This is a genomic window from Angustibacter speluncae, assembly GCF_054777815.1.
Map to the genome: position 1 here is coordinate 1 of NZ_BAAHAF010000025.1, position 42,649 is coordinate 42,649.

A 42,649-nucleotide genomic window follows, 5' to 3' on the forward strand; every position below is an offset into this window, starting at 1 on the left:
GGCGACCAGCACGGCGGCCGCGGCCGCCGTGGCGGTGAGCACGACCCCCGTCGGGCGCTCGGTGAGCAGGGCCAGCAGCACGCCCGCGGGCAGCATCGCCGCGAGCGCCGCCGACGACAGCAGCCCGGCGCCGGCCACCGAGACCGCCGCCTGCACGCCGTCGGCGCCGGCCCGCCGGAACGACCCCACCGTCACCGCGAACGAGGCGGCCGTGCCGGCGGGCAGCGCGCGGCCCAGCCCGTTGCCGACCAGCACGCAGCGCACGACCAGCGCGCGGGGGATCGCGGCGCCGGCGCGCAGCAACCCGGTGCGCACCACCTCGGCGTAGGCGACCAGGCTGGCGGCCTCGAGCACCAGGAGCAGCGCGGGCAGCCACCAGGTGGTGCGGGTGAGCCGCTCGGCGGTGCGCTCGAGCCCGGCCACCTGCGGCAGCAGCAGGTGCACGCCCAGGGCCAGGACCCCGAGCTGGACCGCCAGGCGCAGCGCCCGCCGCCGGTCGAGTCGGGCGCCCCCGTCCGGCGCCGCGCCGGCCCGCTCGGGGACGGCGGTCACAGGCCGTAGGTCTCCAGCAGCCGCAGCCACACCTCGCTGGTCGTCGGGTAGCTCGGCACCGCGTGCCACAGCCGGTCGACCGGGACCTCGCCCACGACGGCGACCGTCGCCGAGTGCAGGAGCTCGGCCACGTCGGGTCCGACGAACGTCGCCCCGACGACGACCCGGCGCTCCTCGTCGACGAGCAGCTGCGCCCACCCGCGGTAGTGGTCGTCGGTGACCGAGGCGCCCGCGACCTGCGCGACGTCGTACTCGACGACACGCAGTCGGGGGTGGTCGCGCTCGGCGCGCTCGCGGGTCGGCCCCACCCACGCCACCTGCGGGTCGGTGAACACGACCTGGGGGACGGCCGCGTGGTCGGCGGTGGCGGCCTCGGCCGACCAGTCGGCGGGCGCCTCGTGCGCACCGAGGTCGCCGCGGTGCCGGGCCAGGATCGCGCTGCCGACGGCGCGGGCCGCGTACTTGCCCTGGTGGGTCAGCGGCGCGCGGCCGGTGACGTCGCCCGCGGCGTAGAGCCAGTCGCTGCCGCGGGCCAGGCCGGAGTCGTCGACCTCGACCGCGCGGCCCGCGGTCACGCCGAACGCCTCGAGGCCGAGGTCGGCGGTGCGGGGCCGGCGCCCGGTGGCGACGAGCAGCCGGTCGGCGCGCACCTCCGCGTCGTCGGCCAGCGTCACCACGACGGCGCCGTCGCCGCCGTCCGCCTCGACGCGCGTCACCTCGGCGCCCAGCCGCAGGTCGACGCCGTCCTCGCGCAGGGCCTCGGCGACCAGCTCGCCGGCGCGCCGCTCGGCGCCGGCGAACACCCGGTCGAGCGCCAGCACGGTCACGCGGCTGCCGAGCCGCGCGTACGCCTGCGCCAGCTCGACCCCGACGACCCCGGCGCCGAGGACGACGAGCGAGGCGGGCACGGCGCCGGCCGACGTCGCCTCGCGGCTGTGCCACGCGTCGACCCCGTCCAGGCCCGGGACGGGAGGCGTCACCGGCTCCGACCCGGTGCACACGACCACGGCCGTGCGGGCCCGCAGCACGCGGTCGCCATCGTCGGCCACGACGGTCACCTCGCGCTCGCCGCTGACCCGGGCGACCCCCCGGACCAGGTCGATACCGGCGCCGTCGACCCACTCGACCTGGCTGGAGTCGTCCCAGCCGTGGGTGAAGGAGGTGCGCCGGTCGAGCACGGCCTGCACGTCGACCTCGCCCGTCACCGCCGCCGACGCGCCCTGGAGCCGCTTCGCGGCCGCGACCGCCTGGGTGGGGTGCAGCAGGGCCTTGCTGGGCATGCAGGCCCAGTAGGAGCACTCCCCGCCCACCAGCTCGGACTCGACCAGCGCGCAGCTGAGCCCGCCCGCGGCCACCCGTCCGGCGACGTTCTCGCCCACGGCTCCGGCGCCCAGCACGATCACGTCGAAGGTCTGCTCGTCCACCTGCTCGTCTGCGCTCACGGGGGGAGTCTGCCGTCCGGAACAACCGGGGGACACCGGTGGTTCACCTCATTGAGAGTTCAACAACCGATCTCCCGATGAGAGAGTGGTCCCCATGCAGTTCGGCGTGTTCTCCGTCAGCGACCTCACCACCGACCCGACGACCGGCCGCACCCCGACCGAGCGCGACCGGATCAAGGCGGTCGTCACGATCGCGAAGAAGGTCGAGGAGGTCGGGCTCGACGTGTTCGCGCTGGGCGAGCACCACAACCCGCCGTTCTTCTCGTCCTCGCCCACCACCACGCTGGCCTCGATCGCCGCGCAGACCGAGCGGATCGTGCTGTCGACCGCGACGACGCTCATCACCACGAACGACCCGGTGAAGATCGCCGAGGACTACGCGATGCTGCAGCACCTCGCCGACGGCCGCGTCGACCTGATGATGGGCCGCGGCAACACCGGCCCGGTGTACCCGTGGTTCGGCCAGGACATCCGGCAGGGCATCAACCTCGCGGTCGAGAACTACGCGCTGCTGCGCCGGCTCTGGGACGAGGAGGTCGTCGACTGGAAGGGCCGGTTCCGGACGCCGCTGCAGGGCTTCACCTCGACCCCGCGACCGCTCGACGGCGTGGCGCCGTTCGTCTGGCACGGCTCGATCCGCAGCCCCGAGATCGCCGAGCAGGCCGCCTTCTACGGCGACGGGTTCTTCCACAACCACATCTTCTGGCCGCCGTCGCACACGCAGCAGATGGTCGAGCTCTACCGGAGGCGCTTCGAGCACTACGGCCACGGCTCCGCCGACCAGGCGGTCGTCGGGCTCGGCGGGCAGGTGTTCATGCGGGCGAACAGCCAGGACGCCGTGCGCGAGTTCCGTCCGTACTTCGACAACGCACCCGTCTACGGCCACGGCCCGTCGCTGGAGGAGTTCACCCGGCAGACGCCGCTCACCGTCGGCAGCCCGCAGCAGGTGATCGAGCGGACGCTCGGCTTCCGCGAGTACGTCGGCGACTACCAGCGCCAGCTCTTCCTGATCGACCACGCCGGGCTGCCGCTGAAGACGGTGCTCGAGCAGCTCGACATCCTCGGTGAGCAGGTCGTGCCGGTGCTGCGTCGCGAGATGGACGCGCTGCGTCCGGCGCACGTGCCCGACGCGCCGACCCACGCCTCGCGCGTTGCGGCGAAGCAGGCGGGCGCCGCGGTGGCGGAGGTGCCGGCGTGACCACCCGCACCCTCGCCGTCGTGACCGCGGGTCTGTCCGTTCCGTCGTCGACCCGGCTGCTCGCCGACCGCCTGAGTGCGGCGACGGTGGACGCGCTGCGCGAGAACGGGATCGACGCGGTCGTCGAGGTCGTCGAGCTGCGCGAGCACGCCCGCGACCTGGCCGACCACCTGCTCACGGGGTTCCCGTCCGAGCGACTCGGCGAGGCGATCGCCACCGTCGAGGGCGCCGACGGCGTGATCGCCGTGTCGCCGGTGTTCTCGGCCTCGTACAGCGGCCTGTTCAAGACCTTCGTCGACGTGCTCGACAGGGACGCGCTCCACGGCGCCCCGGTGCTCGTGGGCGCGACGGCGGGCACCGAGCGCCACTCGCTGGTGCTCGACCACGCGATGCGGCCGCTGTTCTCGTACCTGCGCGCTGTGGTCGTCCCGACCGCGGTGTTCGCGGCCTCCAGCGACTGGGCCGGTGGCGACGAGGCCGAGGCCGCCCTCGGGGCGCGGGTCCGGCGCGCCGGGGCCGAGCTCGCCGCGCTGGTGGCCGGGAACGACCCCCGCGGACGCCGCGGCCCGTTCGCCGACGCCCCGTCGTTCGAGGACCTGCTGCGGGGAAGCTGATCCCGCTGCCACCGAGCGCCGCGTCCCACCTCGGGGACGCGGCGCTCGGTCGCGTCTCAGGCCGCGGCCGGGGCCAGCAGCTGCGCGACGAACTCGCGCGGCGTGGTGGTGGGACGACCGAGCAGCCGGGACAGGTCGCCGGAGTCGGTGCGCAGCTCACCCGCGGCCAGGCCGCGGTCGGAATCGGCGAGCACCTCGGCGTAGGGGCGGTCGAGACCGACCTGCACGAGCAGGTCGGCGTAGGCGTCCTGCGACAGGTCCTGGTAGGTGACCGGACGCCCGGACGCGTCGGCCACGGCGGCAGCGAGCTCCGCGAGCGTGAAGGCGGTGTCGCCGCCGAGCTCGTACGTGCGCGACGTGGTGTCGTCCGAGACCAGCACGGCCGCAGCGGCTCCCGCGTAGTCGGCGCGGGTGGCCGCGCTGACCCGCCCGTCGCCGGCGGCGCCGGCCAGCACCCCGCGCTCCACCGCGCCGGGGATCGACCCGGCCCAGTTCTCGAGGTACCAGGAGTTGCGCAGGAGGACGGCCGGCAGCCCGGACGCCGCGATCGCCTGCTCGGTCGCCAGGTGCTCCTGGGCGAGCAGCAGGCTGCTCGAGTCCGCGTGGACGATGCTGGTGTAGGCGAGCAGCTCGACGCCGGCGTCCTCTGCCGCGTCGATGACCGCCCGGTGCTGCGGCACCCGCTGCCCGGGCGTCGGGGACGACACCAGCAGGACGCGGGCCACGCCCTCGAGCGCCGCGCGCACCGACTCCGTGTCGTCGTAGTCGAGGCGCCGGACGACGACGCCGCGGGCGGCGAGGTCGTCGAGCGCGGTGGTGTCGCGGGCGGTCGCGACGACGTCGCCGGGCGCGACGCCGCGGGCGAGCAGGTCGTCGACGACGAGGCGGCCGAGGTGACCGGACGCGCCGGTCACGAGCAGGGTGGTCATGGGTTCCTCCGACGGTGGGTGGTGCTGTCGTCGGACTGAACCGGGCCGCGGCGCAGGTACTTCCCGTTGGAGAGTACCCACTTTCGAGTAAGGTACTGGCGTGAAGGTGAGTCAGGAGCTGCGGACGGTCTTCCCGGACGGGGTCTTCCCCGCGGCGTGCCCCAGCCGCACGGTGCTCGACCACGTGACGAGCAAGTGGGGCGTGCTGGTGCTGCTGGCGCTGTCCGAGGGCGAGCCGCTGCGCTGGAGCGAGCTGCGCCGTCGCGCCGAGGGCGTCAGCGAGAAGATGCTCGCCCAGACGCTGCGCACCCTGGAGGCCGACGGCCTGCTGCTGCGCGACGCCCGGCCGGTCGTCCCGCCGCACGTGGAGTACTCGCTCACGCCGCTGGGTGCCGAGCTCGCCGAGCGGCTGGTCCCGCTGATGCACTGGATCGCCACGAACGCCGACGAGATCGTCGGCGCGTCGGCGTCGCGCTGAGGGACGGCGTGCGCAGGGTCGCGGTGCTCGGCCCGGGAGGAGCAGGGAAGACCACGTTCTCCCGGCGGCTGGGCGCGGTGACCGGGTTACCCGTCGTGCACCTGGACGAGCAGCACTGGCGGCCGGGCTGGACGCCGACGCCGCGCGAGGACTGGCGCGCCTGGCAGGAGGAGCACCTCGTGGCTGACGGGTGCTGGATCGCGGACGGGAACTACAGCAGCACCATGGACGTGCGTCTGTCGCGGGCGGACACGGTGGTGCTGCTGTTCGCCCCGCGCGGGCGTCGGGTCCGTCGCGTCCTGCGACGCACGCTCGGCTCGCTGGGTCGCCCGGTGCAGGCGCCGGGATGTCCCGAACGACTCGACCCGGCCTTCGTGCGGTGGGTCTGGCGCTACGACCTCGACACCCGGCCGCGGGTGGAGGACGCAGTGCGGCGGCTGGCGGCCGCGGCGGACGTGCACCGTCTGACCTCCGATGCCGAGGTCGGGGTCTTCCTGCGGCGAGCCGCGCGGTCCTGACCCGTCAGGGCACGACGCGGGCAACCTCGCGCCGGCCACGCTCGAGCGCGCGTTCGCGGACGAGCAGGAACAGCGGGATCGCGAACGATGCCGCCACGACTGCGCACAGCACGAGGTAGACCCACGGACGACGGATGCCCAGCCGCCTCGACTCGGTGAGCACGAGGACGACGCAAGCGGTCGCGAGCACCACCAGGTCGAGCGACAGCGACAGCCCCGCCGGGCTCGAGGTCGCGTCGCGGACGAAGTCGAGAGCGCTGCCGTCGTGCTGCAGGTTGAAGGGCATGGTCAACGCGACGCCGGCGACGGCGAGAGCGCCGTAGAGGCACTGGCGCGCGACCGACCCGGGGTCGGGCAGGAGCGGGGTGGAGGTCACGGCCCACGGTCGCACGAGCGGGTCAGGGCGGGTCGGGTGCGGGCACGCGCCAGCGGCGTCCGGTGGCGCGGGCCTCGTTCACGTCGTCGTGGAAGGTGTTGCGCAGCAGCGTGTCCAGTGGGTGGCCGTGGTGGGCGGGTGGTCGGAAAGCGGGTCTTCCGGCGTGCACGTGCATCGTCCAGCCGCGGTGGTCGTCGGGTTGAGTGTGGATCTGGGTGTGGTGGCGGGAGCAGAGCAGCGCCAGGTTGTCGATCGTGGTGGGGCCGCCCCTGGACCACCAGATGACGTGGTGGGCCTCGCAGAGCGCCGGTGGTGCGGTGCAGCCGGGCCAGACGCAGCCACGGTCGCGCGCAGCCAGGGCGGCGCGCTGACTGCCGGTGGCGAGCCGTCCGAGCGAGGTCATCGCGATGACGCGTCCACCCTGGGTCTCGACCCGATCCAGGATCGCGTCGCACACCAGCCGGGCCAGCGTGCCCTGCGAGACCGACCGTCCGGTGGCGGTGGTGGCGGTCTGTTCGCTGGTGTCGACATGCACCACGACCCGCGGCACGCCCACGCGGAGGCCCTTCTGCTGGTCCGGCAGCCCGAACCACGCTGCAGCAGCCTGCGCCATCACGACGATCCCGTCGGCGCGGCGCTGGCCCCGGGTGCGGACGTCGACCACGCCGCTGTCACGGAGGTCGTGCCGATCCGCCTCGGCGATCGCGTCCAGCGTCGCGGTGAACGTCAGCCCACCGGCGGCGTCGAGCTGGCCGGACAGCAGTACCATCCCGGTCGAGTCCGTCGTGACCGCGACGTGGCGGCGTTCGTGGGCGTGCTCGTCGAACCGGTCGCTGCCGTCGGGCAGCAGCGCGTCGAGCAGGTGATGCGCCAGCTTGTCCGCGGTCTGCGGGTCCCACCCGGTGGCGCGCTCGGTGAGCTCGGCGTCGACCTCGGCGCGCCTCTCCCGCAGCACCTTCCGAGGGATGCGGTCGAGGCAGCGGCGGGCCACGTCGACGTGCTCGCGCGTCACCTGCCCTGCCGCCCACGCCTGGCCGAGGGCGCGCAGGTCACCGGTTGCGGGGCACGTGATGCCCGCGTTCTCCAGGTCGGCCTTCGCACGTCCACCGGAGACCCGGCACCGGTCGGTCAGCACCGCCTTCGTCACCGCACCTCGCCGGCCGCGGGCGTCGGGCGCCTCCCGCGACACCGACTCGCGCAGCAGCCTCGACTTCTGCGCGGCCAGCCGCGCCTCCTGCGCCGTCACCTCGACGATCGCCCCGTGCAGCTCGGCGTCGGTCAGCTGCCACACGGGCGCGGCAGCGAGGTCGTCGAGGCCGGTGGTGACGGCCGCGAGCGCGCCCGTCGCACCACCCGGATCCGCCCCACCCACGGCTCCCACCGACATGCCTCAACCCTAGAGGCGACCACTGACAGTCCCTCTGCCACAACCGATGTCGTTGCTCGATCTGCAGCGTCGAGCGAGGCGAACCCGCACTTCACGAGGCTCGCACGCCACGTTGGGTAGGTGATCGCCAACTGAACGTGGTGAACGAACGACCGAGGGGCGAGCGAGTCAGGCGGTACGGGCGCGACGACCCAGGCGCCGCCGGAAGGCCTTGCCGACGCCCCGGGCGACGTTGCGCGCCGCCCACGCAGGCGCCTCCTTGGGCGAGACGTCGTTGGGCAGCGACAGCGTCACGACCTGCTTCCACGCCGAGTAGACCTGCTGCGGCAGCGTCCCGGTGACGTAGGTGAGCTCGTAGCGCTCGAAGATCTCCTGGATGCGCGGCGCGATCCGGCCGTACCGGTTGCTCGGCATGTCCGGGAACAGGTGGTGCTCGACCTGGTGCGACAGGTTGCCGGTCATCAGGTGCATCGCCCTGCTGCCGCGGATGTTGGCGGAGCCGAGCATCTGCCGCAGGTACCACTCGCCGCGGGTCTCGCCCTCGATCGAGGCCTTCGCGAAGGTCTCGACGCCCTCGGGGAAGTGGCCGCACATGATCACCGAGTGGGTCCACACGTTGCGGACGAGGTTCGCGACGACGTTGGCACCGAGGGTGTGGAAGAACGACGGACCGGACAGGACCGGGTGCACCACGTAGTCCTTGGTCATCTGCCGGCCGATCTTGTGCAGCACCTTCCTCGCGTTGGCGCGCATCGTCGGGTCGTCCATCGTCCTGCGGGCCATGTGCTTGCCGAGCTCGAGGTCGTAGGCGGCGATGCCGTACTCGAAGACGCACATGTTCATGAAGTTCCACAGCGGCTGCAGCAGGTACGCCGGGTACCAGCGCTGGTCCTCGTCGACGCGCATGATGCCGTAGCCGAGGTCGTTGTCGCGGCCGATCACGTTGGTGAAGGTGTGGTGCAGCTCGTTGTGGCTGTGCTTCCACAGCTCGGCGGGGGAGGCGTTGTCCCACTCCCACGCCTGCGAGTGGATCTTGGGATCGCGCATCCAGTCCCACTGGCCGTGCATGACGTTGTGGCCGATCTCCATGTTCTCGAGGATCTTCGCCACGGACAGGCCGACCGTACCGACGACCCAGGCCGGCGGGAACAGCGAGAACAGCAGCACCGCGCGCGAGCCGAGCTCGAGCCCGCGCTGCCAGCGGATGACGGCGCGGATGTAGTCGGCGTCGTCCTGGCAGCGCGAGTCCATGACCTCCTGGCGCAGCGCGTCGAGCTCACGGCCGAGCTGCTCGACCTGCGCGGCGGACAGGTGCGCGGTGGGGTCGGGCTTGCCCGATCGCTTCGGGACGTGCCGGCGCTCGGTGGTCGTGGTGGCCAGGCGGGAGTTCAGGGTGGGGGCGCTCACGGTCGGTCTCCTCAGAGGTCGATGTCGCAGGGGCCGGCCGCGGCCGACACGCAGGTCTGGATGCGGATGCCGTCCTCGGGCACCGCGGTGGTGAGGTCGCCGGTGCGCAGGTCGCGCACCGCGCCCTGGCGCAGCGGGACGACGCAGCCGAAGCAGATGCCCATCCGGCAGCCGGACGGCATCAGCACGCCCGCCTCCTCGCCGGCGTCGAGCAGGGTGGTGGCGCCGTCGGCCTCGACCGTGGTGCCGCTGCGGGCGAAGGTGACGGTGCCGCCCTCGGCCTCGTTCACCACGACCGGGCGGAACCGCTCGGTGTGCAGCCGCTCGGTGAGACCGGCTGCGGCCCAGTACTCCTCGACGGCGTCCAGCAGGCCGGTCGGCCCGCACGCCCAGGTCTCGCGCTCGCGCCAGTCGGGGACGATCCCGTCGAGCTCGGCCGGGACGAGCACGCCCTCGGTGTCGGTGTGCCGCTCGACCAGCCGCAGCCGCCCGTCCGCGGCGAGCGCGCGCAGCTCGGCCCCGTGGGCGACGTCGGCGGGCGTGGGGGCAGAGTGCACGAGCACGACGTCGTCGAGCTCGTCCAGATGGCTGCGCAGCATGCCGAGCACGGGCGTCAGGCCCGACCCGGCGGTGACGAACAGCGCCGGACCGCGGTGCCGGCCGAGGACGAAGTCGCCGGTGGCCTGGTCGAGGTGCACCAGCGTGCCGGGCCGCAGGTCGCGGACGAGGTGGTTGCTCACCCGTCCGTCCGGGATCGCCTTGACCGTGATGCCGAGCAGCCCGTCGGGGGCGGACGGGACGGACGTCAGCGAGTACGCCCGCCAGTGGCGGACGCCGTCGACGTCGACGCCCACCCGCACGTACTGCCCGGCGACGTGACCGCGCCACGAGCGCCCGGGCCGGATGACGACGGTCGCGCTGTCGCGGGTCTCGGCCCGCACGGCGACGACGCGGCCGCGCAGGTCGGCGCTGGCGCGCAGGGGCGCGACCAGGTCGAGGTAGTCGGCGGGCACCAGCGGGGAGGCCACGGCCTCGGCCACGCGGGCGAGGAGCCCGGCGGCGGGGGCGAGGGCGCGTCCGGTGCGGGACGACCGGGAGAGGAGCAACGTCACTACGCAACCGTAACCTACGATCAAGTAAGTTACGACTCCGTAGCCCAGGCGTGGCGCGGCTCACAGCGCGTGACCCGGCACGAGCCGTGCAGCCGGACGCGTGTCCCGGACCGGGGCGACCGGTTCGTCCACCTATGCTCGAGGACGTGACGGCGAGCGACGCGCACCCGGTCCACGACGGGCTGACCCTGCGCGAGACCCGGGACGGCGACGTGCCGGCCGTCGTGGCGCTGCACCTGGCGCACCTGCCCCACGGGCTGTTCCCCCGCCTGGGTCGCGGCTTCATGGCGCGCTGGCACCGCACGTTCCTCGGCGCCCGGCACGGCGTGTCCCTGGTCGTCGTCGACGGCGACGAGCGGGTCGTCGGCTTCCTGGCCGGCGCGACCGCCCAGCGCACGCACGTGCGCACCGTGCTGGCCGAGCAGAAGCTGTCGCTGGCGCTGGCCGGGATCCGCGCCCTGGCCGTGCGTCCGGGCGTGGCCCTGCACTTCGTGCGCACCCGCGCCCGCTCGTACCTGCGTCGCCTGCTCGGCGTCCAGCGCGTCGCGGCCGCGCCCGCCCCGGCTGCCACCGCACCGGCCACCGCACCGGCCACCGCACCGGCCACCGCCGACGCCGACGTGGCCGTCGTGACCGCGCTCGTCGTCGACCCCGCCGCGCGCGGCCGCGGCGTCGGCGCCCGGCTGGTCGGGCGCTTCGTCGACCTGTCCGCCGCCGGCCCGGCAGACCGGGCCGAGCTCATCACCCTCGACGGCGGGGACGGCGCGCGCGAGTTCTACGAGGGCCTCGGCTGGACGCTGGCGGGGACCCGGGCGAACCGGGACGGCCAGGCGTGCCTCAGGATGGAGCTGACGCTCCCGGTCACGGCGACGGTGGGGGAGGCAGTCCGGCCGTCCGGCCGGCACGCGTGAGGGGTGAGGTCCGGGTGGTGACGCGACGGGTGGTGCTCGGCGCCGCCGTGGCCGCCGCCCTCGCCGGCTGCGCGGGCGACCCGTCCGCACCCCCCACCAGCACCCCGCCGGGCACCGGCGGCACCGACCCGACCACCCCGGACGCGGGGCCCACCACGACCGCGCCCACGCCGACGGCGTCCTCGACCCTTCCCCCCGTCGCCGCCTGGACCCCGGGTGCCGAGGAGCCGTTCCCCCAGCTCAAGCAGGCCGCGACCACGTTCCTCGAGCGCGCCGGCACCTGGGACGCCTCCGGCCAGGGCACGCCCGAGGCCGTCGCGGCCCGCCTCGTCAGCGCGGGCGTGCGGGCCGACGTCGCGGCCACGGCGGCCGTGCTGGCCGCGCCGGACGCCGAGGGCTCGACGCTGCGCATCGGCTACCCCCAGAGCGGCGGCCAGACGCCCACCGACGCGAGCGTGATGACCTCGTTCACCCAGACCCTCCAGCGGGCCGGGACGGTCGAGGAGCGCGAGCTCACCCTCGACGTGCGGGTGCAGGGCGGCGGGGCCGCCTGGGGGGCGATCGGCATCGTGCCGCTCACGCCGCTCGCGGGGCCCGGGACGCTCGGGCCGAACGCCACCGCCGTGCTCGAGAACCCGCGCATCCGGCTGCCCGGGGCGGCCGAGGCCGACCTGCGCACCGGCGCCCTCGACGAGACGATGCTCGGCATCCTGAACGGGCTCGGGCAGCGGTACGAGCTCGACGTCGCGGTCTTCTACGACGGGCACCCGCCGCACGTGTTCGCCACCGACCGGGTGTCGAACCACCACGTCGGGCGGGCCGTCGACATCTGGGCGGTCGACGGGCGCAGCGTGGCCTCGCTCCGCGGCGACACCGCGTTCCTCGACCCCGTCCTCGTGCTGGCGGCCCAGCTCGGCGCGACCGAGATCGGCAGCCCGTACGACCGCAACGGCCCGAAGGGCGGCTACTTCACCGACGACGCCCACCAGGACCACCTGCACGTGGGCGTCAGCGCCGGACGAGCGGCGGTCGTGCCGTGACCGCGACGACCCCGGACCCGGTGCCCGCCGCCGAGCCGTTGCCAGCCGCTGAGCCGGTGCCCGCACCCCAGCGCCGCTGGCGGCTGGCGACCGCCGTCCTCGGCGCCCTGCTCGTCCTCGCGCTGGTGGCGCTCGCCGTCGTCGCGCTGCCGGGCCCCCGCCCGGGCGAGCGCTCGCCCGAGGTCGGCTTCTCGCGCGACATGATCGTGCACCACGAGCAGGCGACGACGATGGCGTTCCAGGTCATGGACGCCAGCGACGACCCCGACATCCACACCCTCGGCGTCGACCTGATCAAGAGCCAGGCCGAGCAGCAGGGCATGTTCCTGGCGTGGCTCCAGACCAACGACGTCCCCAGCACGTCCGCCGTCCCGCTGATGTCGTGGATGCACGAGACGGGCGGTGACCACCACTCGCAGATGGAGCCGCCTCCGACGACCGGCACGCTCGCCGAGCAGAACGCGGCGGCGATGGCGTCGATGGGCATGGCGAGCGAGGACGAGCTGCTCGAGCTCGGCACCCTCGAGGGCCGTGACGCCGAGGTGCTGTTCCTGCAGCTGATGATCCGCCACCACGAGGGCGGCGTGCTGATGGCCGAGGACTTCGTGGCGGTGTCCGAGGACCCCGCGCTGCGGCCGATCGCCGACGCCGTGATCACGAGCCAGAACCGCGAGCTGCGCATCATGACCACCCTGCTGCGCGAGCGCGGCGTCGAGCCCTGAGCCACCGGCCGGTCGTCGCGCCCGCACGGGGCGCGCGTGCCAGGCTCGCCGCATGACACGCCGACGCGGCCGCACCGCCACCGACGGGGACGACGGGGCGACCACGACCACCGCGCCCGCCGCCCCGCTCCCGCCCGACACCCGCGCCGGCACCCGCGCCGACGGCTCGTCCGGCGACCGGGGGCGCAGTGAGCTGTGGCGGGACGCCTGGGGGCGCACCGCCACCCGCAGCGCGCAGACGCTCCTCGTCCTGGCCATGGTCGTGGTCGTCGTCTGGGCGGGCGTGCAGCTGCGGCTGCTGGTGGTGCCGCTGCTGCTGGCGATCCTGATCGCCGCGGCGGCCAGCCCGCTGGTGCGCCTGCTGACCCGGTGGGTACCTCGCATGCTCGCGGTCTGGATCACCCTGCTCGCCTTCTTCCTCGTCCTCGGCGGGATCGTCTTCGGCGTCGGCACCGCGGTCCGCGCGCAGTGGCCGGAGCTGGTCGAGGGCGCCACCGGCGGCCTCGAGGAGCTGCAGCGCTTCCTCGCCGAGGGGCCGCTCGGCATCGACCAGGAGCAGATCGACTCCGCGGTCGCGCAGCTGGGCGACGTGGCGTCCGGGGCGCAGGTGCAGGCCGGGGCGATCACCGGCGCCACGCTCGTGGTCGAGGTGCTCGCCGGCCTGTTCCTCGGCATCGTGCTGCTGTTCTTCCTGCTCAAGGACGGCGCGCGGATCTGGGCGTTCGCCCGGTCCTTCCTGCCCGCCCGCCACGGCGAGCGGTACGACCGGGTCGCGGACCGGGCGGTCGAGGTGCTCGGCGGCTACGTGCGCGGCACGGCGATCATCGCGTTCGTCGACGCGGCCGTGATCGGCATCGCGCTGGTCGTGCTCGGGGTGCCGCTCGCGCTGCCGCTGGCCGTCGTGGTGTTCGTCGGCGCGTTCGTGCCGCTGGTGGGGGCGACCGTCGCCGGTGCGCTCGCGGCCCTCATCGCCCTGGTGAGCGACGGCCCCGTCACCGCGCTCATCGTCGTCGGCGTGGTGATCGCGGTGAACCAGCTGGAGGGCGACCTGCTCGCGCCGGTCGTGCTGGGCCGCAGCCTCAGCCTGCACCCGCTCGCGGTGCTGCTCGCCCTCACCGCCGGCACCATCGTCGCCGGCATCGTCGGCGCCATCCTGTCGGTGCCGTTCGCCGCCGTGGCGTGGGCCGCGGTCGAGACGTGGCGCTCGCCCGGCGGTGCCGAGCAGCCTGCGTCCGGACGCAAGCAGCGCACGGGACGCACGGCCGCGCGCACCGGCTGAGCGCCGCATGCGCGCCGGGCACCGGGGTAGGGCGCGCCCATGACGTCGCTCTGGCACGACCAGGGGCCGGTGCCGGCCGACGACCCGCTCGGCCCTTCGCACGACGTGGTGGTCGTCGGCGCCGGGCTGACCGGCCTCACCACGGCGCTGCTGCTCGCCCGCGGGGGCTGCTCGGTCGCGGTCGTGGAGGCGCGCGGCGTCGGCGCGGTCACCACCGGCGGGTCGACCGCCAAGGTGACCGTGCTGCAGGCACCCGGCTGTCGACGGTGCTGCGCCACCACTCCCGCACCGTCGCCGCGGCGTACGTCGACGCGAACACCGAGGGTCTGGCCTGGCTCCGGCGGTTCTGCGAGACGCACGGGGTCGACCACCAGGACCGGCCTGCGGCCACCTACGCGGCCGACCGCGGCAGCGGCCTGCGGCAGACGGCGCACGAGCACGAGGTGGCGCTGTCCCTCGGGCTGCCGGTGCGGTGGGAGGACGACCTCGACGTCCCGTTCCCGACCGCCGGCGCGACGGTGCTCGACGGCCAGCTGCAGGTGCACCCCGTCGAGCTGCTCGCCGCGCTCGCGTCCGAGCTGCGTCGGCACGGCGGGACGGTCTCCGCCGGTCGCCGCGTGACCGGGGTGTCGACGGGCGGCAGCTGCCGGGTCCGGCTCGACGATGGCACCGAGCTCGCGGCCGGCACCGTGGTGCTGGCCACCGGCGTGCCGGTGCTCGACCGCGGGCTGTACTTCGCCAAGCTCGAGGGACAGCGGTCCTACGTCGTGGCGTTCGACGTCCCGGCACCGCCGCGCGCGATGCTGCTCGGGGTCGGCGACCCGTACCGCTCGCTGCGCGACCTGCCCGGTGCGGACGGCGACCGGCTGCTCGTCGGCGGCGAGGGACACGTCGTCGGCCGGACCGGCTCGGCCGCAGCAGGTCCCGCCCGGCTGGTGGAGTGGACCCGGCGCTGGTTCCCCGAGGCCGTGCCCGTGCGCACGTGGTCGGCGCAGGACTACTCGGCGGAGGACGGCGTGCCGACGGTGGGCGCGCTGCCGCGCAGCGGTGGTCGCGTGCTGGTCGCCACCGGCTACGGCAAGTGGGGCATGGCGAACGGGGTCGCCGCGGCGCTCGAGCTCGCCGCCGGCGTCCTGGGTGGCGACCGGCCGTCCTGGGCGGAACCGCGTGCGCACCGCCTCACGCTGCCGCACACCGCCGCCCAGGTCGGGCTGCTCAACGCCAAGGTCGGGCTGCAGGTCGCGCAGGGCGCCGCCAGGGTGGCGCGCCGGGTGCTGCCCGCCGACGTCGACGAGGGGCAGGGCGTGGTGGGCCGGCTCGGTGCCGTGCCGGCAGCGCGCTCGACGGTCGACGGCCGCAGCTGCACCGTGTCGGCGCTGTGCACCCACCTCGGCGGCGTGCTGCGCTGGAACGACCAGGAGCGCTCCTGGGACTGCCCGCTGCACGCCTCCCGGTTCGCGCCGGACGGCGCGGTGCTCGAGGGGCCGGCGACCTCGCCGCTGCGCCGGCTCGACGAGGCGGCGGCGGACGGCTGACGCCAGGCGGTCGGACCGGACCGGCGGTCAGCCCATCAGCCGGCCGACGAAGAACAGCGCGATGACCACCACCACCAGCACCACGGCGCCGATGACGAGCGCCGGTGCCGCGAACGTCCGCCGGCCGGGACCCGGTGAGGCACCGCCGGTCTCACCCGTCCCGGAGTCGGGCGGCGTCTCGCCCGGCGGCACGCCGCCACCAGGCTCCAGGCCGGTGGAGTCGGACGGGTCCGGGTCCGGCGGGGTGGAGGTCATGACTCCACCCTGCGCCCGCTGCGGCCGACGTGCACGTCAGGACCGCCCGACCACCGCGACGGTGCCGGCGGCGATCTCGAGCTCCTCGCGCGCCGCCAGCACGAGGGTGCGGGCACGGGCCCACGGCGCGCTGACGTCGACGTCCGGCACGACGCCGTCGTCGATCGACCGGTCCATGCCCACGCCGAGGTGGGGGAGGCGCTCGACGAGCCCGTGCAGGAAGTGCGAGGAGCGCTGGGCGACACCGCCGGTGAGCACCAGCACGTCGAGCCCGCGCAGCGAGGTCGTCATCGCGGCGACGGCCGCGGCGACGCTGCGCAGCTGCACGTCGAGCGCGAGCGCGGCCTGCTCGTCGGGCAGGCGCCCCTCGAGCTCGCGGTGGTCACCGGTCCCCGCGAGGCCGGTGAGACCGCCTGCGCGGTCCAGCCCCTCGTGCACCTCGCGGCTCGACAACCCGCCGTGCTCGAGCAGCCACAGCAGCAGGCCGGGGTCGACGCTGCCCGAGCGGGTCGCCATCACGACCCCCTCCATCGGCGTGAACCCCATGGTGGTGTCGACGGAGCGGCCGTCGAGCACGGCGCAGACCGACGCGCCGGACCCGACGTGCGCCACCACCACGCGGCGGGCGTCCGGCACCATCTCCAGCGCCCGTCGCGACGCGTACGCGAACGACAGGCCGTGCGCGCCGAACCGTCTGAGCCCGAACCGCTCCCGCCACTCGCGCGGCACGGCGTAGGTCGCCGCCGCGGCAGGCAGGTCGCGGTGGAAGGCGGTGTCGAAGCACGCGACCGCGGGGACGCCCGGCAGCGCCCGACCGGCGGCCTCGACCCCGCGCAGCGCAGCCGGCTGGTGCAGCGGCGCCAGCGGCACGAGGTGCTCCAGCGCGGTGACCAGGGCGTGCGTGACGGGTTCGGGCTCGACGTGCTCGGCGCCCCCGTGCACGAACCGGTGGCCGACGGCGTCGACCCCGCCGACCTGGTCGGCCAGCGAGGCGATCTCGTCGGTGCCGGCGTCCAGGGAGCCGTCGCCGGCGGCCAGCACCTCGCCGTCCGCGACGACGTGCAGCTTCAGGCTGCTCGAGCCCGCGTTGACCGTCAGGACCCGCATCGTCGCCCCCGTCCCACCCCGGTCACCCGGTCCACCGCCAGCCGGTGACCTCGCGCAGGTAGATGAGGGGCTTCACCAGGTCGGTCCACGACGCGCGCAGCTCGAAGACGGTGTCCTCCGGTGAGAGTCGCTGCTGCGCGTAGCGGCCCTACCCGGGCCCGGCCGGGTCATGCGCGGGTCGTGCGGGGGTCGTGCGGGGGTCGTGCGGGGTGCGCGCGGCTCAGCCGGACGTGCCCTCGGGGCCCTCGACCGGCGTGGTCTCGTCCGGCAGCGACCGGGTGGCGACGAGGTGCTCGGCGACGTCGCGCAGCTTGGTGTTGCCCGAGCGGCTGTACCGCACCAGCACCTCGAACGCGCGCTCGGCGTCGATGCCGTGCCGCTCCATCAGCACGCCCTTGGCCTGGCCGATCACGTCACGGCTGACCAGGGCGAGCTCGAGCTGGCGCACCTGCGCCGAGGCCGACGCGGCGGCCGACAGGTGCGCGACGACCAGGGCCACCGCCTCGGCCGACCGCTCGGTCAGCGCGCCGGCGGTCGCACCCAGCACCCCGACCCGTCCGACCGCGCGCCCCTTGACGCACACGGGCGCGTAGACGGTCGCGTGCACCCCCAGCTCGCGGGCGCGCGCCGCGAACCGGGGCCAGCGCGTGTCGGCCTGCGCGAGGTCGTCGACGGCGAGCGGCGCCTCGCCGGCGAGGACGTCGACGGCGGGACCCTGCGCGAGCTCGGTCTGCACCTGGTCGACGGTCGTCGCGAGGGGGTCGCCGTACCGGGTCCAGCCGTCGTCGTGCCGGAGCGCCACCGAGGTGTGGGCCGCACCCGGGACCGCCTGCAGCAGCAGGGCGACCGAGGTGGCGACGAGGCCGTCGAGGGACCCCACCGCGTCGGTCGGCCCGCCCGGGCGGCCGCCGTCCGCCTGCCGAGCGTCGATGACGCCGTCGACCACGAAGCCCTCCACCAGAGTCGTTCCCGGGTCGAGGACCTCGGGGCGGGTACCGGACCCGCGACAACGACCGCCGGGCTTCTCGAGCGGACGCGCGGACGGCACCGGACGAACAGGTCCGGTACCGACGACCGAGAACCTACCGGACGACGCCGACACGCACCCACCTGACCTGACGGTGGGTGCGGCGTGTCGCCGCGTCAGCGACCGCGCGGGGCGGGGGCGGGCAGCGCCCCGGTGCGGGTGACCTCGTCGGCGATGTCGCGCAGCTTGCGGTTCAGGGTGCGGCTGGCCTGCACCAGCTGCGCGAAGGCGGCGTCGGACGTCAGCCGCCCGTGCGCCATCAGGATGCCGACGGCGGAACCGATCTGGCGCGAGCTCTCGAGCGCCTGCTGCAGGTGCGCGACCTCCTCGGCGTTGAGGTGCGCCTCGACGGCGAGGCCGACGAACGGCGCGAACAGCGCGGCGACGGCGAGGTCGTCGGAGCCGAACGCGCCGGGCCGGTCGGCGTAGAAGTTCAGCGCGGCCCGCCGCTCGCCGTCCTCGAGCTGGACGCGGACGGCCAGGATGCTGCGCACGCCGATCTCGTCGGCGCACCGCGGGCCGAACACGGGGTAGCGCGAGTCGGTGGCCACGTCGTCGACCACCACCACGTCGTCCTCGGCGGCGGCGTCGATGCACGGCCCCTCGCGCAGCGAGTGCTGCAGCGCGTCGACCTCCGTGCCCACGTCGCCCACGGCCACCACGCTGGTCGGGCGGCGGCCCGCGCGCAGGAGGGTGATGCCGCTCCAGCCCGCCGACGGCACCGCCCGCGCCGCGAAGCCGAGCACGCGCCGGGCGTCGAGCCGGTCGGTGGTCGCGCTGTCGACGAGCACCTGCACCAGTCGGCGGGCCGCCTCGACGACCTCGCCCTCCTGGTTCGCACGCCCGTCCTGGAAGGTCGCGCCGTCCTCCGACGCGGTGCCGTCCAGGTACGCGGCACCGTCCTGCTGCGACCACGTCGCGGACCCACCGCCGTCGGTCGTCGTCCACCGACGGAGACCCTCCAGGGGAGCCCGACCGTCCCGGGTGCTCTCCTCGACCACGCCGTTCCTCCTCGTGCTGCGGCGCGCGGGCGACCGTCAGCCCGCGACCGAGAGACCGCTCACGAGGAATCTACTTCGCGGCAGGCCCAGCACGCGTCTCGGACTCACCCGCAGGTCCTGCGGGGGCACGTCGTACCGCAGGTCCTGGGCGAGGGCCCGCACCGAGCCCCGGAGCAGGGCGGTGGTCGCCCACTCGCCGGGGCAGCGGTGGCCGGTGGCGTGGTCGCCCCCGCCCTGCGGGACGAGCTCGTGCGGGTCGACCGGTCGGTCGCGGAACCGGTCGGGGTCGAACCGGAAGGGGTCGGGCCACGCACGCGGGTCGTGGTCGGTGCCGAACACGTCGAGCAGCACGCGGCGCCCGGCGGCGAGCCGCACGCCGTCGACCACGGCGTCGCGCACCGGCCGGGCCGCGAGCGCCGGCACGAAGGGCGCGCGACGACGCACCTCGAGCACGAACCGCTCCAGGTCGTCGTCGCCGTCGCGGGCGTCGTCGCGCACCCGGGTGCGCCACACGGGGTGCTCGTGCAGGGCCATGGCGGCGAACACCACCAGCCGGTCGACGGCGACCGCCGGGCGCAGCACGTTCAGCAGCTCCACGCCGGCGGTGCGCTCGGGCAGCAGCAGGCCTGCGTGGTCGCGGTGCGTGGACACCGCCGCGAGGGCGCTGCCGTCCCGTGGGACGACCGCGCCCGACCGGACGGCGCCCACGAGCGCCGCGGCCCACCGGTCGCCGCGGCGGCGGGCGAGCCGGCCCCGCACGTGCCGCGGACCGATCCCGGTCGCTCCCTCGACCATGTCGCGCAGGGTGCCTGCGAGATCGGGCGGCGCCCGCTCGTCGGGCACGCCCGCCCACGCGCAGACGTTGCGGCAGAGCACGTCGGACGCGACCTCGAACAGGGCGCCGTCGACGGGGCCGCCCTCGGCCAGGTGCCGGCGCCACTCCCGCCGCACCGCGTCCTCCAGGGCGGCCACCCGGGACGGGGACAGCACGTCGAGGAACATCGCCTTGCGGTGCCGGTGCGCCTCGCCGTCGAGTCCGTGCACGGCGCCCTCGCCGAACAGCACGCCCGAGATGCGGCGCGGCACGGCACCGGTCCGCACCATCAGGTCGGTGTCGTAGAAGGCGCGCGCCCCTTCGCGCCCGCGGAGCAGGACGTGGCGCAGGCCCCCGACGCGCACCGGGACGGCGTCGCCTGCCCCGGTCGGTGCGGGAGCGGCTGGTGCGGCTGGCGTCCGGCAGCCGCGCGGCGGTGGCCGACGGGTCCGGGGACGTAGCCGAGGAGGTGGCGTCCGCGGTGCGCGAGCAGGTCGGGCGCCGTCGGGCCGAGGTCGTCGACGGGTGGTCCGGTGCGGTGGGCCGCGGCCGGGAGGCCACCCAGGGCCTGGACGACACCGCGGCCGTGCTGGCGCGGGGCCAGGTCGAGGAGCTGCTGCTCGACGAGCAGGCGCTGGGCGACCGGTCGCTGTGGGCGTGCGGCGACCCGCGCCACCTCGCGGCCCACCACGAGGACCTGCCGCCGGGAGCGGCGGACCGTGGCGCCCGGGTCGACGCCGCCACGGCGATGGTGTGGGCGGCCGTCGGCACCGGAGCCGGGGTGACGCTGCTCGACCGCGACGACGGCGGCCCGGCGCCGGCCGACGGGTGCGGTGCGGTGCTGCGGTGGGTCGACGACGCGACGCCGACCGAGGGCGTCCCGGCCTCACCTGGCCACGGGCAGTAGGGCCGCGCCGTCAGGGCGGCGTCAGGGCGTCGCGCGCCGGGCGGCCGCCGGTGCGTCGTCGGCCACGTGCAGGACGTCGGCGCTCTGCACCGCGGGCTGGGGATCGGCCAGCTCGAGCCCCGCGTCGTCGGTGACGTCGACGGCCACGAGGCCCACCAGGGCGGTGCCCTCGTGGTGCACGGGGAACGCGTGCAGCCGCCAGCGCTCGGCCTGCAGCACGGCGTCGGCGCCGGGCACCTGCGCGGGCGGCACGACCACCGTGAAGCGCGCCTCCAGGCCACCGCCCCGGGTTGCCGCAGGCGCCGGACCGCAGGATGCTGGCGGCAGACCTCCCTCGGGTCTGCGCTCCAGCACCGTGGCGCGACGTCCACCGCGTCTGGAGCCCCACGTGCGCACCGCCCTGCTCAGCACGTCCCCCTCGTCCCTGCGCCACCTCGACCTCGTCGCAGCGCCACCCGGCCTGGGTGACGCCCTCGCCGCGCAGGCGGCCGGCCACCAGGTCACCACCGACGTGCTCGACGGCGACGTGCTGCCCGACTCGTGGTCGACCGGCATCGGTCGGCTGGCCGCGACCGTCGTGGAGCGGCACGGCGACGCCGACCTCGTGCACGCCCTCGACGTCGTCGCGGCCGCCGCGGCGATCGCGGCCCGGCGCGAGACCGGCACGCCGGTCGTCGTCCTCGCGCAGCCGGCATCGGCGCGGCCCGGCCCGGCTGCCGTGCTGTGGCCGCTGGTCCTGCGGGCCGCCGACGCGGTGCTCACCCCGACCGCGGCCGACGCGGAGGTGGTGGCTCACCACGGCACGCCCAAGGACCGCGTGGTGCAGTGCCTCGACGGCGCGCTCGTCGCCGACCGGGTGTGTGCCGGTTCCGCGCCGATGCACGACGAGATCGACTGCGACGACTACGTCCTCACCATGTCGGGCGTTCCGGCCGACTCGCGCGTGCTCCTGGACCTCGTCCGGTCGACGCGGCGCGCCGGGCTGCGGCTCGTCGTCGCCAGCCCGGACGAGCGGGACCGCGACCGCCGGACCCGGCTGGTCGAGGCGGTCGCCCGGGCCGGCGACGCCGGGAGGGTCGAGTGCGTCGGTCGGCTCGAGGCCGCCGAGCTCGTCGGGGCCGTCGACAGGAGCGCGGCCGTGGTGGCGACCCGCAGCGACCCCTCGTCCGCGCTCTCCGCGCTGGTCGCGATGCACCGGGCGCGCGCGGTCGTCGCCCTGGACGGCGCCGCCGCCCGCACCGCCGTGCTGGACGGCCTCACCGGCCGGCTCGGCGACCCGCACGCCGCGGGCCGGCTGGGCCGCGCCGTCGAGGAGGTCGGCGCCGGGCGGTTCCGCCGGCTCTCGTGGGGCGTCGCGGGCCGCGACCGGGTGGAGTCCTGCTACGCGGCCGACGTGGTCGGCGCGCAGGTGGAGCGGGCCTGGGAGGTCGCGGTCGCCTGAGCGGCGGTCCTGTCGTCGAGCTGGGACCGCAGCCGGGTCAGGCACTGCGAGATGATGCGGCTCACCTGCATCTGCGTCACGCCGATCCGCTCGCCGATGGCCTGCTGGGTCCACCCGCCGTAGTAGCGCAGGGCGAGCACGAGCATCTCCCGCTCGGGGAGCGCCTCCAGCAGCGGCGTGACGGTCTCCGACCGCAGCAGCTCCTCGAGCTCGAGGTCGGTGGAGTCGTCGCGCTGGCGGGGGTCGGTGTCGGTCGACGGTGCGTCGACGCCGACCGGGGCGTCGAGCGAGTGGGTGTCGTACCCCTCTGCAGCCGAACGCATCTCGGCGAGCTCGTCGACGCCGACGCCGAGGTCGGTCGCGAGCTCGCGTGCCGTCGGGGCGCGCCCGAGGTCCTGCTCCAGGCGCGACGACGCGACCCGCGCCCGGGCGCGCAGCTCCTGCAGGCGCCGCGGTGGGCGCACGTCCCAGCCGTGGTCGCGGAAGTGCCGACGCAGCTCGCCGGTGATCGTGGGGACCGCGTAGGCGCTGAACGCCGGGCCGCGCCCGGGCACGTAGCCCACGACCGCCTTCACCAGGCCCAGGTAGGCCACCTGCACGAGGTCGTCGACGGGCTCGCCGCGGTTGCGGTACCGGAGCGCGAGGGATCGCGCCAGGGGCATGTGCTCGCGCACGAGGTCGTGGTCCATCGCTGCTCCCGGATGCAGTGCGTGCTGCGGAGGCGGCGACGTCTTGACCGTCCACGTCCACTCCACCACCGTTCGCCGGGCGGGACAACCGGAGCCCGCGGGTGGGAGCGCGCATGCGACCCGGGCACCCGGGTAGCACCCCGGAGAACCCCCACCCCTCAGGAGGACACCACCGTGAGCGACGACAACCGCACCGCCGCCCAGGACGAGCAGCAGGACGACCGGCGCAACCCGCAGCAGCGTGCGGTGCCGGGCGCCCCCGGTGTCGAGCCGCCGGCGTCCGACGAGCCGACCGAGCCGCGGGAGCCGTTGCCCGCCAAGCCGGACCAGCGCGGGGCGGCGCTGGTGTCCCCGACGGGCACCCCGACCGGGGCACCCGTCGACTCCCGCGCCCAGTCCGGTCCGCGGCTGACGACCGCGCACGGCATCCCCCTGCGCGACACCGACCACTCGCTCAAGGCGGGCGCACGCGGCCCGGTGCTGCTGCAGGACCACCACCTGCGCGAGAAGATCTCGCACTTCGACCACGAGCGGATCCCCGAGCGCGTCGTGCACGCCCGCGGCGCGGCGGCCCACGGGGTGTTCACCTCGTACGGCACGGCCGCCGGACTCACCCGCGCGAGCTTCCTGCAGCCGGACGTCGAGACCCCGGTGTTCGTGCGGTTCTCGACCGTGCTCGGCTCGCGGGGCTCGGCCGACACCGTCCGCGACACGCGGGGTTTCGCGGTCCGCTGGTACACCGACGAGGGCAACTTCGACCTGATCGGCAACAACATCCCGGTGTTCTTCATCCAGGACGCGATCAAGTTCCCGGACGTCATCCACGCCGGCAAGCCGCACCCCGACCGCGAGATCCCCCAGGCGCAGAGCGCCCACGACACCTTCTGGGACTTCGTGTCCCTCCACACCGAGGCGCAGCACCACGCCATCTGGAACATGAGCGACCGCGGCATCCCGCGCTCGTACCGCACGATGGAGGGGTTCGGCGTCCACACCTTCCGGCTCGTCGCCGCCGACGGCAGCACGACGCTGGTGAAGTTCCACTGGAAGCCCCGCGCCGGCGTCCACTCGCTGACGTGGGAGGAGGCCCAGCTGCTCGCGGGCAAGGACCCGGACTTCCACCGCCGCGACCTCGCCGACGCGATCGAGAGCGGTGCCTTCCCCGAGTACGAGCTCGGGGTGCAGACCTTCCCCGACACCCCGGAGCAGACGTTCGAGGGCATCGACCTGCTCGACAGCACCAAGATCGTCCCCGAGGAGCTCGCGCCGGTGCAGCCCGTCGGGGTCATGCGGCTGGACGCCAACCCCCGCAACTACTTCGCCGAGACCGAGCAGGTCGCGTTCAGCATCGGCAACCTCGTGCCGGGTGTCGACGTCACCGACGACCCCCTGCTGCAGGGCCGCCTGTTCTCGTACCTCGATACCCAGATCACGCGCCTCGGTGGGCCGAACTGGAACCAGATCCCGATCAACCGGGCGCACGCGCCGGTGAACGACATGCTGCGCGACGGGTTCCACCAGGACGCCGACCACGTGGGCGTGGCGCCGTACCGGCCGAACTCCCTCGACGGGGGTTGTCCGTTCCTCGCCGGCGAGGCGGGGTTCGTCGAGGTGCCGCAGCCGCTCCCGGAGGGCGCGGTCAAGGAGCGTCGCAACCACGCGACCTACGACGACCACTACAGCCAGACCCGGATGTTCTACCGGAGCCTCACCCCGGTCGAGCAGGAGCACGTGGTGCAGGCCTACACGTTCGAGCTCGGCAAGGTGTACGAGCAGGTGATCAAGGAGCGCCAGCTGCAGTGCCTCGCGGAGATCGACGCCGACCTGTGCGCTGCCGTCGCCGACGGCCTCGGCCTGCCGGCTCCCGCCGCGACGCTCGAGGTGCCCGACGTCGACCCCAGCCCGGCGCTGCGCCAGGTCGGGGAGGAGTGGCCGGTGACCGGGCGCGTCGTCGGTGTCGTGGTGCGTCCCGACACCCCGGTCCGCGACGTGACCGCCGTGCAGGAGGCCCTGCTGGCGGAGGGTGTCCGCACCCTGGTGATCGCGCCGCGCGGGGGTCTGCTGGACGGCCAGGTGCCCGTGCAGCGCAGCTTCCTCACCGCCACCTCGGTCGAGCTCGACGCCGTCCTGCTCGCCGGCTCGCCCGCGACCGGGGGCGACGTGGTGCCGGACCGCGACGCCAAGGCCGGGGCGGCGACCGCGCTGGGCGTCGACCCGCGGGTGGCGCTGCTCCTCGGCGAGGCGTTCCGCCACGCCAAGGCCGTCGGCGCCTGGGGCGACGCGACCGCCGCCTTCGCCGCGGCCGGGGTGCCGGACGGGGCGGCCGGTGTGGTCGTCGCGGACGACCCCGTCGCGGTGGCCACCGCGGTGACGACGCTGCTGCGCCGGCACCGGGCGTGGGAGCGGTTCGAGGCACCGGTCCCCGACGCGAGGGCGTGAGGTTCGTTGCCGCTCGACGCGTCGCTGACCTTCGTCGGCACGGCCACGTGCCTGCTGCGGCTCGGACCGTTCGCGCTGCTGACCGATCCCAACTTCCTGCACCGGGGCCAGTACGCCTACCTCGGCAAGGGGCTGGTGTCGCGGCGGCTGACCGAGCCGGCGATGGAGGTGGGGGAGCTGCCGCCGCTCGACGCGGTGGTGCTCTCCCACCTGCACGGCGACCACTTCGACCGGGTCGCCCGGCGCGGCCTCGACCGCGCGGTGCCGGTCGTGAGCACCCCGCACGCGGAGCGGCGGTTGCGGCGCAGCGGTTTCGAGGTCGACGGCCTGCGGACCTGGGAGGAGCACGTGGTCGAGCGGGGCGACCACCGCCTCACGATCACCTCGGTGCCCGGCGTGCACGCGCACGGGCTGCTCGGCCGTCTCCTGCCGCCCGTGATGGGCTCGGTGCTCACGCTCGAGGACGGCGTGCACCCGCGGTTCCGGCTGTACCTGACGGGCGACACGCTGCTCGGGGCGCACCTCGACGAGGTCGCGGAGCGGTTCCCCCACCTCGACGCGGCGGTGGTGCACCTCGGCGGGACGCGGGTGCTCGGCGCGCTGGTGACCCTGGACGGCGCCGGCGGGGTCGAGCTGCTGCAGCGGGTGCGTCCGGCTGCCGCGGTGCCCGTGCACTACGACGACTACACCGTGTTCCGTTCTCCGCTGGCCGACTTCACCCGCCGCTGGGCCGAAGCAGGTGACGCCGCGACGACCGACGTGCGCGTCGTGACGCGCGGCGACACCGTGCCGCTCGGCGCCGGCCACACGGCCCAGCACCCCTGACCCGTCCCGAGAGGTGACCCGTGACGACACCCGACACCCAGCCGACCGACGAGCACGCGCCGAACCCGGACCACCCGGTCAAGCCCGACAGCCCGAAGGACCTGTGGACGCCGACCTGGCGCTACTCGCTGCAGCGCGCCGTCCGCGAGTTCAGCGCCGACAACTGCCTCGACCTGGCCGCGGCGCTCACCTACTACGGGGTGCTGGCCATGTTCCCCGCCCTGCTGGCGATCGTGTCGCTGCTCGGCCTGGTGGGGCAGGACGCCTCGTCGATCGACACCGTGCTCGCGCTCGTCCGCGACGTCGCACCCGCGGACGTCGCCGGAGCCGTCGAGCCGGTGCTGACCGGTCTGACCGAGCAGCGAGGTGCGGGTCTGGCGCTCGTCCTCGGTCTGGCCGGCGCCCTCTGGTCGGCATCCGGGTACGTCGGCGCCTTCGGGCGTGCGCTCAACCGCGTGTACGAGGTGGAGGAGGGGCGCCCTTTCTGGAAGCTCCGCCCCACCATGCTCGTCGTGACGCTCGTGCTCCTGGTGCTGGTCGTGCTGCTGCTCGTCCTGCTGGTGGCAGGTGGCCCGGTGGCCGAGGCCGTGGGGTCGGCGATCGGCCTGGGCAGCACGGCCGTCACCGTCTGGTCGATCGCGCGCTGGCCGCTCATCGCCGTGGTGGTGGTGGTCCTGGTGGCGCTGCTCTACCACCTGACCCCGAACGTGAAGCAGCCGAAGCTGAGGTGGATCAGCCCCGGCGCGCTGCTCGCCATCGTCGCGTGGCTCGTGGCCTCCGCGGCGTTCGCGCTCTACGTCGCGAACTTCTCGTCGTACGACCGCACCTACGGGTCGCTCGCCGGAGTCGTGGTGTTCCTGCTCTGGCTCTGGATCACCAACCTCGCCCTGCTGCTCGGCGCGGAGCTCGACGCCGAGATGGAGCGTGGGCGCGAGCTGCAGGCGGGCCTGCCCGCGGAGCAGGTCATCCAGCTCCCTGCCCGCGACTCCTCCGCCGCCGACAAGAAGGCCGCCAAGGAGGCCGAGGTCGTGGCACGCGGACGCATGCTGCGCGAGCAGCGCGCGGAGGACCTGCAGCGCGAGAAGGCATGAGTCGCAACGCGGTGGGTAATCGAGGCCTGTGCGCAGCAGCCGCGGGGGCGGCACCGCGCGCCAGACCCCTACCGAGGAGGACCACGTGAGCCAGACGGCGCACCAGACGGCAGAGGCCGGCAAGCAGGTCGGCAGCACGGTGAAGGAGCAGGCCACCGAGGTGGTCGGCCAGGGCAAGAGGGAGGCCAAGGACCTGCTGGGCCAGAGCCGCACCGCTCTCTACGACCAGACCCAGCAGCAGCAGCAGCAGGTGGCGGGCAAGCTCCGCACCCTCGCGGACGACCTCAGCTCGATGGGCGAGTCCAGCGAGGGGCAGGCGGGCGACCTCGTGCACGAGCTCTCGTCGCGCACAGGGCAGCTCGCCGACTGGCTCGAGCGCGAGCCGTCGCAGCTGCTCGACGACGTGACGTCGTTCGCACGACGTCGGCCGGGTGCGTTCCTGGCCGCAGCACTCGGGGCGGGACTCCTCGTCGGGCGTCTGGGGCGAGGGGCCAAGGACGCGCACGAGGACGGTGGGGACGCGGCGTCGGCCGGGCGGCACACCGCCCCCACGACCGGCGTCGCGCCCCTGCCCGCCGACCCCGCACCGGTGGTCGGCGCGGGCGGCGTCCCGGGCACCGTGGCCGGCGCCCAGGGCGACCCGCTGTTCCCGGAGTCGGGGTCGGCCGGCCTGTCCGGACCCGGCGCGGGCGGCACCGCGGCGCCCCGTGACGGCCTCAGCGGCCCCTACGACGACCCGCTGCGATGAGCGAGCACACCGCTCCCCGCACGGGGAACGAGCAGCCGCCGAGCATCGGCCAGCTCCTGGCCGAGGTGACCTCGGACCTGTCGACGCTGGTGCGGCAGGAGATCGCCCTGGCCAAGGCCGAGGCGCGCGAGCAGGCGAAGACCGCAGGTGGCGTCGCCGGGTCGTTCACCGGGGCCGCCGTGGCGGGCCAGCTCGCGCTGGTCTTCGTCTCGGTCGCGCTGTGGTGGGGCCTCGGCAACGCCATCGGCCGCGGCTGGTCGGGCCTGCTGGTGGGGGTCCTGTGGGCCGTCGTCGCCGCCGTGCTGGCACTGGTCGGGCGCAAGCAGGCGCGCGACCTGCGGGGCCTGCCGCGCACCAAGGACAGCCTCCAGCACCTGCCGGACGCCGCCCGGGGCAACGAGCCGGGCCACTCGCGCGAGCCCTCCGACGCCGACGTCGCCCGACGTCCGGCGTCCCGATGAGCACGTCACCGCAGACGGAAGGAACGGACATGACCACGAGCAGCAACGACCCCGACGAGATCCGTCGCGAGATCGAGCGCACCCGAGCCGATCTCAGTGAGGACGTCAACGCCCTCACGCACGAGGTGCGCCCGTCGACGATGGTGCGCCGCCGCACCGCCGGGCTGCGGGGCGCCGCCGGTCGGGCCAAGGAGGCCGTGATGGGCACCGCCCACGACGTCGGTTCCGGCGCCAAGGGCTCCGCGCACGGCGTCGCCGCGACCGCCTCGGACGCCGCGAGCGGTGTGCAGAGCGCCGTCACCCAGGCGCCGGGCGCGGTGAGGAGCCGCACGCGGGGCAACCCGCTCGCCGCCGGCCTGGTGGCCTTCGGCGTCGGCGCGGTGATCGGTTCGCTGGTGCCGAGCACCGAGAAGGAGCGGCAGCTGGCCGACCAGGCCAAGGACGCGGCGCAGCCGCTGGCGCAGAAGGCGAAGGAGGCGGGCCAGCAGGTGGTCGAGGACCTCAAGGAGCCCGCGCAGCAGGCGGTGCAGTCGGTCAAGGAGACCGCCCAGGACGCCGCCTCGCAGGTCAAGGACGAGGCCAGGGACCAGGCGCAGGAGGTGCGCTCGTCCGACGGGCCGCAGGGGTCGACCGGCGGCACCGGCCGGTACTGACCGCCGGCACCACGACCGACGACCTCCCACCCCGAGCCGATCGGGTGGGAGGTCGTCGGCTGCCTGGTCCTCGGTGGACCCGGGTCCTCGGTGAACCCGGGTCCTCGGTGACGAGTCGGCGCCTCAGTCGGTCTCGGGGCGGTTGTGGCGCTCCGGGTCGAGGATGTCGGGGTCGGCGTCCGGGTCCTCGTCGGGGTCGTAGTCGTCGCCCTCGCTGTTGGTGCCGCCCTCGTCGCCGTCACCACCGGTGTCGTCGTCGCGGCCGCCGGCGCCCGGGAGCGCGGTCCAGGCCGGCGCACCGAGCGCGTCCACGCCGATCTGCTGCGCGTGCGCGCGCTCGAGGGCGGCGAGGTCGACGTACTCCTCGCGGTCCTCGTCGGGCGCCCAGCCCTCGCCGGGCGCCCACTCGTCCTGCCTGGGGTCGGTCACGTCCACGGGTCCCATGGCGGCCTCCTCGCCGGTGCGGCGCCAGTGCGCGCCTCGCGGTGCGATCCCTACCCCGCCGGAGCCGGTCCACACCCGGCGCCGCTCGGCGCGCGCCGGGCGACGGCCGCGCCTACGGTCGGGACATGACGACGAACGACGACGGCACCACTGCCGCAGGCGGGGTCGGCGACCCCCGCAAGGACCCCGAGGACTGGACGACCGGCGACGAGCCCGCGACCGGCCCGCAGCTGAGCTACCTGCAGACGCTGGCCCGCGAGGCGGGCGAGGAGGTCCCCGACGACCTCACCAAGGCCCAGGCCTCCGAGCTGATCGACCGGCTGCAGTCCACGACCGGTCGCGGGGACCAGGGCTCCTGACCGGCCGATCCGGGTCGCGTCGGCTGCGCGTGGTCGCGGCACCGCGACGTCCCGAGGGCGTCGTGCTGCTGCTGCACGGCGGCGCCGGCCGGGCGGAGCCGACCGCCGTGAGCGCGGTGCAGCCGTCCGTGCTGCGGATGGTGCCGGTGGCCCTGCGGGTGGCGGCTGCGTCCCGCGGCCGCCTCCTGGTCGCGCGGGTGGTGAACACCTACCGGGGGTGGGACGCCACGCGCACTCCCGTGCAGGACGCCGTGCACGCGCTCGACGAGCTCAGCGACCGGTACGGGGAGCTCCCCGCGTGCCTGGTCGGGCACTCGCTGGGCGGTCGCGCCGCCGTGCGCGCGGCTGCGGAGCGCACCCAGGTCCGCGGTGTCGTGGCGCTCGCGCCGTGGGTGCACGCCGACGACGGCCGCGGCCTGCGCGGGCGCCGGGTGCTCGTGGTGCACGGCAGCCGGGACGCCGTCGCGCCGGAGGGGCGCGCGCTGGCGATGGCACGCGCCCTGGCCGACGAGAACGACGTCGGCGTCGTGCGGCTGGCCGAGGGCGGGCACGCCCTGGTCCGTGAGCAGGGCGTGGTCGACGCCCTGGCCACCGACTTCGTGCGCGTCGTCCTGCTCGGGCAGCAGCCGCGCTCCGACCTGCTGCGCCGCCTCGCGGCGGGCGAGCACGCGGTCACGATCTGAGCGCCGCGGTCAGACCGAGCGCCGCGACCTCGCCGCCGAGGTCGACGCGACGACGTCGGCCGCCACCTGCCCGAGCGTGCGCCCGGTCGTGCGGGCGAGCCGTCCCAGGGTCCGCCACGCCTGCGCGTCGGTGCAGCCGGTGCGACCCATCACCACGCCGCAGGCCCGGTGCAGCACGGCGTCCTCGGTGCCGATCGCGACGACCCGCGGCGTCGGGCCGGTCCGCCGGGCGTGCTTGCGGGCCATCATCTCGGCGTCGGCGTCGGCGAGCAGCGCCGCCGGCGGCTCCGCGGCGAGGGGGCACCAACCCACGCTGACGCCCACCCGCACCACGAGGTCCGCGTCCACCCGCACCGGCCGCGACACCGACCGCTCGACCCGACGGACGAGCGCAGGCGCGTCGTCTGCGGTCGAACCCGTTGCCACCAGCGCGAACTCGTCGCCCCCGAGACGGGCGACGAGGTCGCCGCGGCGACTGAGCCCGCGCAGGCGACGACCGACGGTGCACAGCACCAGGTCGCCGACGCGGTGGCCGTGCAGGTCGTTGACCGCCTTGAACCGGTCGAGGTCCAGGAGCAGCAGCACACCGCGGACCGCCGCCGGATCGCCCGGTGCGCCGACCGCGACGTCGTCGAGGCGGCGCAGGAACCCGCGGCGGTTGAGCACGCCGGTCAGGTCGTCGGTCTCGGCGAGGACCCGCAGCAGCTCGAGCTCGTCGAGCGCCGGTGCGACGGCGGTGGGGGAAAGGGGGGACGTCTCCACGGCTCTCCCGGGATCGAGGCGCGGACGCCTGCGGCCACCGGGGGCTCGAGTGGTGCCGGGACTGTACCCCGCCACGGCGGGGCGCGGAACGGTTTCCCACGACGCGGATGGGACGCCCGCCGGCGGGTAGTTACCAGCGACGACCGTCGGCACCCGGCCGCGCGGATCCACCCGGAGGTCCCCATGTCGACCACGACGGCTCGCACGCAGCGTGGCTCCCGCTCGCCCGTCCAGCTGGCGGCGCTGCTGTCGGGCGCGGCCTTCCTCCTCGTCGGGGTGCTGGGCTTCGTGCCCGGCGTCACCGGCGACTACGACTCGCTGCAGGTGGCGGGGCACGAGTCGCACGCGATGCTGCTCGGGATCTTCCAGGTCTCGGTGCTGCACAACGTGGTCCACCTGCTGTTCGGTGTCGCGGGTCTGCTCATGGCCAGGACATCGCGGTCCGCGCGGACGTTCCTCGTCGGCGGCGGCGTGGTCTACCTGCTGCTCTGGGTCTACGGGCTCGTGGTCGACCGCGAGTCGGCCGCGAACTTCGTGCCGCTGAACGAGGCCGACCAGTGGCTGCACCTGGTGCTCGCGATCGTCCTGCTCGGGGCCGGCCTGCTGCTCGGGCGCGACCGCGCCCGCGGCACCCACGGGGTCTGAGGACCGGGCCGTCCGGTCGCGCGGCGCGGCCGGACGGTGCACCCTCGTGCTCGCTGGATCGGGGGAGGACGACAGGCACCCGGAGGGCACCGTGGCAGACCACCGCAGGGACGAGCACCGGCGACAGGGTCGCGACGAGAGCGCCGAGGAGCGGGCTGACCGGAACTGGAACGAGCTGCTGCAGGAGCTGCGGGTCACCCAGACCGGGGTGCAGCTGCTGACGGCGTTCCTGCTGACGCTGCCGTTCCAGTCGCGGTTCGGCGACCTCGACGACTTCCAGCGCGCGGTCTTCGTGGTCACGGTGGTGCTCGCCGCCCTGGCGACCAGCCTGCTGGTCGCGCCCGTGAGCCTGCACCGGGCGCTGTTCGGACGGCGCCAGAAGGGCCGGCTCGTCCGCACCGCGCACCTGCTCGCCCAGGCGGGTCTGCTGGTCCTGGGGCTGTGCGTGACGAGCGCGCTGCTGCTCGTCTTCAGCGTCGTCCTCGGCCGCGAGACCGCGTTCGAGCTGGCCGGCGGGACGCTCGCCGTGCTCGTCGTGCTCTGGCTCGTGCTGCCGATGGTGCTCCGGCGGCGGAGCCCGGTGGGGGAGTGAGCGCCGTCAGGGGAACCGTCGCCGGCTGACCGGACCCTCCCGCACCAGCCGCCGCAGGTCGTCGGCCACCCGGCGCGCTCGCAGCGGCGGGCTCGTGCCCGCGCCGCCGGCGGCCATCGCGGTCACGACCTCCTCGAGCACCGTCCGCGCCGACCGGGTCGGTCGCCAGCCGAGGACGTCGCGGGCGCGGCTGCTGTCGAGCAGCGGCACCCGCTCGGCCAGGCGCAGCCACCCGGCGTCGAGCGGCTGCAGGTGCGCGCGCCAGCTGAGGTCGACGGCCGCCTTCGCGACGGCGAACGGCACGTGCACCGTCGGTGCCCCGAAGGCCTCGCCCACGTCGCCCGCGTCGACCTCGCCGGCGCCGACGTTGAACGCGCCGCCGGGACGGCGCTGCAGCGCCGCCAGCAGGGCCGTGGCGACGTCGTCGGCGTGCACCACCGGCACGAGCAGGTCGCGGGGGAGCGGGAGCACCGGCACCCGGCGCAGGGCCGCGGAGCGCACCAGCAGCGGGGCGCCGTACCGCAGCAGCCCCGAGGCGGCTGCGGCCTGGCCGACCAGCGCGGGGCGCACCCGCGTCACCACCGGGGCGGACGGGCCGCGCTCGAGCCGGTCGAGCAGGTCCTCGGCCGCCACCTTGTGCGCGCTGTACGCCGAGCCGGGGACGCCGCGGCGCGGCCAGTCCTCGGCGACCTGCCCGCGGTGCGTGCGCGGCGAGTAGGCGCCGACCGACGACACGTGCAGCAGGTGCGGCACCGCCCGGTCGCGCACGGCGTCGGCCACCATCGCGGTGCCGCCGACCCCCAACCGGGCGAGGTGGTCGACCCGGTGCGAGGGCTGGAACCCCCAGGCGAGGTGCACGACGGCGTCGGCCCCGTCCACGGCGTCCTGCACGTCCGGCAGGCTCGCCGGGTCGGCGAGGTCGACGGCGCGCCAGTGCACCCCCGAGTACGGCGCGGCCTCCGGCGGCGGGCGGCGGACGAGCCCGGTGACGGTGTGCCCGCCGTCGGCGGCGAGCAGGTGCAGGAGCGCGGTGCCGACGTTGCCGCTGGCCCCGGTGACGGTGAGTCGCATGCGGGCGCCCTACCCGCGCGGATCGCGCGCATGCCCGCTGGTCGGGCGGGTAGGGCGCCCGCACCGGCGCGACCGCGCCGACGCACCCGGACCCGGAAGGTGGACGACGTGAACCAGCCCGCCCAGCAGCAGGACCCGCCCGGCGACCAGCGGTCGATGGACCCCGTCCCGGACTGCGGCGAGGAGTCCTACGTCGGCCACGGCCGCCTGGAGGGCAAGGTCGCCGTCGTCACCGGCGGCGACAGCGGCATCGGGCGCGCGGTCGCGATCGCCTTCGCCCGCGAGGGCGCCGACGTGGTCGTGTCGTACCTGTCCGAGGACCAGGACGCCGACGACACCGCCCGGTACGTCAGGGACGCCGGTCGCCGGTGCGTGCTGGTGCCGGGCGACGTGTCGTCGGCGCAGCACTGCCGCTCGATCGTGCAGAAGACGGTGGACGAGCTGGGTCGCGTCGACGTGCTGGTGTGCAACGCCGCCTTCCAGATGAGCCACGAGACGCTCGAGGAGATCAGCGACGAGGAGTGGGACTTCACCCTCGCCACCAACGTGTCGTCGATGTTCCACCTCGTGAAGGCGGCCCTGCCGCACATGGGTGAGGGCGGGTCGATCATCGGCAGCTCGTCGGTGCAGTCCGACCAGCCCAGCCCGCAGCTCGCGCCGTACGCCGCGACGAAGGCCGCGGTGGCGAGCCTGGCGCAGATGCTCGGGCCGCGCGGCATCCGGGTCAACAGCGTGGCGCCGGGCCCGATCTGGACCCCGCTCATCCCGGCCACCATGCCGCCCGAGAAGGTGGCCGAGTTCGGCACCGACACCCCGCTCGGCCGCCCCGGGCAGCCCGCCGAGCTGGCACCGGCGTACGTGCTGCTCGCGAGCGACGAGGGCAGCTACATGTCCGGGTCCCGCGTCGAGGTCACCGGTGGCAAGCCGATCCTGTGAAGCCGGAAGGGTCGTGTTCTCGTCTGGCGGATCGGCCGACTTGCATGCAGACTGAACGAAACCCGGCGAGGTCCAACGACGTGCCGTCGCACCGGGTGGAGAGGCCTGGAGGCTTCCGTGAGCAGCATGCTCGAGGCCGGTTCGCCCGGCAGCACGACCCGTAGCACCGGTCCGCGTGCGTTGCGGACCGCGAACCCGCCGGTGGAGGCGCTCGACCGCGTCCTGGCCACCGCCGCCGACCTGGCCGTCACGGGCCGCCAGGTCGACGTTCGCCACCTGGCCCTGCTCACCTGGCTCGAGCCCGAGACGATCGAGGCCTGCCTCGACCACCTCTGCCGCTCCGGCCGGCTGCTGCGCATCGGGCCGCGCGGCCAGCAGTACGCGTTCCCCAAGGACCGCTGGCCGCCGCCCGAGGCGTCCCTCGGGGCCGTCCGGCACTGATCCCACCCTCCGCGGGCGCGTCGCGTGCGGCGCGCCCGCGACGGGAGTAGACCGGTGACCGTGACCGGGACGCGTTCGACGCCAGACGGCTCGACGCTGGCCGACGTCCGCGGTGCCGCGAGCTCGCACCGCGGCATGCTGGCGCGCCGGGCGGTGCTCGTCGGCCTGGGCGCGGTGGTGGTGGCCGGTGCCACCGGTGCCCTCGGGGTGCACACCGCCACCCGCTCGGTGGCCGGCGGCGGGTGGCGCACCACGCTGCGCTACCCGCGCCTGGCCCGGGCCGGTCTCGACGTGACCTGGCAGGTCCGGGTCGACGCGCCCGAGCCCTTCGGCCCTGACGTCTCGCTCGTGCTGGCCGTGACCGGCTCGTACTTCGAGCTGTTCGAGACCCAGGGGTTCTTCCCCGAGCCGGAGTCCGAGTCGCGTGACGCGACCTGGCGCTACCTCGAGTTCGCGCCGCAGGAGGACAGCACCGAGCTCGTCGTCGACTTCGACACCTACGTGCAGCCGGCCGCCCAGGTCGGGCGCGACGCCGCGCTGCGCGTGCTCGTCGACGACGAGCAGGTCGGCGAGCTGTCGTGGACCACGACCCTGCTGCCCTGACCACCGCCACCGACCCACCAGGAGACCGCCGTGGAGATCGTCGTCCGGGCCGCCGTCGTCTTCCTCGTGCTGTGGCTCGTCACCCGCGTGGTCGGCCGCTCCACGCTCGGCGAGCTGAGCACCTTCCAGCTGGTGCTGTTCGTGACGATGGGCGACCTCGTGCAGCAGGGCGTGACCCAGCAGGACTTCTCGCTGACCGGCGCGGTGCTGGCCGTCAGCACCTTCGCGCTGCTGACCGTCGCCATCTCGTGGGTGAACCTGCGCTGGCCGAGGGCGCGCACCTTCACGCACGGCATCCCCGTGGTCCTGGTCGACGGCGGTGAGCCGGTGGCGCGGACGATGCGCAGCGAGCGCATCACGCTCGACGACCTGTACGCCGCCGCGCGCGAGCAGGGCATCGAGCGGCTCGGTGACGTCCGTCTCGCCGTGCTCGAGGCGGACGGGCGGATCAGCTTCTTCCAGCGCTCCGGCCAGGAGCAGGAGGGGGCGCCGGAGAAGCCGCCGGTCGGCTGAGCACGCTCACCCGCCGAGCACGGTCAGCCCAGCGCCTCGTCGAGGTTCACCGCCGCGCTGATCAGGCTGAGGTGGGTGAACGCCTGCGGGAAGTTGCCGAGCTGGTCGCCGTTCAGCCCGATCTGCTCGGCGTACAGCCCCAGGTGGTTGGCGTAGGTGAACATCTTCTCCAGCGCGACGCGGGCGTCGTCGTGGCGCCCGGCGCGGGTCAGCGCCTCGACGTACCAGAACGAGCAGAGCGAGAAGGTGCCCTCGTCGCCGTCGACCCCGTCGGCGTCGCCGTCCTGGTCGTAACGCCGCACCAGGGTGTCGGTGACCAGCGACTCCTCCACGGCGGCCAGCGTCGACAGGAAGCGCGGGTCGTCCGGCGCCACCAGCTTCACCAGCGGCATGAGCAGCACGCTGGCGTCGAGCGCGTCGTCGTCCTCGGCCCGGGTGAAGGCGCCGCGCCCGTCGTCCCAGCAGCGCTCCATCACCCGTGCGTAGATCTCGTCCCGCACGCCCTGCAGACGGCTGAGGTCGCCCGGCAGCCCGCGACGGCGCGCCACCCGCATGAACCGCTCGACGGCCACCCAGCACATCACCCGCGAGGTGGTGTGCGGCCTGGTGCGGCCGCGCACCTCCCACATGCCGGCGTCGTCGGTGTCCCAGTGCTCGGCGACCCACTCGACGATGCGGGTCAGGTCCTGCCACGCGTCGTGGCTGATGCCGGGGCCGTGCTTGTCGAACAGGTAGACCGAGTCGACGACGTCGCCGTACACGTCGAGCTGGAGCTGGTCGGCCGCGGCGTTGCCGACGCGCACCGGGCGGGACCCCTCGTAGCCGCCGAGGTGGTCGAGCTCGCGCTCGGTCGGGTCGCCGCCGTCGAGGTCGTACACGACGCGGAGGGGGCCGAGCGCCGGGTCGCGCCCGTCGTCGTCCTGGCCGAGGCGCTCGGAGAGCCAGCGCACGAACGCGCGCGCCTCGTCGGTGAAACCCAGTCGCAGCAGGGCGAACACGCTGAACGCGGCGTCCCGGAGCCAGACGTAGCGGTAGTCCCAGTTGCGCTCCCCGCCGACCTCCTCGGGCAGGCTCGTCGTGGGTGCCGCCACGATGCCGCCGCTCGGCTCGTGGCAGAGCAGCTTGAGCGCGAGGGCGGAGCGCTCGACCCGCTCACGCCAGCGGCCGGTGTAGGTCGATCGCCCGATCCAGGCGCGCCAGAACGCGGCAGTGGCCTCGAACAGCGAGTCGACCTCGTCGGCGCAGGCGCGCACCCGTTCGTCGGCCGGCATCACCTCGAGCACGAACAGCGCCGAGTCGCCCTGCCGCAGCGCGACGTCCGCGACGACGTCCGGGCCGTCGAGGTCGAGGTCGACCGACGCGGACAGGCCGAGCACCAGCTCGCCGTCGCGCAGCAGCACGCCGTCGTCGACGCGTTCCGGCTCGGGCCGGAAGGCGCCGTACTCCGGTCGTGCCGCCACCCGGACGTCGAGGTGCGCCTCGCCCCGGACGCACACGAGGCGCCGGACGAGCCGCTGCCGGTGGTCGGGGTCGCGCTCGCGCAGGACCGGCATGAAGTCGTGGACCTCGCACACCCCGTCGGCGGTGAGGAAGCGCGTCACCAGGATGTTGGAGTCCGGGTGGTAGTACTGCTGGGTCCGGACGACCTCCTGCCGCGGCCAGACGGTCCACGAGCCGGCGTCGGCGTCGAGCAGCGAGCCGAACACGCTGGGGGAGTCGAAGCGGGGCGCGCAGAACCAGTCGACCGTGCCCTCCGAGCCCACCAGCGCCGCAGTGCGCAGGTCGCCGACCAGGCCGTGGTCGGCGATCGGCAGGAAACCCCGGGCGGAGCGGGTCGGGTTCACGTGAGGTGCCACCCGCCCGTCGGCAGGGCGAGTGCCTCAGGCGGGCCCCACGAGCCCGCCTCGTAGCGGTGCACCGGCGGCGGGTCCTGCACGAGCGGTTCGCAGACGCCCCAGCGCAGGTCGGCCTCGTCGTCGCGGACGAACCACGTGCGGTCGCCGTCGAGGACGCCGAGCAGGACGCGCTGGTAGGCCTCACCGGTGTCGACCTCCAGGTGCTGGTCGAGTCCGCCGACGCGGCGCAGCGTGATCGTGGAGGTGTCGGCGGCCAGCGCCTTGCCCGTCCGCAGGTGCACCGGCACCCCCTGCCAGCGCGGGTGGTCCAGGTGCAGCCGTGCGGCGACGAACGTCTCGACCTGCGAGTCGTCGTCGACGTCGTCCTCGTCGCGGTAGCCGTCGTACTGCCCGTAGACCGCCTCGTCGACGCGCAGGGGTCGGACGGTGCGCAGCGCGGCCACCCGCGCGTCGCGCACCGACCGCTCGGTGGCGGGCTCGGTGACGTCGTCGGCCGCGAGGCACGACACCAGCCCGAGGAGGTGGTCGACCACCATGTCGCGCAGGCACCCGGTGTCCTCGTAGAACGAGCCACGGCCCTCCATCCGCAGCGTCTCCGGCACGTCGACCTGCACCTGCGCCACGTGCTCGCGCCCCCACCACCCCTCGGGGTCGGGCGCGCCGGTGAGCAGCTCACGGGCCGTGCCACCGGCCAGGAAGTGGTCGACGCGGTACGTGCGGTCCTCGGGCACGACGGCGTGCAGGTCGTCGCGCAGCGCGCGCCACGACCCCAGGTCGAGCCCGAACGGCTTCTCCAGCACCAGCCGTGCGCCGTCGAGGAGGCCGGCGTCGTGCAGGGCCGACGTCATGCCGCGCACGGCGTCGGGCGGCACCGAGAAGTAGGTGACGACCTGGGCGTCCCCGGCATCGGCCGCCAGCGCGCGCACGTGCTGCACGAGGCCGTTGACGTCGTCGTCGTCGGCGTCGGCCGTGCGGAACCACATCCGCTCGAGCAGACGGGCCAGCACGTCGTCGTCGGCGTCGTCGACCGCCGCCCGCACGTCGTCGCGCACCTGCGCGCGGTACGCGTCGTCGGGGTCGTCGCCCTCCTCGCCGGGCGCGTGCCGTCCACTGCCCACCACCGCGAACGACCCGGGCAGCTCGCCGGCCGCCTCCAGCGCGTAGAGCGCGGGGTGCAGCGACCTCGACGCGAGATCGCCTGTGGCGCCGAAGAGCACGAGGACGGCGGGGGTGCGGGTGGAGGCGGTCACCACGCCAGGCTGTCACGCAGCCGCGCAGATCTCGCGCTGGAGCGGTGGTGGGCGGCCGCCGCGACAGCGGGGTGCCGCGCGCCTACCGTGACCGCGTGACCCACTACGACCTCGTCGTCATCGGCACCGGTTCGGGGAACACCGTCGTGGACGAGGCGTTCGACGGGTGGTCCGTGGCCCTCGTCGAGCGACGCACCTTCGGCGGCACCTGCCTGAACCGCGGCTGCATCCCGTCCAAGATGCTCGTGCGCACCGCCGAGCACGTGCTGACGACGCGCGAGGGCGCCCGGTTCGGCGTCGACGCGCAGGTGGCCGGCGTCGACTGGCCCGCCGTGCGCGACCGGGTGTTCGGCCGCACCGACCACGACGCCGCCGACGGCGAGAAGGGGCGCCGGGAGGAGGAGCAGGTCGCGCTGCTGCTCGGCGAGGCCCGCTTCACCGGCGAACGGGCCCTGCAGGTGCGGCTCGACGACGGCGGGCTGGCGGAGGTGACCGCCGACCGCGTGGTCGTCGCCGCCGGCAGCCGCCCCGTCGTGCCGCCGGTCGAGGGCCTGGACGACCTGCGCGGGCCGGACGGTCCGGCGCCGGCGGGTCGGCCGGACGACCCCGGGCGGGCCGACTGGTACACCTCCGACGACGTGATGCGGATGCCGGAGCTCCCGCGCCGCCTGGGCGTGCTCGGCGGCGGCTACGTCGGCACCGAGCTGGCGCACGTGTTCGAGGCCCTCGGGTCGCAGGTCGTGCAGGTCGAGTCGGCCGGCACGCTGCTGGCCGACCACGACGCCGAGATCGCCTCCAGCTTCACGGCGTTCGCCCGCACGCGCTGGGACGTGCGCACCTCGACCGAGCTAGCCCGGGTCAGCCGGGCCGCGTCCGGCGGGGTGGTGCTGCACCTGGCCACCGCGGACGACGACGCCGCCCCGGCGGGCGAGGTCGAGGTCGACGTCCTGCTGCTCGCCGTCGGCCGCACCCCCAACTCCGACCGGCTCGACGTCGCGGCCGCGGGGATCGAGACCGACGACGACGGGGTGGTGGTCGTCGACCGCTACCAGCGTACGAGCGCCGACGGGGTCTGGGCGCTGGGGGACGTGTCGAGCCGCACGCCGCTGAAGCACTCGGCGAACCAGGACGCGCGAGTGGTGCGGCAGAACCTGCTGCACCCCGACGAGCCGGTCGTCTCGGACCACCGGTACGTCCCGGACGCCGTCTTCGCCGAGCCGCAGGTGGCGCGCGTCGGCAGCACGGAGGAGCAGGCCCGCGACGAGGGGGTCGACGTGGCCGTCGCGGTCGTCGACCTCGCCGACACGGCGTACGGGTGGGCGATGGAGGACGACCGGCGACCGGGCCGCGACGACGGCGCCCGGCACCTGGTCAAGCTGGTGGCCGACCGCCGCACCGGACGGCTGGTCGGCGCGCACCTGGTGGCACCGCAGGCCAGCGTGCTGCTGCAGCCGCTGCTGCTCGCGATGTCGCTCGACCTGCCGGTGGCGGGCCTGGCGCGGGCGCAGTACTGGATCCACCCGGCGCTCGGCGAGGTCGTCGAGCAGGCCCTGCTCGCGCTCGAGGACGAGCTGGCGGCCTGAACCGCCGTCTCACCCCCGCAGCGCGGGAGGCAGCAGGACGGGGTCCTGCGCGGCCCACGACCGCGGCGAGGCCCCGAGCCCCACCAGCTCGGCGACCTGCAGCGCGCACCACGGCGACACCGCGACGGTGCCGTCGAGGACGCCGCTGCTGAACTCCTCCCAGGGCACCCAGGAGGCGTCCTCGACCTCGTCCGGAGCGGGGTCGGGCTGCACGTCGTCGACGGGGCAGACGACCACCGGGCAGATCTCGTGCTCGACGACGCCCTGCATCACGGCCCGGTAGCGGAACGCGGGCAGCACGAGCCGCACCTCGTCGACCTCGAGCCCGAGCTCGCGCCGGGCGCGGCGGCGCACGGCGTCGTCGAGGCCCTCGTCGGGCGCGGGGTGACCGCACACGCTGTTGGTGCGCAGCCCCGGGAACGTCCTCTTGGACAGGGCCCGCCGCGTCACGAGCAGCCGGTCGTCCGGGTCGACGACGTACGCGGAGAACGCCAGGTGCAGCGGGGTGCGGTCGTGGTGCACGGTCGCCTTGTCGGCCGTGCCCACCCGCTCGCCGTGCTCGTCGAGCAGGACGACGAGCTCGCGCCCGGTCTCGGGGTCGTCGGCGAGCGCGCTCACCGGGAGGTGCCTCTCACCGCTGCGACGCTAGCATCACGCGCCCCGCTCGACCGCCGACGCCAGCACCTCGAGCGCCCGCTGCGTGGTGCGCCCGACGACCTCCTCGGGCGAGCCGTCGAGGACGTGGCGCTCGGCGTGCTCGCCCTCCGGCCAGGCGACGCCGACCCACACCGTCCCCGGCTCGAGGCCGTCCTGCGGCTCGGGCCCGCCGACGCCGGTGACCGCGACCGCGACGTCGGCGCCCAGCCGCGCGCGGGCCCCCTGCGCCATCGCCAGCGCCGCCTCCCGGCTCACCACGGGGACCTCCGGCACGTCGAGCAGGTCGTGCTTGACCCCGACCGCGTACGCCACGACGCCACCGCGGAACCACTCGGCCGCCTGCGGTCCCGCGCCGAGCGCGCTCGCGATCGCGCCGCTGGTCAGCGACTCGGCGCAGCCGACGGTCCACGAGCACCGCCCGGCGACGTCGGCGATCCGCTCCACCGTCGCCGTCCTGGCCTCGCTGTCGTCCACAGGGATCCTCCTCGCACCGGCTGCCGGTCGTCCGTGCCGGTGTCATGCCCAGCAGCGGGCGCCTCACACCTGCTGCGGCCCACGGAGCAGCGCAGGCGGGAGACGACGGGCCACGCCCGCGGCCTCGACCGGGCCGAGCAGGCCGTCGGCCAGACCGATCTCGACCAGTGCGTCGAACACCCGGCGGTCGTGACGGGCCGCTGCCAGCCCTGCGTCGACGACCGGTTGCCAGCGGGTGAGCATGGCGACGGCGTCGGTGGTGCGCAGGTGCGGGCCGAGCGCGCGGGCGAGCAGCCGGCGGAGCGCGCGCCCGGGGTCGGGGGCGGTCACGGCCGCCCAGCCGGCCAGGCCGCCGGACCGCACCGCGTAGTAGATGCCCTCTCCGGTCATCGGGTTCACCAGCGACGCGGCGTCGCCGGCGAGCAGGACGCGTCCGTCGGGCTGGCGCCCCCGTCCGGTCGTCAGCGGCAGGTGGTGCGCCCGCCAGTCCTGCACGCCGTCGGCGACGCCCGGCAGCAGCTCCTCGAGCCGCTGCAGGAGCGACTCGCGCGCCAGCGGCTCGCCGGCCCGGAGCACCTCGCCGTACCCGACGTTGGCGCGACCGTCGCCGAGGGGGAACGACCACGCGTACGCGGGCCAGCGGGTGGGGGCGAACCGGATCACCTGCGACCGCGCGTGCTCGGGACGCACCGGCGCGTAGCCGCGGATCGCCAGCGCGGTCCGGCCCGGACGCGTCCCGGGCAGCCCCAGCGCCCGGCGGACGAGGGAGCCGGCCCCGTCGGCACCGACGAGCGCGCGCGCCCGCAGCCGGCCGTCGACGAC

Annotated in this window: 47 protein-coding genes and 2 pseudogenes; 27 read left to right on the forward strand and 22 right to left on the reverse strand. The window is 75.2% G+C overall.

The window, feature by feature from the left end; all coding sequences use genetic code 11:
- Both ACYVKY_RS02650 and ACYVKY_RS02655 read right to left on the reverse strand, forming a co-directional pair.
- Positions 1-552 (reverse strand): annotated as a pseudogene (locus ACYVKY_RS02650) (hypothetical protein); the annotation flags it as partial.
- Entirely contained in the window at positions 549-1,994 is a 1,446-nt protein-coding gene (locus tag ACYVKY_RS02655) for a dihydrolipoyl dehydrogenase family protein (RefSeq protein ID WP_460433442.1), read from the reverse strand. The gene ACYVKY_RS02655 and the pseudogene ACYVKY_RS02650, both read right to left, overlap by 4 nt.
- Positions 1,995-2,088: 94 nt before the next feature.
- Between ACYVKY_RS02655 and ACYVKY_RS02660 the strand changes: the two genes are divergently transcribed.
- Both ACYVKY_RS02660 and ACYVKY_RS02665 read left to right on the forward strand, forming a co-directional pair.
- Positions 2,089-3,192 (forward strand): LLM class flavin-dependent oxidoreductase, encoded by a 1,104-nt coding sequence (locus ACYVKY_RS02660; RefSeq protein ID WP_460433443.1) that lies wholly within the window; start codon positions 2,089-2,091, stop codon positions 3,190-3,192.
- Complete coding sequence (locus ACYVKY_RS02665) at positions 3,189-3,806, forward strand: FMN reductase (RefSeq protein ID WP_460433444.1); 618 nt, start codon at positions 3,189-3,191, stop codon at positions 3,804-3,806. Before ACYVKY_RS02660 ends, ACYVKY_RS02665 begins: the two co-directional genes overlap by 4 nt.
- Before the next feature lie 56 nt (positions 3,807-3,862).
- On the opposite strand, the gene ACYVKY_RS02670 is transcribed toward ACYVKY_RS02665, so the two are convergent.
- Positions 3,863-4,735, reverse strand: a complete 873-nt coding sequence (locus ACYVKY_RS02670) for a Rossmann-fold NAD(P)-binding domain-containing protein (protein ID WP_460433445.1) — start codon at positions 4,733-4,735, stop codon at positions 3,863-3,865.
- 100 nt (positions 4,736-4,835) lie between these two features.
- Here ACYVKY_RS02670 and ACYVKY_RS02675 point away from each other — a divergent pair, with 100 nt between their 5' ends.
- The gene (locus tag ACYVKY_RS02675) at positions 4,836-5,213 is read left to right on the forward strand and encodes a winged helix-turn-helix transcriptional regulator (RefSeq protein WP_460433446.1); all 378 of its coding nucleotides are present in this window, start codon (positions 4,836-4,838) and stop codon (positions 5,211-5,213) included.
- Between the two features lie 77 nt (positions 5,214-5,290).
- Complete coding sequence (locus tag ACYVKY_RS02680) at positions 5,291-5,731, forward strand: P-loop NTPase family protein (RefSeq protein ID WP_460433447.1); 441 nt, start codon at positions 5,291-5,293, stop codon at positions 5,729-5,731.
- A gap of 4 nt (positions 5,732-5,735) precedes the next feature.
- Here the strand turns inward: ACYVKY_RS02680 and ACYVKY_RS02685 are convergent, their stop codons facing one another.
- The 4 genes from ACYVKY_RS02685 to ACYVKY_RS02700 form a co-directional block, all read right to left on the reverse strand.
- Positions 5,736-6,107: a DUF2834 domain-containing protein gene (locus ACYVKY_RS02685; protein ID WP_460433448.1), complete on the reverse strand. Its 372-nt coding sequence runs from the start codon at positions 6,105-6,107 to the stop codon at positions 5,736-5,738.
- 22 nt (positions 6,108-6,129) lie between these two features.
- Complete coding sequence (locus ACYVKY_RS02690) at positions 6,130-7,494, reverse strand: HNH endonuclease signature motif containing protein (protein WP_460433449.1); 1,365 nt, start codon at positions 7,492-7,494, stop codon at positions 6,130-6,132.
- Between the two features lie 168 nt (positions 7,495-7,662).
- Complete coding sequence (locus ACYVKY_RS02695) at positions 7,663-8,874, reverse strand: fatty acid desaturase family protein (RefSeq protein ID WP_460433486.1); 1,212 nt, start codon at positions 8,872-8,874, stop codon at positions 7,663-7,665.
- A gap of 38 nt (positions 8,875-8,912) precedes the next feature.
- Entirely contained in the window at positions 8,913-9,941 is a 1,029-nt protein-coding gene (locus ACYVKY_RS02700; protein WP_460433487.1) for a ferredoxin reductase, read from the reverse strand.
- Positions 9,942-10,159: 218 nt separating this feature from the next.
- Here ACYVKY_RS02700 and ACYVKY_RS02705 point away from each other — a divergent pair, with 218 nt between their 5' ends.
- The 6 genes and pseudogenes from ACYVKY_RS02705 (at position 10,160) to ACYVKY_RS02730 (ending at position 15,500) form a co-directional block, all read left to right on the forward strand.
- Positions 10,160-10,924, forward strand: coding sequence for a GNAT family N-acetyltransferase (locus ACYVKY_RS02705; RefSeq protein WP_460433450.1), 765 nt, complete (start codon positions 10,160-10,162; stop codon positions 10,922-10,924).
- A 17-nt stretch (positions 10,925-10,941) separates the two neighbouring features.
- Complete coding sequence (locus ACYVKY_RS02710) at positions 10,942-11,964, forward strand: hypothetical protein (RefSeq protein ID WP_460433451.1); 1,023 nt, start codon at positions 10,942-10,944, stop codon at positions 11,962-11,964.
- Positions 11,961-12,686: a DUF305 domain-containing protein gene (locus tag ACYVKY_RS02715; protein ID WP_460433452.1), complete on the forward strand. Its 726-nt coding sequence runs from the start codon at positions 11,961-11,963 to the stop codon at positions 12,684-12,686. Before ACYVKY_RS02710 ends, ACYVKY_RS02715 begins: the two co-directional genes overlap by 4 nt.
- A gap of 52 nt (positions 12,687-12,738) precedes the next feature.
- Positions 12,739-13,965: an AI-2E family transporter gene (locus ACYVKY_RS02720; RefSeq protein ID WP_460433453.1), complete on the forward strand. Its 1,227-nt coding sequence runs from the start codon at positions 12,739-12,741 to the stop codon at positions 13,963-13,965.
- 39 nt (positions 13,966-14,004) lie between these two features.
- Positions 14,005-14,145: pseudogene (locus ACYVKY_RS02725) on the forward strand (hypothetical protein); the annotation flags it as partial.
- Between the two features lie 86 nt (positions 14,146-14,231).
- Complete coding sequence (locus ACYVKY_RS02730; protein ID WP_460433454.1) at positions 14,232-15,500, forward strand: FAD-dependent oxidoreductase; 1,269 nt, start codon at positions 14,232-14,234, stop codon at positions 15,498-15,500.
- Positions 15,501-15,527: 27 nt separating this feature from the next.
- On the opposite strand, the gene ACYVKY_RS02735 is transcribed toward ACYVKY_RS02730, so the two are convergent.
- The 5 genes from ACYVKY_RS02735 to ACYVKY_RS02755 form a co-directional block, all read right to left on the reverse strand.
- Positions 15,528-15,755: a DUF6480 family protein gene (locus ACYVKY_RS02735; RefSeq protein WP_460433455.1), complete on the reverse strand. Its 228-nt coding sequence runs from the start codon at positions 15,753-15,755 to the stop codon at positions 15,528-15,530.
- Positions 15,756-15,791: 36 nt separating this feature from the next.
- The gene (locus ACYVKY_RS02740) at positions 15,792-16,862 is read right to left on the reverse strand and encodes an acetate/propionate family kinase (protein ID WP_460433456.1); all 1,071 of its coding nucleotides are present in this window, start codon (positions 16,860-16,862) and stop codon (positions 15,792-15,794) included.
- Positions 16,863-17,082: 220 nt separating this feature from the next.
- A complete protein-coding gene (locus ACYVKY_RS02745) occupies positions 17,083-17,820 on the reverse strand; it encodes an ANTAR domain-containing protein (RefSeq protein WP_460433457.1) in 738 nt (245 codons plus the stop codon).
- A gap of 185 nt (positions 17,821-18,005) precedes the next feature.
- Positions 18,006-18,890 carry an ANTAR domain-containing protein gene (locus ACYVKY_RS02750; RefSeq protein ID WP_460433458.1) on the reverse strand — a complete coding sequence of 295 codons (885 nt, stop codon included), beginning with the start codon at positions 18,888-18,890 and terminating at the stop codon, positions 18,006-18,008.
- Positions 18,891-18,926: 36 nt separating this feature from the next.
- Positions 18,927-20,069, reverse strand: a complete 1,143-nt coding sequence (locus ACYVKY_RS02755; protein WP_460433459.1) for a cytochrome P450 family protein — start codon at positions 20,067-20,069, stop codon at positions 18,927-18,929.
- A 26-nt stretch (positions 20,070-20,095) separates the two neighbouring features.
- Between ACYVKY_RS02755 and ACYVKY_RS02760 the strand changes: the two genes are divergently transcribed.
- Positions 20,096-20,611, forward strand: a complete 516-nt coding sequence (locus ACYVKY_RS02760; protein WP_460433460.1) for a hypothetical protein — start codon at positions 20,096-20,098, stop codon at positions 20,609-20,611.
- A gap of 21 nt (positions 20,612-20,632) precedes the next feature.
- Here ACYVKY_RS02760 and ACYVKY_RS02765 read toward each other — a convergent pair whose 3' ends face one another.
- Entirely contained in the window at positions 20,633-20,869 is a 237-nt protein-coding gene (locus tag ACYVKY_RS02765; RefSeq protein WP_460433461.1) for a hypothetical protein, read from the reverse strand.
- Positions 20,870-20,999: 130 nt separating this feature from the next.
- On the opposite strand from ACYVKY_RS02765, the gene ACYVKY_RS02770 reads away from it, so the two are divergent.
- The gene (locus tag ACYVKY_RS02770; protein ID WP_460433462.1) at positions 21,000-22,052 is read left to right on the forward strand and encodes a glycosyltransferase family protein; all 1,053 of its coding nucleotides are present in this window, start codon (positions 21,000-21,002) and stop codon (positions 22,050-22,052) included.
- Here the strand turns inward: ACYVKY_RS02770 and ACYVKY_RS02775 are convergent.
- Positions 21,992-22,741, reverse strand: coding sequence for a sigma-70 family RNA polymerase sigma factor (locus ACYVKY_RS02775; protein ID WP_460433463.1), 750 nt, complete (start codon positions 22,739-22,741; stop codon positions 21,992-21,994). The genes ACYVKY_RS02770 and ACYVKY_RS02775 overlap by 61 nt on opposite strands.
- A gap of 246 nt (positions 22,742-22,987) precedes the next feature.
- Between ACYVKY_RS02775 and ACYVKY_RS02780 the strand changes: the two genes are divergently transcribed.
- The 6 genes from ACYVKY_RS02780 to ACYVKY_RS02805 all read left to right on the forward strand — a co-directional run bounded on the left by ACYVKY_RS02780 (position 22,988) and on the right by ACYVKY_RS02805 (position 28,958).
- Entirely contained in the window at positions 22,988-25,180 is a 2,193-nt protein-coding gene (locus ACYVKY_RS02780; protein ID WP_460433488.1) for a catalase, read from the forward strand.
- 6 nt (positions 25,181-25,186) lie between these two features.
- Complete coding sequence (locus ACYVKY_RS02785) at positions 25,187-26,005, forward strand: MBL fold metallo-hydrolase (protein ID WP_460433464.1); 819 nt, start codon at positions 25,187-25,189, stop codon at positions 26,003-26,005.
- 20 nt (positions 26,006-26,025) lie between these two features.
- Entirely contained in the window at positions 26,026-27,096 is a 1,071-nt protein-coding gene (locus ACYVKY_RS02790; protein WP_460433465.1) for a YihY/virulence factor BrkB family protein, read from the forward strand.
- Positions 27,097-27,181: 85 nt separating this feature from the next.
- Positions 27,182-27,844 (forward strand): hypothetical protein, encoded by a 663-nt coding sequence (locus ACYVKY_RS02795; RefSeq protein WP_460433466.1) that lies wholly within the window; start codon positions 27,182-27,184, stop codon positions 27,842-27,844.
- The gene (locus ACYVKY_RS02800) at positions 27,841-28,305 is read left to right on the forward strand and encodes a phage holin family protein (RefSeq protein WP_460433467.1); all 465 of its coding nucleotides are present in this window, start codon (positions 27,841-27,843) and stop codon (positions 28,303-28,305) included. The genes ACYVKY_RS02795 and ACYVKY_RS02800 overlap by 4 nt, the downstream gene beginning before the upstream one ends.
- 29 nt (positions 28,306-28,334) lie before the next feature.
- A complete protein-coding gene (locus ACYVKY_RS02805; RefSeq protein ID WP_460433468.1) occupies positions 28,335-28,958 on the forward strand; it encodes a DUF3618 domain-containing protein in 624 nt (207 codons plus the stop codon).
- A 123-nt stretch (positions 28,959-29,081) separates the two neighbouring features.
- Here ACYVKY_RS02805 and ACYVKY_RS02810 read toward each other — a convergent pair whose 3' ends face one another.
- The gene (locus tag ACYVKY_RS02810) at positions 29,082-29,402 is read right to left on the reverse strand and encodes a hypothetical protein (RefSeq protein ID WP_460433469.1); all 321 of its coding nucleotides are present in this window, start codon (positions 29,400-29,402) and stop codon (positions 29,082-29,084) included.
- A gap of 125 nt (positions 29,403-29,527) precedes the next feature.
- On the opposite strand from ACYVKY_RS02810, the gene ACYVKY_RS02815 reads away from it, so the two are divergent.
- On the forward strand, positions 29,528-29,761 hold the full coding sequence (locus ACYVKY_RS02815; RefSeq protein WP_460433470.1) for a DUF3072 domain-containing protein: 234 nt from the start codon (positions 29,528-29,530) through the stop codon (positions 29,759-29,761).
- Between the two features lie 29 nt (positions 29,762-29,790).
- Positions 29,791-30,444: an alpha/beta fold hydrolase gene (locus tag ACYVKY_RS02820; protein WP_460433471.1), complete on the forward strand. Its 654-nt coding sequence runs from the start codon at positions 29,791-29,793 to the stop codon at positions 30,442-30,444.
- A 9-nt stretch (positions 30,445-30,453) separates the two neighbouring features.
- On the opposite strand, the gene ACYVKY_RS02825 is transcribed toward ACYVKY_RS02820, so the two are convergent.
- Positions 30,454-31,206, reverse strand: coding sequence for a diguanylate cyclase domain-containing protein (locus tag ACYVKY_RS02825; protein ID WP_460433472.1), 753 nt, complete (start codon positions 31,204-31,206; stop codon positions 30,454-30,456).
- A 183-nt stretch (positions 31,207-31,389) separates the two neighbouring features.
- Between ACYVKY_RS02825 and ACYVKY_RS02830 the strand changes: the two genes are divergently transcribed.
- Positions 31,390-31,851 carry a DUF4383 domain-containing protein gene (locus tag ACYVKY_RS02830; protein WP_460433473.1) on the forward strand — a complete coding sequence of 154 codons (462 nt, stop codon included), beginning with the start codon at positions 31,390-31,392 and terminating at the stop codon, positions 31,849-31,851.
- A 91-nt stretch (positions 31,852-31,942) separates the two neighbouring features.
- Positions 31,943-32,443 carry a DUF6328 family protein gene (locus tag ACYVKY_RS02835; RefSeq protein ID WP_460433474.1) on the forward strand — a complete coding sequence of 167 codons (501 nt, stop codon included), beginning with the start codon at positions 31,943-31,945 and terminating at the stop codon, positions 32,441-32,443.
- A gap of 6 nt (positions 32,444-32,449) precedes the next feature.
- Here the strand turns inward: ACYVKY_RS02835 and ACYVKY_RS02840 are convergent, their stop codons facing one another.
- Positions 32,450-33,514, reverse strand: a complete 1,065-nt coding sequence (locus tag ACYVKY_RS02840) for a Rossmann-fold NAD(P)-binding domain-containing protein (protein ID WP_460433475.1) — start codon at positions 33,512-33,514, stop codon at positions 32,450-32,452.
- 108 nt (positions 33,515-33,622) lie between these two features.
- Here ACYVKY_RS02840 and ACYVKY_RS02845 point away from each other — a divergent pair, with 108 nt between their 5' ends.
- From ACYVKY_RS02845 to ACYVKY_RS02860, 4 genes are all read left to right on the forward strand, one after another.
- Positions 33,623-34,450 (forward strand): Rossmann-fold NAD(P)-binding domain-containing protein, encoded by an 828-nt coding sequence (locus ACYVKY_RS02845; RefSeq protein ID WP_460433476.1) that lies wholly within the window; start codon positions 33,623-33,625, stop codon positions 34,448-34,450.
- 117 nt (positions 34,451-34,567) lie between these two features.
- Positions 34,568-34,891 carry a hypothetical protein gene (locus tag ACYVKY_RS02850; protein WP_460433477.1) on the forward strand — a complete coding sequence of 108 codons (324 nt, stop codon included), beginning with the start codon at positions 34,568-34,570 and terminating at the stop codon, positions 34,889-34,891.
- A 60-nt stretch (positions 34,892-34,951) separates the two neighbouring features.
- A complete protein-coding gene (locus tag ACYVKY_RS02855) occupies positions 34,952-35,494 on the forward strand; it encodes a hypothetical protein (RefSeq protein WP_460433478.1) in 543 nt (180 codons plus the stop codon).
- A 30-nt stretch (positions 35,495-35,524) separates the two neighbouring features.
- Positions 35,525-36,007 (forward strand): DUF421 domain-containing protein, encoded by a 483-nt coding sequence (locus tag ACYVKY_RS02860; protein ID WP_460433479.1) that lies wholly within the window; start codon positions 35,525-35,527, stop codon positions 36,005-36,007.
- Positions 36,008-36,030: 23 nt separating this feature from the next.
- Here the strand turns inward: ACYVKY_RS02860 and ACYVKY_RS02865 are convergent, their stop codons facing one another.
- Positions 36,031-37,851 (reverse strand): glycoside hydrolase family 15 protein, encoded by a 1,821-nt coding sequence (locus ACYVKY_RS02865; protein ID WP_460433480.1) that lies wholly within the window; start codon positions 37,849-37,851, stop codon positions 36,031-36,033.
- Positions 37,848-39,113, reverse strand: a complete 1,266-nt coding sequence (locus ACYVKY_RS02870; RefSeq protein WP_460433481.1) for a glucose-6-phosphate dehydrogenase — start codon at positions 39,111-39,113, stop codon at positions 37,848-37,850. Before ACYVKY_RS02870 ends, ACYVKY_RS02865 begins: the two co-directional genes overlap by 4 nt.
- 95 nt (positions 39,114-39,208) lie before the next feature.
- On the opposite strand from ACYVKY_RS02870, the gene ACYVKY_RS02875 reads away from it, so the two are divergent.
- The gene (locus tag ACYVKY_RS02875) at positions 39,209-40,696 is read left to right on the forward strand and encodes a mycothione reductase (RefSeq protein ID WP_460433482.1); all 1,488 of its coding nucleotides are present in this window, start codon (positions 39,209-39,211) and stop codon (positions 40,694-40,696) included.
- Between the two features lie 9 nt (positions 40,697-40,705).
- Here the strand turns inward: ACYVKY_RS02875 and idi are convergent, their stop codons facing one another.
- From idi to ACYVKY_RS02890, 3 genes are all read right to left on the reverse strand, one after another.
- A complete protein-coding gene (gene idi / locus ACYVKY_RS02880; RefSeq protein ID WP_460433483.1) occupies positions 40,706-41,314 on the reverse strand; it encodes an NUDIX hydrolase in 609 nt (202 codons plus the stop codon).
- Between the two features lie 33 nt (positions 41,315-41,347).
- Positions 41,348-41,827 carry a CinA family protein gene (locus tag ACYVKY_RS02885; RefSeq protein ID WP_460433484.1) on the reverse strand — a complete coding sequence of 160 codons (480 nt, stop codon included), beginning with the start codon at positions 41,825-41,827 and terminating at the stop codon, positions 41,348-41,350.
- A 63-nt stretch (positions 41,828-41,890) separates the two neighbouring features.
- Positions 41,891-42,649: FAD-dependent monooxygenase (locus tag ACYVKY_RS02890; protein ID WP_460433485.1), on the reverse strand; the 759-nt coding region annotated here is incomplete at its 5' end.

What these genes read in the sequence shown, in the direction of transcription:
- ACYVKY_RS02660 (WP_460433443.1), top strand. Translation starts at nt 2,089, where the DNA reads ATGCAGTTCGGCGTGTTCTCCGTCAGCGACCTCACCACCGACCCGACG.
- ACYVKY_RS02670 (WP_460433445.1), bottom strand. Translation starts at nt 4,735, where the DNA reads ATGACCACCCTGCTCGTGACCGGCGCGTCCGGTCACCTCGGCCGCCTC.
- ACYVKY_RS02690 (WP_460433449.1), bottom strand. Translation starts at nt 7,494, where the DNA reads ATGTCGGTGGGAGCCGTGGGTGGGGCGGATCCGGGTGGTGCGACGGGC.
- ACYVKY_RS02720 (WP_460433453.1), top strand. Translation starts at nt 12,739, where the DNA reads ATGACACGCCGACGCGGCCGCACCGCCACCGACGGGGACGACGGGGCG.
- ACYVKY_RS02735 (WP_460433455.1), bottom strand. Translation starts at nt 15,755, where the DNA reads ATGACCTCCACCCCGCCGGACCCGGACCCGTCCGACTCCACCGGCCTG.
- ACYVKY_RS02740 (WP_460433456.1), bottom strand. Translation starts at nt 16,862, where the DNA reads ATGCGGGTCCTGACGGTCAACGCGGGCTCGAGCAGCCTGAAGCTGCAC.
- ACYVKY_RS02775 (WP_460433463.1), bottom strand. Translation starts at nt 22,741, where the DNA reads ATGGACCACGACCTCGTGCGCGAGCACATGCCCCTGGCGCGATCCCTC.
- ACYVKY_RS02800 (WP_460433467.1), top strand. Translation starts at nt 27,841, where the DNA reads ATGAGCGAGCACACCGCTCCCCGCACGGGGAACGAGCAGCCGCCGAGC.
- ACYVKY_RS02805 (WP_460433468.1), top strand. Translation starts at nt 28,335, where the DNA reads ATGACCACGAGCAGCAACGACCCCGACGAGATCCGTCGCGAGATCGAG.
- ACYVKY_RS02810 (WP_460433469.1), bottom strand. Translation starts at nt 29,402, where the DNA reads ATGGGACCCGTGGACGTGACCGACCCCAGGCAGGACGAGTGGGCGCCC.
- ACYVKY_RS02815 (WP_460433470.1), top strand. Translation starts at nt 29,528, where the DNA reads ATGACGACGAACGACGACGGCACCACTGCCGCAGGCGGGGTCGGCGAC.
- ACYVKY_RS02830 (WP_460433473.1), top strand. Translation starts at nt 31,390, where the DNA reads ATGTCGACCACGACGGCTCGCACGCAGCGTGGCTCCCGCTCGCCCGTC.
- ACYVKY_RS02840 (WP_460433475.1), bottom strand. Translation starts at nt 33,514, where the DNA reads ATGCGACTCACCGTCACCGGGGCCAGCGGCAACGTCGGCACCGCGCTC.